51 protein-coding genes (2 of these 51 only partly in view) are annotated in these 57,671 nt (G+C 46.6%); 29 read left to right on the plus strand and 22 right to left on the minus strand.

What is annotated here, in order from left to right; translation table 11 throughout:
• The 3 genes from ACXAH6_RS12370 to ACXAH6_RS12380 all read right to left on the minus strand — a co-directional run.
• A protein-coding gene (locus ACXAH6_RS12370; protein ID WP_474877247.1) for a hypothetical protein crosses the window boundary here: on the minus strand, positions 1 to 174 show its 5' portion. Its footprint begins 135 nt before the window's first position; the window shows 174 of its 309 coding nt (coding positions 1-174); its start codon is at positions 172 to 174; the stop codon falls past the left edge of the window.
• A complete protein-coding gene (locus ACXAH6_RS12375) occupies positions 159 to 1,589 on the minus strand; it encodes a hypothetical protein (protein WP_474877249.1) in 1,431 nt (476 codons plus the stop codon). The genes ACXAH6_RS12370 and ACXAH6_RS12375 overlap by 16 nt, the downstream gene beginning before the upstream one ends.
• A 95-nt stretch (positions 1,590 to 1,684) precedes the next feature.
• The gene (locus ACXAH6_RS12380; RefSeq protein WP_474877251.1) at positions 1,685 to 3,136 is read right to left on the minus strand and encodes a DUF3336 domain-containing protein; all 1,452 of its coding nucleotides are present in this window, start codon (positions 3,134 to 3,136) and stop codon (positions 1,685 to 1,687) included.
• Positions 3,137 to 3,370: 234 nt separating this feature from the next.
• Here ACXAH6_RS12380 and ACXAH6_RS12385 point away from each other — a divergent pair, with 234 nt between their 5' ends.
• The 3 genes from ACXAH6_RS12385 to ACXAH6_RS12395 are packed head-to-tail and all read left to right on the plus strand — an operon-like array spanning position 3,371 to position 6,725.
• Entirely contained in the window at positions 3,371 to 4,579 is a 1,209-nt protein-coding gene (locus ACXAH6_RS12385) for a DUF445 domain-containing protein (RefSeq protein WP_474877253.1), read from the plus strand.
• A gap of 9 nt (positions 4,580 to 4,588) precedes the next feature.
• A complete protein-coding gene (locus tag ACXAH6_RS12390; RefSeq protein ID WP_474877254.1) occupies positions 4,589 to 5,278 on the plus strand; it encodes a TetR/AcrR family transcriptional regulator in 690 nt (229 codons plus the stop codon).
• Between the two features lie 4 nt (positions 5,279 to 5,282).
• On the plus strand, positions 5,283 to 6,725 hold the full coding sequence (locus ACXAH6_RS12395; RefSeq protein ID WP_474877256.1) for a wax ester/triacylglycerol synthase domain-containing protein: 1,443 nt from the start codon (positions 5,283 to 5,285) through the stop codon (positions 6,723 to 6,725).
• Positions 6,726 to 6,747: 22 nt separating this feature from the next.
• Here ACXAH6_RS12395 and ACXAH6_RS12400 read toward each other — a convergent pair whose 3' ends face one another.
• On the minus strand, positions 6,748 to 7,488 hold the full coding sequence (locus ACXAH6_RS12400) for a DUF1439 domain-containing protein (RefSeq protein ID WP_474877258.1): 741 nt from the start codon (positions 7,486 to 7,488) through the stop codon (positions 6,748 to 6,750).
• Between the two features lie 165 nt (positions 7,489 to 7,653).
• On the opposite strand from ACXAH6_RS12400, the gene ACXAH6_RS12405 reads away from it, so the two are divergent.
• Positions 7,654 to 9,267 (plus strand): GMC family oxidoreductase, encoded by a 1,614-nt coding sequence (locus ACXAH6_RS12405; RefSeq protein ID WP_474877259.1) that lies wholly within the window; start codon positions 7,654 to 7,656, stop codon positions 9,265 to 9,267.
• Here the strand turns inward: ACXAH6_RS12405 and ACXAH6_RS12410 are convergent, their stop codons facing one another.
• Positions 9,268 to 9,879 (minus strand): TetR/AcrR family transcriptional regulator, encoded by a 612-nt coding sequence (locus tag ACXAH6_RS12410; protein ID WP_474877260.1) that lies wholly within the window; start codon positions 9,877 to 9,879, stop codon positions 9,268 to 9,270.
• A 154-nt stretch (positions 9,880 to 10,033) separates the two neighbouring features.
• On the opposite strand from ACXAH6_RS12410, the gene ACXAH6_RS12415 reads away from it, so the two are divergent.
• From ACXAH6_RS12415 to ACXAH6_RS12425, 3 genes are read left to right on the plus strand one after another with little or no spacing between them, the layout of a single operon-like run.
• Positions 10,034 to 10,906 (plus strand): crotonase/enoyl-CoA hydratase family protein, encoded by an 873-nt coding sequence (locus tag ACXAH6_RS12415; protein ID WP_474877262.1) that lies wholly within the window; start codon positions 10,034 to 10,036, stop codon positions 10,904 to 10,906.
• Between the two features lie 15 nt (positions 10,907 to 10,921).
• Positions 10,922 to 12,955: an oxidoreductase gene (locus ACXAH6_RS12420; RefSeq protein ID WP_474877263.1), complete on the plus strand. Its 2,034-nt coding sequence runs from the start codon at positions 10,922 to 10,924 to the stop codon at positions 12,953 to 12,955.
• Positions 12,956 to 12,958: 3 nt separating this feature from the next.
• Positions 12,959 to 13,318 (plus strand): HopJ type III effector protein, encoded by a 360-nt coding sequence (locus ACXAH6_RS12425; RefSeq protein ID WP_474877265.1) that lies wholly within the window; start codon positions 12,959 to 12,961, stop codon positions 13,316 to 13,318.
• A 119-nt stretch (positions 13,319 to 13,437) separates the two neighbouring features.
• On the opposite strand, the gene ACXAH6_RS12430 is transcribed toward ACXAH6_RS12425, so the two are convergent.
• A complete protein-coding gene (locus tag ACXAH6_RS12430; RefSeq protein WP_474877267.1) occupies positions 13,438 to 14,343 on the minus strand; it encodes an alpha/beta hydrolase family protein in 906 nt (301 codons plus the stop codon).
• A 221-nt stretch (positions 14,344 to 14,564) separates the two neighbouring features.
• Here ACXAH6_RS12430 and ACXAH6_RS12435 point away from each other — a divergent pair, with 221 nt between their 5' ends.
• Entirely contained in the window at positions 14,565 to 15,248 is a 684-nt protein-coding gene (locus ACXAH6_RS12435; protein ID WP_474877269.1) for a 2OG-Fe(II) oxygenase, read from the plus strand.
• A gap of 4 nt (positions 15,249 to 15,252) precedes the next feature.
• On the opposite strand, the gene ACXAH6_RS12440 is transcribed toward ACXAH6_RS12435, so the two are convergent.
• The 5 genes from ACXAH6_RS12440 to ACXAH6_RS12460 all read right to left on the minus strand — a co-directional run bounded on the left by ACXAH6_RS12440 (position 15,253) and on the right by ACXAH6_RS12460 (position 20,566).
• The gene (locus tag ACXAH6_RS12440) at positions 15,253 to 16,161 is read right to left on the minus strand and encodes a hypothetical protein (protein ID WP_474877270.1); all 909 of its coding nucleotides are present in this window, start codon (positions 16,159 to 16,161) and stop codon (positions 15,253 to 15,255) included.
• A 131-nt stretch (positions 16,162 to 16,292) separates the two neighbouring features.
• Positions 16,293 to 18,122 (minus strand): DUF4153 domain-containing protein, encoded by a 1,830-nt coding sequence (locus tag ACXAH6_RS12445; RefSeq protein ID WP_474877271.1) that lies wholly within the window; start codon positions 18,120 to 18,122, stop codon positions 16,293 to 16,295.
• A gap of 15 nt (positions 18,123 to 18,137) precedes the next feature.
• Complete coding sequence (locus ACXAH6_RS12450; protein WP_474877273.1) at positions 18,138 to 19,307, minus strand: retropepsin-like aspartic protease family protein; 1,170 nt, start codon at positions 19,305 to 19,307, stop codon at positions 18,138 to 18,140.
• Between the two features lie 16 nt (positions 19,308 to 19,323).
• On the minus strand, positions 19,324 to 19,785 hold the full coding sequence (locus tag ACXAH6_RS12455) for an acyl-CoA thioesterase (RefSeq protein WP_474877274.1): 462 nt from the start codon (positions 19,783 to 19,785) through the stop codon (positions 19,324 to 19,326).
• Positions 19,778 to 20,566, minus strand: coding sequence for an FFLEELY motif protein (locus ACXAH6_RS12460; RefSeq protein ID WP_474877275.1), 789 nt, complete (start codon positions 20,564 to 20,566; stop codon positions 19,778 to 19,780). Before ACXAH6_RS12460 ends, ACXAH6_RS12455 begins: the two co-directional genes overlap by 8 nt.
• A 55-nt stretch (positions 20,567 to 20,621) precedes the next feature.
• Here ACXAH6_RS12460 and ACXAH6_RS12465 point away from each other — a divergent pair, with 55 nt between their 5' ends.
• The 6 genes from ACXAH6_RS12465 to ACXAH6_RS12490 all read left to right on the plus strand — a co-directional run bounded on the left by ACXAH6_RS12465 (position 20,622) and on the right by ACXAH6_RS12490 (position 24,893).
• Complete coding sequence (locus tag ACXAH6_RS12465; RefSeq protein WP_474877338.1) at positions 20,622 to 21,179, plus strand: elongation factor P hydroxylase; 558 nt, start codon at positions 20,622 to 20,624, stop codon at positions 21,177 to 21,179.
• Positions 21,176 to 22,306, plus strand: coding sequence for an ATP-NAD kinase family protein (locus ACXAH6_RS12470; RefSeq protein WP_474877277.1), 1,131 nt, complete (start codon positions 21,176 to 21,178; stop codon positions 22,304 to 22,306). Before ACXAH6_RS12465 ends, ACXAH6_RS12470 begins: the two co-directional genes overlap by 4 nt.
• A 9-nt stretch (positions 22,307 to 22,315) precedes the next feature.
• A complete protein-coding gene (locus ACXAH6_RS12475) occupies positions 22,316 to 22,615 on the plus strand; it encodes a YfcL family protein (protein WP_474877278.1) in 300 nt (99 codons plus the stop codon).
• Positions 22,616 to 22,783: 168 nt separating this feature from the next.
• Positions 22,784 to 23,401, plus strand: coding sequence for a FlgO family outer membrane protein (locus tag ACXAH6_RS12480; protein WP_474877279.1), 618 nt, complete (start codon positions 22,784 to 22,786; stop codon positions 23,399 to 23,401).
• A 6-nt stretch (positions 23,402 to 23,407) separates the two neighbouring features.
• Positions 23,408 to 24,157, plus strand: a complete 750-nt coding sequence (locus ACXAH6_RS12485; protein ID WP_474877281.1) for a FlgO family outer membrane protein — start codon at positions 23,408 to 23,410, stop codon at positions 24,155 to 24,157.
• A 4-nt stretch (positions 24,158 to 24,161) separates the two neighbouring features.
• Positions 24,162 to 24,893 (plus strand): FlgO family outer membrane protein, encoded by a 732-nt coding sequence (locus tag ACXAH6_RS12490; RefSeq protein ID WP_474877282.1) that lies wholly within the window; start codon positions 24,162 to 24,164, stop codon positions 24,891 to 24,893.
• Between the two features lie 69 nt (positions 24,894 to 24,962).
• Here the strand turns inward: ACXAH6_RS12490 and mnmC are convergent, their stop codons facing one another.
• Positions 24,963 to 26,981: a bifunctional tRNA (5-methylaminomethyl-2-thiouridine)(34)-methyltransferase MnmC2/FAD-dependent 5-carboxymethylaminomethyl-2-thiouridine(34) oxidoreductase MnmC1 gene (gene mnmC / locus ACXAH6_RS12495; RefSeq protein WP_474877284.1), complete on the minus strand. Its 2,019-nt coding sequence runs from the start codon at positions 26,979 to 26,981 to the stop codon at positions 24,963 to 24,965.
• Positions 26,982 to 27,146: 165 nt separating this feature from the next.
• Between mnmC and fabB the strand changes: the two genes are divergently transcribed.
• From fabB to tmpT, 5 genes are all read left to right on the plus strand, one after another.
• Positions 27,147 to 28,361, plus strand: a complete 1,215-nt coding sequence (fabB, locus tag ACXAH6_RS12500; RefSeq protein ID WP_474877285.1) for a beta-ketoacyl-ACP synthase I — start codon at positions 27,147 to 27,149, stop codon at positions 28,359 to 28,361.
• Positions 28,362 to 28,471: 110 nt separating this feature from the next.
• A complete protein-coding gene (locus ACXAH6_RS12505; protein ID WP_474877287.1) occupies positions 28,472 to 29,632 on the plus strand; it encodes a 4-phosphoerythronate dehydrogenase in 1,161 nt (386 codons plus the stop codon).
• Positions 29,633 to 29,707: 75 nt separating this feature from the next.
• Positions 29,708 to 30,724 (plus strand): aspartate-semialdehyde dehydrogenase, encoded by a 1,017-nt coding sequence (locus ACXAH6_RS12510; RefSeq protein WP_474877288.1) that lies wholly within the window; start codon positions 29,708 to 29,710, stop codon positions 30,722 to 30,724.
• A 369-nt stretch (positions 30,725 to 31,093) separates the two neighbouring features.
• Positions 31,094 to 34,873, plus strand: coding sequence for a FimV/HubP family polar landmark protein (locus ACXAH6_RS12515; RefSeq protein WP_474877290.1), 3,780 nt, complete (start codon positions 31,094 to 31,096; stop codon positions 34,871 to 34,873).
• 126 nt (positions 34,874 to 34,999) lie between these two features.
• Entirely contained in the window at positions 35,000 to 35,644 is a 645-nt protein-coding gene (gene tmpT / locus ACXAH6_RS12520; RefSeq protein WP_474877292.1) for a thiopurine S-methyltransferase, read from the plus strand.
• Between the two features lie 39 nt (positions 35,645 to 35,683).
• Here tmpT and ACXAH6_RS12525 read toward each other — a convergent pair whose 3' ends face one another.
• From ACXAH6_RS12525 to betI, 5 genes are all read right to left on the minus strand, one after another.
• Positions 35,684 to 36,400: a TorF family putative porin gene (locus ACXAH6_RS12525; RefSeq protein WP_474877293.1), complete on the minus strand. Its 717-nt coding sequence runs from the start codon at positions 36,398 to 36,400 to the stop codon at positions 35,684 to 35,686.
• A complete protein-coding gene (locus ACXAH6_RS12530; RefSeq protein ID WP_474877295.1) occupies positions 36,400 to 37,617 on the minus strand; it encodes a BCCT family transporter in 1,218 nt (405 codons plus the stop codon). Before ACXAH6_RS12530 ends, ACXAH6_RS12525 begins: the two co-directional genes overlap by 1 nt.
• A gap of 162 nt (positions 37,618 to 37,779) precedes the next feature.
• On the minus strand, positions 37,780 to 39,444 hold the full coding sequence (gene betA / locus ACXAH6_RS12535; protein WP_474877297.1) for a choline dehydrogenase: 1,665 nt from the start codon (positions 39,442 to 39,444) through the stop codon (positions 37,780 to 37,782).
• A gap of 14 nt (positions 39,445 to 39,458) precedes the next feature.
• On the minus strand, positions 39,459 to 40,919 hold the full coding sequence (gene betB / locus ACXAH6_RS12540) for a betaine-aldehyde dehydrogenase (RefSeq protein ID WP_474877298.1): 1,461 nt from the start codon (positions 40,917 to 40,919) through the stop codon (positions 39,459 to 39,461).
• A gap of 16 nt (positions 40,920 to 40,935) precedes the next feature.
• Positions 40,936 to 41,517, minus strand: a complete 582-nt coding sequence (gene betI, locus ACXAH6_RS12545) for a transcriptional regulator BetI (protein WP_474877299.1) — start codon at positions 41,515 to 41,517, stop codon at positions 40,936 to 40,938.
• Positions 41,518 to 41,903: 386 nt separating this feature from the next.
• On the opposite strand from betI, the gene ACXAH6_RS12550 reads away from it, so the two are divergent.
• Positions 41,904 to 42,983 carry a DUF2891 domain-containing protein gene (locus ACXAH6_RS12550; protein ID WP_474877301.1) on the plus strand — a complete coding sequence of 360 codons (1,080 nt, stop codon included), beginning with the start codon at positions 41,904 to 41,906 and terminating at the stop codon, positions 42,981 to 42,983.
• A gap of 52 nt (positions 42,984 to 43,035) precedes the next feature.
• Here the strand turns inward: ACXAH6_RS12550 and ACXAH6_RS12555 are convergent, their stop codons facing one another.
• The 3 genes from ACXAH6_RS12555 to ACXAH6_RS12565 all read right to left on the minus strand — a co-directional run bounded on the left by ACXAH6_RS12555 (position 43,036) and on the right by ACXAH6_RS12565 (position 46,293).
• Complete coding sequence (locus ACXAH6_RS12555) at positions 43,036 to 44,529, minus strand: methyl-accepting chemotaxis protein (protein ID WP_474877302.1); 1,494 nt, start codon at positions 44,527 to 44,529, stop codon at positions 43,036 to 43,038.
• Between the two features lie 48 nt (positions 44,530 to 44,577).
• Positions 44,578 to 45,441 (minus strand): diguanylate cyclase, encoded by an 864-nt coding sequence (locus ACXAH6_RS12560; RefSeq protein ID WP_474877303.1) that lies wholly within the window; start codon positions 45,439 to 45,441, stop codon positions 44,578 to 44,580.
• A 426-nt stretch (positions 45,442 to 45,867) separates the two neighbouring features.
• On the minus strand, positions 45,868 to 46,293 hold the full coding sequence (locus tag ACXAH6_RS12565) for a hypothetical protein (RefSeq protein WP_474877305.1): 426 nt from the start codon (positions 46,291 to 46,293) through the stop codon (positions 45,868 to 45,870).
• A gap of 138 nt (positions 46,294 to 46,431) precedes the next feature.
• Between ACXAH6_RS12565 and truA the strand changes: the two genes are divergently transcribed.
• From truA to purF, 6 genes are all read left to right on the plus strand, one after another.
• Positions 46,432 to 47,220, plus strand: coding sequence for a tRNA pseudouridine(38-40) synthase TruA (gene truA, locus ACXAH6_RS12570; protein ID WP_474877306.1), 789 nt, complete (start codon positions 46,432 to 46,434; stop codon positions 47,218 to 47,220).
• A 214-nt stretch (positions 47,221 to 47,434) separates the two neighbouring features.
• The gene (gene accD / locus ACXAH6_RS12575; RefSeq protein WP_474877308.1) at positions 47,435 to 48,280 is read left to right on the plus strand and encodes an acetyl-CoA carboxylase, carboxyltransferase subunit beta; all 846 of its coding nucleotides are present in this window, start codon (positions 47,435 to 47,437) and stop codon (positions 48,278 to 48,280) included.
• Positions 48,281 to 49,540 carry a bifunctional tetrahydrofolate synthase/dihydrofolate synthase gene (gene folC, locus ACXAH6_RS12580; protein ID WP_474877310.1) on the plus strand — a complete coding sequence of 420 codons (1,260 nt, stop codon included), beginning with the start codon at positions 48,281 to 48,283 and terminating at the stop codon, positions 49,538 to 49,540. It begins immediately after the preceding gene.
• A gap of 27 nt (positions 49,541 to 49,567) precedes the next feature.
• The gene (locus ACXAH6_RS12585; protein WP_474877312.1) at positions 49,568 to 50,164 is read left to right on the plus strand and encodes an SPOR domain-containing protein; all 597 of its coding nucleotides are present in this window, start codon (positions 49,568 to 49,570) and stop codon (positions 50,162 to 50,164) included.
• A 191-nt stretch (positions 50,165 to 50,355) separates the two neighbouring features.
• On the plus strand, positions 50,356 to 50,850 hold the full coding sequence (locus ACXAH6_RS12590; RefSeq protein ID WP_474877313.1) for a CvpA family protein: 495 nt from the start codon (positions 50,356 to 50,358) through the stop codon (positions 50,848 to 50,850).
• A gap of 5 nt (positions 50,851 to 50,855) precedes the next feature.
• On the plus strand, positions 50,856 to 52,373 hold the full coding sequence (purF, locus tag ACXAH6_RS12595; protein ID WP_474877315.1) for an amidophosphoribosyltransferase: 1,518 nt from the start codon (positions 50,856 to 50,858) through the stop codon (positions 52,371 to 52,373).
• Positions 52,374 to 52,441: 68 nt separating this feature from the next.
• On the opposite strand, the gene ACXAH6_RS12600 is transcribed toward purF, so the two are convergent.
• A complete protein-coding gene (locus ACXAH6_RS12600; protein WP_474877317.1) occupies positions 52,442 to 53,041 on the minus strand; it encodes a Yip1 family protein in 600 nt (199 codons plus the stop codon).
• A gap of 324 nt (positions 53,042 to 53,365) precedes the next feature.
• On the opposite strand from ACXAH6_RS12600, the gene miaE reads away from it, so the two are divergent.
• From miaE to ACXAH6_RS12615, 3 genes are read left to right on the plus strand one after another with little or no spacing between them, the layout of a single operon-like run.
• Entirely contained in the window at positions 53,366 to 54,124 is a 759-nt protein-coding gene (gene miaE / locus ACXAH6_RS12605) for a tRNA isopentenyl-2-thiomethyl-A-37 hydroxylase MiaE (RefSeq protein ID WP_474877319.1), read from the plus strand.
• A gap of 50 nt (positions 54,125 to 54,174) precedes the next feature.
• Positions 54,175 to 55,221 carry a hypothetical protein gene (locus ACXAH6_RS12610; protein ID WP_474877320.1) on the plus strand — a complete coding sequence of 349 codons (1,047 nt, stop codon included), beginning with the start codon at positions 54,175 to 54,177 and terminating at the stop codon, positions 55,219 to 55,221.
• Positions 55,211 to 57,100: a DUF3857 domain-containing protein gene (locus ACXAH6_RS12615; RefSeq protein ID WP_474877321.1), complete on the plus strand. Its 1,890-nt coding sequence runs from the start codon at positions 55,211 to 55,213 to the stop codon at positions 57,098 to 57,100. Before ACXAH6_RS12610 ends, ACXAH6_RS12615 begins: the two co-directional genes overlap by 11 nt.
• Before the next feature lie 300 nt (positions 57,101 to 57,400).
• On the opposite strand, the gene ACXAH6_RS12620 is transcribed toward ACXAH6_RS12615, so the two are convergent.
• A protein-coding gene (locus ACXAH6_RS12620; protein ID WP_474877323.1) for an SDR family oxidoreductase crosses the window boundary here: on the minus strand, positions 57,401 to 57,671 show its 3' end. The gene runs 506 nt beyond the window's last position; the window shows 271 of its 777 coding nt (coding positions 507-777); its start codon lies beyond the right edge, outside the window; its stop codon occupies positions 57,401 to 57,403.

Here is a 57,671-nt window from a genome sequence, read left to right on the forward strand (position 1 = left end):
TCCGTTTTCGCTACCCCATGGGTAGCGAGACAGTTGCGATTGGTCCGCAATCACCCCAACAAACACCCCTTCTGAGAGTACAAACCCACCGAGTACGGCAAGCAAAATAACAAACAGATAGACGGTATATTTTATTGATCGCTCAACGATACGTCCTTTTATCCTCGATTCCATAAGTTTTGGTTTTTCTTCACTGAAAAATAATCGCTCGGCTCCCAAAAACTAGGGATCAGTTCTTCCAAGTCATTGGGCGTAAAGTTGTTATACAACTGACTCATGATTTCGATCAACCTTTCTTTACCCATTCGCATCAATTTTTTCTTATTGGCGGGGAAAAACAGGTTTGTTGCCCGCGTAACCACTTGGTCATTCCCCGACGTAATAAACGTTAAGTTGCGCGACGCTACACGACAGGTAGGTTCGGCAGGGTGTTTGGGGTTTAGGTGTGAAACAATGGCAAATTCGTATTGATCCCGTTCGTGGCCTTTTTCATTAGTGGGAATAAAAGTAATGCCAAAGCCCTGAGGAAAGTACCCTACGATTGAAATAAACCCGTCTGCGAGCTTAGGGTTGAGTTGGCCCTTTTTCGCTAATTGTTCGATCAGCAAATAGCCTTTTGGCAAAGCCTGACGAGAGTAGTCTGATTTTGTCGAAAAAATAATGGAGGTATAAATTTGTGGGATTTTGATCAGCTCCCCCAAATAGCCCTTACCAGTGAACGCTTCACGGGTAATTTCCAACACAAAATGCATAACGTGCTTTTGAGTGAGCATAAAGTCATCGCGCTCACCCTTGTCATTACCAATATAGGCACGCATACCTAGGCCATTTTTAAGGTAATCAATAGTATGATGATAATTGAGCCTGAGCAGTGTCATGCGCTCTTCGTTGGGCAGCAAACGAAACTCATCATCTGAGCCATCTTCGCCGTGCAAAATTCGCAACGCTTTTGGGTGCTGCATACCAATATCTTGCATAATACAGGTGATAATAAGTGGGATAGCAATTTCGTTTTCCCACCGTTCTCGCCAGTATCGATTGCCCTGAAAGCGCGAGATTATGTCACTGTACTCAATAAGCAGCGGGTCGCTAATAGATTGTGTTTCAATGGCTTTGTCGATAAGCCTGAGGCACAAAACGGCTTTATAAAGGGGTTTTAAGCGCTGATGATAGCGCGCAAAATTGATCACATTTCCTCGGGTGATCAACAGCATAGTGCCTAAAAACTTGGAGCTTAATTGCTGGGTTTCCTGATAAGTATCGCCTTCACATAGTGCGATTAAGCGTTTAGCAACGCTAATGGCGTACTCTAAACGATTGAGACGGTCGCTTTCAATTCGCTGCCGCAGCTGTTTTTCGTGTCGTCTTAATTCGTCGTAGTTGGCGGGCATTTGTTTGGCGCTTTCCGCCGCTTTTACTGTGTCTTGACTGTTTTTTAGTTTTTTCTGTTGGCTGGGACTTTCGCGAAAATAGGTTCGCGCGTCTTTAAATAAAGAAGGCGCAGAGAAGTCGGCGGGATACACCATTTCTATCAGTTGTTTTACACCCTGCGTATAGTTGTTGTCAGGGTTTGCGATTTTACTTTTCACCGTTTTGGATGTCTCGTAAGTCTGTCGGTGAGCAAAATCCTGTGCTCACATTACCGAACGTCTATTAATGCATGTAGGCAAAAAGGGCAAAAGCCCTAGCTATGTCCTAATTCAGTTGCTTCACGTTTCTTCAATAGTGCTAAATAATAACGCAAAGTTTCACTGATTTTTGTATTTCTTTCAATAATATCGAGTTGTTGCCAAGTGGCGCGTTCGCCACTTTCGATCAACGACTGAATATTATCCAGTGTCGGATTAGCCAATATCATGGTGAGGCTTTTTAATTGGTGAGAGGGAATAATGTTGATATTGCCAACGTATTGTTGGTCTATGATCGATCGTACCTTGTGCAACGCCAGCTTGACTCCGCGATGACCAACCATCTGTTCAAGTAAATCAAATGCATAAATACTGTTACTTTTGGCTAGCTGGCCCAGGTGACGCCAAGTGATAGAGGTGAAATTCGACGCTTGGTTTTTGCTGGTGGCCAGAAACGGTATGGCCAACGGGTTTGTTTGGCTCACAATGCTGTGGTTTACGCCATAAAGTCGGGCCAAGCGGTCAAAGGGAAGGTCAGCCATAATGGAGCCATCGGCGAAACGGCGGTTGGGAATATAAGGTACTATATTGCCCTCAGCATTCTTCGCTTTTAACTGAACCGGAGAAAACACAATCGGCACTGCGCAAGAAGCCCTGACTGCTTGAGTAATAATGGCATTGGGCGAAGTTTTCGCATTGAGCAATCGAGAATACTGATGTAAATCAGCCGGCGATACAGTAACTGTGATATGACGGCCGGTTTTCTCGAACGCTTCTTCAAATGTCATTACGTCGAACAATTCAATTAATGCATTTTCTAGCGCGCTGGCGTCAAACAAACTTTTGCTGTTCAATCGCGGGCTGAGCGAACGCCACATTTTGAATTTGTCGAAGATAAACTCGGCTTTCAGTGATTCGAGCAACTCCTCGTGAGTGCGGGTGCCAAGCATAGCAGCAATAATAGAGCCCGCACTGGCTCCTGAAATAACCGTTGGCAATAATTGCTTTTCGTTCAGCGCTTTTACTACGCCACAATGGAAGAATCCCAACCCGGCGCCGCCTGATAGCATTAAACAACTGCGACCAAATGCGTGCGCGGTTTCTTCAAAAAAGTGGAGTTTATCGTAAAAATCTACTTCATCTTCGTTGGCGTGATAAATAAAGGCGAGGGCGTCTACTACTTGTTGAATGAACTGTTCGATTAGGGATTTGGTGCCAATTTTACAGTGGCCTAGCAAGTCAGGGGAGGCAATATTCCCAAGGTTGCCGTGTAAACCTTCATGCAGAATCGACATTAAGCCCGTTGGGTTTTGTTGCCCTAAAGCGAGCTGAATACGCTGTGAGCGTTTTCGAATTAAGCGGTAATCGTAATCTCGGCAGGGATCTTTTTGCTTCCATTCGTCCGCACCAGAAATTGCATCGTGGGCCAAGCAGGCTTCACGATATTCTTGGTAACTTGAAGCGTGCTCTATGGCTTGTTCAAGTTCATAGCGTTGACGGTTAAACATAACTCTCCTGAAAGCTCGTACAGAAAAACCAAACTGACCACTCAAGCACTTTGTTGGCAATGCAAAAACAGCCTACTGTAGTTAAGTGTATGCAAGCTAATTAGAAACGACTACCCAATTTTTGCTTTTGTGTTAGGTCACACTAACATCAGGTTTAATCGAATAACCATTGACCAAAGTCCGGCCAATCAGTAGCCTGACACAAACAACAATCACAAGGCGCATTTGTCGCACATGGAATGGAATGTACAGACGCTAACGTTATTGCTGATCCCACTGATTAGCGCCATTGTTGGCTGGCTGACAAATTACCTCGCAGTAAAAATGATGTTTTACCCACTGGACTTTGTTGGGGTTAAGCCCATTTTCGGGTGGCAGGGGCTCATTCCTGCTAAACGTCGGGAAATGGCTGAAATTGAAGTTGAGCTAGTACTTGGCAAGCTCTTGAGCGTGGAAGAACTGGCGAGCCAGCTAGACCCTGATGAACTAACGCGTGCCATTGAGCGTCGACTCAAGCAAGTGTTACAGAAAATTGTGAATGACGTTATGGCTGATTCTGCTCCTGAATTATGGGCGGCCTTGCCTCGGCCGGGTAAGCAGCTGGTTTATAAACGCATCGAAAAAGACATTCCCCGTGTCGTCAGTAAGCTGGTAGACGATTTCCAATACAACATTAACGAAATTCTCGATATTAAAGAGCTGGTGGTTGAGCAACTCGTTAACTCTCCCGAGTTAATCAATGAAATTTTCCTCACAGCTGGTGAGAAAGAATTCCCGTTTATCATTCGTTCAGGATTTTATTTTGGCTTTCTGTTTGGATTGCCGACAATGTGGTTTTGGAGTGTCAGCCAATCGTGGTGGATTTTGCCTTTAGGCGGTTTGTTGGTGGGGTATTTAACCAATTGGATCGCGATAAAAATTATATTTGAACCCAAACATCCCATCCGCTTCGGGCCAATTACATTTCAAGGAATGTTTCTCAAACGACAAAACGAAGTGTCAGAAGTTTATGCCGACATAGTAGAAAAGAAGCTGATTAACTCGAAAAACATTACGCACATGATTTTGCATGGTTCAGGTTCTGCGCAATTGCTGGAGCTCATTGAGTTACATGTGAATGATGCCATCGAGCGTTATGTAGCGGTGGCACAACCCTATTTTTCTTTGGGGATCGGCTCGCAAAACTATTTCAAAATGAAGCAAATGGCGGTGGCACAGCTATTTGATAATAGCGACAAATATTTACTCTATGCTTTTGACTATGCCAACGAAGCTTTACACGTGGGAGAGAGTTTAAGTACGCGTTTAAAAGCTCTGTCGCCCGAAGAGTTTGAAGGTGTGCTGCGGCCAGCCTATCAGGCTGATGAGTGGAAGCTCATTGTTACCGGTGCGGTATTGGGCATGCTGGCGGGGATCGGTCAGATTTATTTTATTTTTAATTAAGGATTTCACTTGGCCAGTAAAACGGCAGAACGCATTTTGCTTACCGCGCTCACCCTGTTCAATGAGCATGGCGAGGCGGCAATAACCAGTGTTGATATTGCAATGGAGATGGATATCAGCCCTGGTAATTTGTACTACCACTTTAAGGGTAAAGAAAGCATTGTCGATGCGCTCTTAGCCATGCACAAGCACAATATTTTGCCTATCGTTGCGCCTTCATCGCTCAATGCATTGGACGATGAAGAGTTCATTTATTTCTTCTATATTATCTTAGAGCGTTTATTGCTGTTTCGTTTTGCCTATCGCAACGCGGCAGATTTGGCAGAAAAGTATCCCAAAGCGGCCAAACATCATCAATGGGTGATAAGCCAATTAACCTCGGCCATATCGACTTTGCTCAATCGAGGGGCGCAAGCGGGTTTACTGAAAGCCAGTAAAGACGAAAACGAGTTATTAGCTGAAATGCTAATGATGGTGTTGATTCAACACTGCCAACCCATCGAGAGTGTAAAGTTTACATTGGGCGCGAATGGGCGAGATGAAGAAAGTGTGAAATACCATGCGGTTTCGCAAGTACTCACCTTGTTGTTACCGCGCTTTGTAGACAGCGGCGACAAAGTAGCACAGTTAAAAAAAGCCATTCAGCAGCATGACTTGGCGAACCTCAGTCATCAACTCGACACGCGATTAAAGGAATAACCCCATGGCGAAATCTCTATCGTTTTTAGACAAGTCCTTCTGGATTGTGGAGTCAGACGATAATCCGAAACACGTGGGTTGTTTACAACGTTTGCTCCTGCCTGAAAATGTAGAGGCTGAACCTTATTTAACTGCGCTATTCAGCGAATTTCGCAATTACGCCAAAACCTGCCCGCCGTTTAATTGTCGTGTAAAAGCCATTCTGGGCTATCCGGTCGGGCTGCAACCGGTGAAGTCGTTGAACATGGATTACCACGTGCAAATTCATGTGGTCGACGATGTGACCGACCGTGTGGCACTGGATGACTTTGCGGCCACGTTACACGAGTCGCGTTTAGATACCGATAAGCCGTTGTGGCAATATCATTTTATTTTCTCGCCTAATCAACGTGAATACGCAATTTACGCTCGTGTGCATCACCTGTATGGCGATGGCGCCACCTTGGTTCGTTGGTTTCAAGCGGGTTATGCGTCAACACCATCCGACAAACCTATCGTCCCAGTTTGGGGGATGCGAAAATTACTGCACAAGCCGCGCTCTCACCCCAAACGAACACGCCGTTACTGGTATAATTTTTTAGCTGGGCTGGCCACCACACGCGATTTTTTGGTGATTATGTTACGGCTGTTGATGAAGCTGGTACGCATTAATGTGCACTACATGCCCATTCCTTTTAGCGGCACTAAAACTTTGCTCACGGGGCAAGTGAGGGGCGGGCGAGCCGTAGCAACCATGGAGCTGGACTTTAATCGAGTTAAGGCGTTGGCGAGGCGAACTCGGGCATCAGCCAACGAAATTTTGTTGTGTGCGTTCGATATTGGCGTACACAAACTCCTACAAGAGCATGGGCATATATTTAATAAAGCGTTACTGACGAATATGCCTATTAACTTGCGTAAACCGGGAGAAAAAACCACCGGTAATAAAATTGCCATTGTGCCGGTGCAATTAGCCCACGGCGAGCAAGATCCGTATTTGCGTTTGCGCCAAATTATCTACCATCACCGCATAGTGAAACACGCTGCGCAAAAAGCTATGCCGGGTGCGTTTACAGGCTATACCATTGCGATCCAAGCGTTGTCTTTGGTCTTCGAGTGGTTGCATTTGTCTAATTGGATAAAACCTATCGGTAATATTTTGGTGTCGAATATTCCTGGCCCACGGGATGAACGTTACCTGAAAGATAGTAAGTTACTGGCCTGTTACCCTATATCTACAATGACGCCGGGCGGCGGGGTGAATATTACCTTATTGACGTACGCCAATGTGGCCAATATTGGCATGGTGTGTTGCAACAAAGACATCAAGAGCTTACAGCCTTTAGCCGACTATGTGGCCGATGCGTTTGATTTATTAGAAGCATCTGTCGACAACCCTCGTCTTAAAATTGACGATTTAGGCGAACATGAAGAAGAGATGCCAGTTTCAATTGTGTCCGACCACTAAATTAACACTCTGCGTTAGTGCTCTAAGGGTGAGGCTCCTGTTCTGCAAACCAAAACTTAAGCTGGTTGTTGTGCACGGTAACGCGTTTGCCCAAGGCTTTGAATAATCGTTCACGCCATATGTGATCACGCAGAGAAAATGTGGTCGGCATGCTATCGAGTTGAGCCATAAGTTGCTGTTGAATTTGTGGCTTATGGTAATCGAGTACTTTTTGTTTGTTGCCTTGCAAAAATAACCGCAAGTAGTCGAGTACCTGACTACGAGTGCCTGGCGTTATCACATCCAATGCGACTTTGAGTGGTTGCGTCAATATGTTCGCAATATTGCTTACAGGTGCAATTTTGTCGATGAGAAAGCGGGTGTCATTTAACAGCGCGTAATCGTCATTTACGAAGGTGAGGGCGTTGAGTTGGATGTCGATAGCTCTTACCGTATGTAAATCGGAGTCGTAGCAAGGTAAGGCGCTGAGGGTCGATGAAACATGGGCGCGATAAATTAAATTCCCCATGATCCTGATTTCTATCTCGCTCAGTATGCGTAGATGTACGCGAGTGGTATTTGGGGGCATTTCAACCTTGCCTCGAATACACCGAAGCTGAGCATTGCCTATTGGAATATCAATAGGGATCGTCACCGGAAACAGTTCGCTCACCAGTGTACTCAGTTCTTCTTCACTAAACGCATCAAACCGAAGCTTGTTGAGTTTTACCAAGGCATATGCTGTCCAGAAGTGTAGTGTTTCCTTCAAACTCAACGATGGCATCAGACAGTTCTTTCCCTGTTTAATCACTTTTGCTACGCCTAGTTGCGTGAGCAAAGGTATAAAATCGCGCAACTAATCAGTGGTACTTTAACATAATCCGTTTATCTGATGAATGTCATTGTGTATGCTGATTGAGTAAAAAGCCGTCTTAGGGAAGACCTAATCATGAGTGCAGAACAGTTCGACTATATCGTTGTAGGCGGAGGCTCCGCCGGAGCGGTATTGGCTACGCGGTTAACTGAAAATCCCGCGGTAACAGTGTGTTTGTTAGAAGCGGGCAATCCAGATAAAAACCCACTGATCCATATTCCGTTTGGGTTGTCGCTAATCAGTCGAATTCAGCATCTTGATTGGGGCTATTATACGGCTCCTCAAACTCAGCTAGATGGTCGAGAAATGTTTTGGCCTAGAGGTAAAACCTTAGGTGGCTCCAGCTCGGTGAATGCCATGTGTTATATTCGCGGGCACATCGACGATTACAATCATTGGGCTGAGCAAGGCGCCGCCGGTTGGACGTTTGACGAGGTGCTGCCTTATTTTAAAAAAGCCGAAAACTACTTTGCGGGCAGTGATGAATTCCATGGTACGGGTGGACCATTAAATGTCGATGCTTTGCGCCATTCCAGCGCCTATTCACGGGCGTTTGTGAATGCGGCAGAGCACGTTAATTTGCCCCAACGAGAAGACTTTAATCGCGATGAACGCGATGGACTAGGTTTGTATCACGTTACGCAAATTAACGGTCAGCGTTGTTCCACTGCAAAAGGGTATTTAAGCCAAGCAAAACATCGGCATAACCTCACTATTATCACTCAGGCTGCGGCTGAAAAAGTACTCATTAAAAACGGTGTTGCCACGGGCGTGCAATACCGTCAAAAAGGCAAGTTACATCGGGCCATGGCGAAGTGCGAAGTGTTACTCTGCGGCGGTGCAGTAAATTCTCCACAGCTTTTGATGTTGTCGGGAATCGGCCCGCGTGAGCACTTAGAAGATTTGGGCATCTTTGTGCAGGTGGATTTGCCCGGTGTGGGCCAGAATCTGCAAGATCATCTCGATGCCATTGTGCAATATCGTTGCAAAGCAAAAGAAGGCTACGCCGTTGCCTTGTCTGCGTTACCTCGTTACGTAAAAGCTGGTTGGGATTACCTGATGCATCGCAACGGGATTTTTTCGTCAAATGTGGCGGAAGGTGGTGGGTTTGCCCGTTCCTCGCTCGCCACTTTTGGTCCCGATTTACAATTTCATTTTCTACCGGCTATTTTGCAAGATCACGGGCGTAAATTTGTGTTTGGTCATGGCTATGGTTTACACGTGTGTGCGCTGTATCCAGAGTCACGGGGTGAGATTCGACTGCAAAGCAGCCATCCCGCAGATTCGCCATTAATCGACCCCAAGTACTTAACGCACGACAATGATAAACAGGTGATGATAGACGGCGTTAGATTAGCTAATGCCATTTTACAAGCACCAAGTTTTGAGCCTTTCGACGCTCATTTATCGGTTGGAGAGCATAGCCTCGAATCAGACGAGGACATAGTGACCTTTATTCAAGACCGAGGTGAGACCATTTATCACCCCGTGGGCACATGTAAAATGGGGGGCAGCGATGATGAAATGGCAGTGGTAGACCCGCAATTAAAAGTCAGGGGAGTGGCCAATTTGCGCGTTGTAGATGCTTCTGTCATGCCGAGTTTAGTTGGCGGCAATACCAATGCCCCCACTGTCATGATTGCAGAGCGCGCAGCGGATTGGATAAAATCCACCTATCAGAAAGGCTAGCTAGTCTTGGCTGGCTTGCTGCATAAATAGCCCAGCTGCGGTTTCACACATTTCTTCTAAATGGCTGGCGTCTGCGTAGATGCCGTCAATCAGTAACCGCGCTAAGCCATGTAGCGTGGCCCATGTCACTTGTGATAACCGCAAGGTGTCTTGATCTTGTGGCAATATACCAAGTCGTTGCCATTCCTTGGTCATGGCAACTTGGTATTGAAAACAGGGGTAGGCCACGTCTTTCAAATCTTTCGACGCATTACCAGATTTCCACAACGTGCGGCCAAACATCAAATCGTACATTTGTGGATGGGCTGATGCGTAAGACACGTATTCAAAAATAAACTGTCGCATGCGTTGTTTGGCCGGTACTTCCGGAGCTTCAAAAATACCTTGGGTAATTTTTTGCCATTCTGCATAGCCTTGGGCCGCTATTGCACTGAGTAAGGCGTGTTTGTCTTTAAAGTGGTGATAAGGCGCCGTGCGCGACACGCCTACATCTTCTGCCAGCTTGCGCAGCGATAACCCTTCAATACCATGAGCTTCCAGTCGCGCCGTTGCCGCATTGACTAGCGCGACATACAAATCGCCATGATGATAAGTTTTTGCAGATTCAGACATAAATACGGCTAGTTGTTAGTTAGGGTTACTCTTCCCACATAGAAGAAAGTGATAGTGACACATTAGTGACGTTATGCAGCTTAATGTTTATCTTGACAGTGTCAACTTACCGCTTTATCTTGACGCTGTCTAGTTTGCAAAAATGTTAATTGCCATGGAAAACATCAGCGAATTTCAAACCTTATCAGTTTTAGTTGACCAGCATATTGGTCATATTCAACTTAACCGTGCCGACGCGCACAACACGATGAATCGCGCTTTCTGGCAGGAGCTTCCTCAAGCTATTCGCGATTTAGATGCTCGGGGAGACGTGCGAGTTGTTGTGTTGTCGTCAACAGGAAAACACTTCAGCGCGGGGATGGATTTGGCCGTTTTTCAGGGGATGGCGAGTCTGTTTGAAGGTGAACCCGCCCGCAGTGGTGAGCAACTTCGACGGTTAGTGTTGGAGTTGCAAGACAGTTTTACGGCTTTAGAACAAGCCAGAATGCCGGTGTTAGCCGCGATTCAAGGTGGCGCGATTGGCGGTGCATTAGATTTAGTGTGTGCGTGTGATTGCCGGTATAGCACTGAAGACGCCTTTTTTACGATTAAAGAAACCCCGCTTGGTATGACAGCCGATGTTGGCACTTTGCAGCGCTTACCCCATCTTATGCCGATAGGTTTAGTCAAAGAATTGGCCTATACCGGCCGACATTTATCGGCACAGGAAGCGCAAGCGTGCGGATTCGTCAATCAGGTCTATGCTGATCACGACACTATGATGAAAGCCGTGATGAAAATTGCCAAACAAATTGCACAGCACTCACCCCTTGCTGTGTCAGGTTGCAAACACATGATCGATTACGCCCGTGACCACAGCGTAGCGGAAAGCTTAAATTATATGGCAACGTGGCAAAGCGGCATGTTGCACCTTACTGATATTCAACAGGCCATGAAGGCGCAACAATTAAAACAAGCGCCTGAATATCAATCATTAACCCCTGCAGGCAGCGTGGTAGCAAAGTTGCCTGGTGATAAAACAAAATAAGTTTGGATTAAAACGATGACCGTAACTGATAATCCTGTGTACCCACATCTATTTCGACCGTTAGATTTGGGCTTCACCCAATTAAAAAACCGTGTGTTAATGGGCTCAATGCATACAGGCCTAGAAGAGATGCCACAAGGCCACAAGCATATGGCTGCCTTTTATGCTGAACGCGCCAAAGGGGGCGTTGGCCTTATTGTTACAGGTGGTATTGGCCCTAACGACGAGGGTTCTACCCACTCTCACACACGTCGACTTGATTCAGACGAAGCGGTTGCCGCACACAAAGTAGTCACCGACGCAGTGCACATGCAAGACGGTAAAATTTGTATGCAAATACTGCATACCGGCCGTTACGCCTACAACAAAAATTTGGTCGCGCCTTCAGCCGTACAAGCGCCAATTAACCCGTTTACACCGCGCGAATTAACCAGTGAAGAAATTGATAAACAAATCGATGATTTTGTGTTTACCGCACGTCAAGCCCAAAGAGCGGGATACGACGGTGTGGAAATCATGGGTTCTGAAGGGTATTTTTTAAACCAGTTTATCGCGAAGCGCACTAACCACCGAAGTGATGAGTGGGGAGGTGACTATGCAAACCGTATTCGCTTGCCGATTGAAGTGGTACGTCGTGTGCGTGAAGCCGTGGGTGAGCATTTCATCATTATTTATCGCTTGTCTATGCTCGATTTAGTCGAGGGCGGTTCTACCGCAGACGAAGTGATTCAATTAGGCAAAGAGATTGAAAAAGCCGGTGCAACCATTATCAATACCGGTATTGGATGGCATGAAGCCCGTATTCCCACGATCGCCACTAAGGTGCCTCGTGCAGCATTTACATGGGTAACAGCGCGTTTTCGCGCCGAGCTCTCGATTCCAGTAATCACGTCTAACCGTATTAATACTCCCGAGGTTGCAGAAGAAGTGCTGGCTCGTGGTGACGCAGACATGGTGTCGATGGCACGCCCTTTCTTGGCTGACCCTGAATTTGTGCGTAAAGCCCAACAAAACCGCGCTGACGAAATCAATACATGTATTGGTTGTAACCAAGCGTGTTTGGACCATATTTTTAACGGGAAATTGACCAGTTGTTTGGTCAACCCAAGGGCGTGTCACGAATTATCTTTGGTTATACAGCCAACAGAACACCCGAAACACATAGGTATAGTGGGTGCAGGCCCCGCAGGTTTAGCTGCCGCTGTCACTGCAGCACAGCGCGGACATAAAGTGACCTTGATCGATGTGGCGAGTGAAATTGGTGGGCAATTTAATATTGCTAAGCAAATCCCTGGTAAAGAGGAGTTTTACGAGACGTTGCGTTACTTTGCCAAGCAATTGACCTTGTACCCCATAGACGTGAAGTTAAATACCCGTGTTGACGCGCAAACGTTAAATGAGTCTGACTTCGACGAAGTGATCTTGGCGACGGGCATAAAACCTCGTACACCCGCAATCGAGGGTATTGAGCACGAAAAAGTGCTGACTTATATCGATGTACTCAAACACAAAGTCGAAGTGGGTCAACGGGTAGCGATTATCGGTGCGGGTGGCATTGGTTTTGATACCGCAGAGTATTTGTCTCATGGTAAATCTACACCGAGCCAAGACATTCCAACCTTTATGCGCGAATGGGGCATTGATATGACCTTTGACGCACGCGGTGGGGTAGAGGGCATGCGTCCTCAGCCAGAGCCGTCGAGCCGTGAAATATTCTTACTTCAACGCAAAACCACCAAAGTGGGGGCAGGCTTGGGTAAAACTACAGGCTGGGCGCACAAAGCGGGATTAGCCATGAAAGGCGTGAAAATGCTCAATGGTGTGGAATATTTAAAAGTTGATGATGCAGGTTTGCATATTCGAGTAAACGAGCAGGTACAAGTATTGCCCGTTGATAATGTAATTGTGTGCGCAGGCCAAGAGCCTATGCGGGAGCTGGTAGACGGTTTGAAAAAACCTCATCACCTTATTGGCGGTGCTGATGAAGCGGCTGAACTAGACGCCAAGCGAGCTATTGATCAAGGTACTCGATTAGTGGCAGGGCTGTAATAGATGGCGATGATTAGTGTAGAGCAGTTAACAAAACAATTGAATGAAGCGCCTGAAGAGGTTGAATTTAGCGAGGTCATTGCGCTAGTTGATAACACCTTTATCTTCACGCCGAGTGCATTTACTAATGGTGAAGTGAGTAACGATGCAGGCCAGAATAACGGCTCGTGTAAGTTGCTCGCTCTTGGGCGTTATCTCAATTTGTCACAGGCGCATACCTTGGCGCTGTTTGGTCGCTACTACCGTGAGGATGTATTACAACATCCAAACGGCGACGACCACGCTAATATTCGCAATTTTATGCTTACCGGCCATGAAGGTGTGCTTTTCGATACCTTCCCGTTAACACCGAAAGCTGAATAGACATTCACCGCGCAGTCGTCATTTTATTGTTTGAAATGACGACTGTGATGGCCATAATTTTTCCTGTTTACCTCAACTTGTTCTTTAGTGAGAGAAATTTTTTTCAAATCGTCTTGCGATTAGTGATCACGCAATAACACCCGATAAAACCAATCAGTGGTGTATTCAATTGCTTGTTCAGCTTTGGACTGATCGGTCTCTAGTACATTAAAGATGTGGCTGGCGTTTTTGATGGTGATTTTGTCAAACGAACCAAAGGGCATCTCGCGAAGTACATTGGTCGTCGTTGACGGTACTTGTTTGTCTGCACTGCCTGCAATAGCTAGTACCTGTCCACGATATTGTTTCAACTTCGACAATGAACGTTGGGCTTTGAGTTGTTCAAACCAATCTAGGCTCAGCTTTAACGGTGAACGCCATGGAAAGGTTAGGGTAACAAAGCCTTTTTCTTGTGCCTCAACGTAATGACTATCAAACAACGACTGAATAGCCGTTGTGCCGTCTCCCACAACCGATGACCATAGTGCTAAAGCCGGGACTGTATTGTTTTGGTTGATCAGCATCTGTGCGATCAAGCCTCCTTGACTAAAGCCAATCACGCCGATTTGATTTGGATTAACTTGTTTATTTTTACGCAAGTAATCTAGCCCTACTTGCGCATCCCTTACCGCACTTTTCAGTGTGTACTGAAGATAATCGACTGGACTGTCGCCGGTTCCTGCAAAATCAATACGCAAAGACGCAATGCCTCGTTGCGCGAGTTGATTTGCCAGACGCTTGTAGAGATCGCCTACTTCATCTTTGTGTGAAGCAGTGCCGTGCAGCATGAGTACAGCAGGATACGAAGCTGTTTGGTTGGCGTGCTCGGGTACGGTCAAAATAGCGGGGGTAGCGTAGTCTTCATGGGACAATTGCAAATAGGTGTCTTTAGCGTTAGCTATATGAGCGATTAAGCAACTCACACCGAATACAACTACGCGTAGAGAGTAACGATAAAAATGAGATGAAAAATGTTTATAAATCATGAGGTAACTGAGTGATTTTATGGTCTGTAGAACCCCCAGTGTAGAGCAGTGAACACACATTGCAATGGGGTAAGTGTCGGTGGTGAAAAATTAAATCACGGCCTTGTTGTATTTTTACTAGTCAAAAAGAAATTTTCGGGTAATATCGCGCCGCTGTCTAATACACCCTACCTATTGGCAGCACTCACACTTGTAATTTTGGCCTTAGTTTACTGATAGGTATGACCACATTGGTTGCAGCAGTTTCTTTGTCTGTTGTTGATGGCGGCGACGTGTTTGAAACGTCGTTGTTTGAACAAATCGCAGAAGATTTGATAAATCAAGGATACAGCATTCGCCCGAATGCGTTGCCTGAAAGCTTAGCTCAATCTTTATTGGATTGTCAGTACAGTTTGAATGACGCGGAATATTCTGACGCCGGAATTGGGCGGAATACACAATTTGCCAAGAATGGCTTTGTGCGTACCGATGAAATTTGTTGGATAGATGGTAGCTCGCAGGCGGGTGCCGATTGGTTGGCTTGGAGCGCAAGATTACAGAGTTACCTGAATCGCCGTTTATTTTTGGGACTGTTTTCTTTTGAAAGCCACTTTGCCCATTATGGCCCCGGTGATTTTTACAAGCGCCATTACGACGCCTTTAAAGGTGAAACCAACCGCGTTTTGTCGTTAGTGACATACCTCAACCCAAACTGGGGCTTGGACGACGGTGGCGAATTGGTTATATATCACAGCGACTCTGACCGAGAGGGAACCAAGGTCGTGCCTATGTTTGGCACTGTGGTGGTTTTTTTGAGTGAGGAATTCCCACACGAAGTGTTACCCGCGCAACGCAGCCGTAACTCTATTGCGGGGTGGTTCAGGGTCAATACGTCTATTAATAACAAAATTGACCCCGCCAAGTAATACATCAGGGGTTAACAACGTTAGGCAGAACGAACGACACTTTGTTGGGGTGTAGACGAAACCACAAGCCCGGGTTGGCGTCGAGTTGCTGTTTTGCTTCTTCTGCATTCAGGTTTATCGCCGTATTCAGTACTTTGGCGTAGGTCTTGATTTTGGCTGGTGCTGTATCAGCATCTACTACAGACTGAACCAATTTCTTCGCCCCTAAAATGGCACCAGGGCCGAGTGTTAATATCACATTAGCGGCTCTGCATTCGGCCTCATCTTGCTCGCTAATTTCACTGCCACCGGCCTTAAATTTACTAATATGGTGAGCAAGAATACTGTCTGAAATTGGGATCAGCCCAGCAATATGATTAATTCGAGCGCCGGAGAATGGCTTGATATACGCGAGGTGAGATGCGTCATTTTCTTCAGGACCATGACCGATAAAGAAAATATCTAAACCACCGAGAGCCGCCAATTTATCAAGGTATTGAATCAGGCTGGCTTCCAAATCGTCAGCGTCGGTTTGCATTGGTGTGAAGCTTTTGATTTTCTGGAAAAATGCGTCGCCAAGAATGCGTTCAAAATCTCTAACAAAACTGAGGCTGTTAGCCATACTCATGGGAGCTAAAGCGTCTTGAGTAAAAACATTGAGTCTGGCTAACACCGCGTCTAATGCTGTACCTTGCGCTTGTTCGCCCAGTAAGCGGTGAAATTGTTGTGCGCCTCGACCACCGAGCAGCGCAATATTGATATCGCCGGTTTTCTCCTCAGCCGTTTTGAGTAGCTCGGTTAACATCGCTTGCCCCACGTCGGCCTCAGAAGGTAATACCGTCGGCGTGACGCCATAATCAGTTAAATTCGTTGTTACCGAATGTGCCTGAGACAACCAATTATTGTGGTTTTGTACGTCGCGTATAAACGTCATGTTTCACCTGACTTTGTTATTGAAAAGATCATTGATAATAAATGCTACCGGTAGCATAACAGTCAGTATCTTCGGGGAAAAGCCATCGGCATTATGCCAATGGCTTTTATTCACTCGTCTTCACATTTGAACTACTGAGCGTCGTCAGTTGTTGTCTGTTCAGGCGCTAACGAGGGTTCTTCGCTGGGAGTCGCTGTTTCCACGTTAATAGGGCGGTCGGGAAGGTTGTCGTAAAGAGAAACGTTGTAAACCATGTCGCCTATGCGAATTTGTTTGAAGCGTGGCGTTTGCAGGTGGACTTGTTGATCACCTAGTTTTTCAATAAGTGATTTGTCTTCTTCAACTCGGGAGTTGCTACTTTGACTGACAGACAATTCGGCCCAATGCTGACCTACTGGCACATATAACGTACTGCGAGTACTGTACGTGGTTTCTTTCAGCAGCAAAAACTCCGATTGTCCGTCTTCGTCTGCATCGGTTTCAATTAGGTAGACGGCCGATGTATTGCGTAAGTCCCATTTATTTTTAGTTAAATCTAAATAAATCAGGTCGAGTAAAGCATCGGGTGGCGTGCAATTATTCAAACATTGCACCCCTTTTAAAACCATCAATTTGTCTTGGTCTTTGTCAATATCTTCACCGCGCTGGTATGTGCGGTTTAGCTTTACAACGAACTCCGGGTGCGTCTCGGCGTAGTCTAGGCGCAGTTGTTCAATGGCGTCAAAGCCGGGCTTCGCCAGATAGCGCTCAAAATACAGTATGTCTAACTCGTCAACGGTAATTTCGTCAGAGTGAAGTCGCGCTAATTGGTCACTCACGACGAGTTTACGTAAATCTAGCATTGGGCTATTTACGGCAACGAGTAACACCATAAACACCATGCCCATAGCCACATTCACTCTACCAAGGGTACTTATCCAAGCATCGCGCTGGCGAACAATGCCAATTACATAACCCACTGAGAATAGGGCGAGCAAGCCCCACACGATCATTCCCCATGCGCGTCCCAACGACCATCCATATTGGTCGATTCGCAATGACAGACCATAATAAACTAGCGCACTGTAAATCGGCAGAATGGTAACGCCGAGGTAGATAAACCTATGTATTGCGATGTGGTAAGGGCGTTCTGTACTCTCGCCTTGGTACACACTGTTGATAGAGAACAGCAAGCAGGCTTGCATCCACAAGATCAAGTAGCTCCCTGGGCCATCTTCCCATAGTGGCGCGAGGCCGGTAAAAGGCAATGCGGCGAGAAAAATCAACGACACGAAAACCAGCAACACCAGCAAGTATTTTAACAATGCTTGCTGAACCCGTTTGATGGCATCAATAATAAAACTCAATCGGCGAATGAGAATAATGCCGAAAGCCAGCGCCATAGCAAGTACGGGATAGAACACCCATTTTTCGGTGAATAGGTCGTAGAAAAAGTCGACATTAATGACTTTGAACAGGCCCGCCCACAGCATGAGGACACCCCAAGTGACTAGCGTAAAAAAGCCCGCCAGCACCAGAGTTAGCATATTTCGCCACGAGTAATTAAACAGCGCTGGGTAGCTAAGGCCTTGTTTCTCTACGTATAGCTGTATATACATCAAGCCTTTAAACGTGAGTAAGGCAAGGGTGAATGTTAAAGAAAACAGTAAATCACTAATGCCGGTGTTTGAAATCAATACAACTTGTGAGCCTACATAAAAGCCAAGCAAGCCACATAGTAATGTGAACGGCGTTACCCATGCGGCTAATCGCCATTTGTTTTCACTGTCAACGGCGAGCAAATAAATAGTGGGGCCGATCAGTACGATGGCGTACAGGGCGTAGAGCCAGCTAGCAGACGTGGCTGGCCAATATTCAAATTCGATAGACTCGTGTAGCAACACCAAGGCGAAGCCTTGTACCAATGCGATAAGTAGCATGAGAACCGGAGGGAAACCGGCAGATTTATTGGGATCTTCCATGATGTATCCTGATTTTTATTGTTTTCTAATCAACAATGTACTCGATTGTTGGTCTATTTTAAAATCGAAAGATTGCAATACATTCATCCCTAGCAACCCGTCTACTTCGTCCATCAAAGAAAATGGCAAAACAAATGCACTGATGTCGTGTAAGGTATGCTCACCCAGTTGCAGCGTAGCAACTTTCACCAAAGGCGCTCTAATCGTGCCGCCAGCGGTAGACACGTCAAAGCGGCCAATAAATTCTACTTGCCGTTGGCGCATTAACTGTCGAAACAGCGGTTGGGAAATGGCAGTAGTGCTGGCGCCAGTATCTAGTATCAGGTTAGCGGCATTGCGTCCGAGCGCAACAGACACCAAATAATTGTTGCCCATTTGGGCTAATGCAATGCGTTCGATGTCTTGACGTTTTCGCCATTCTGGGCCGACCCACTCATTGGCAGAGGTGTCGCGATTGATCGGGTTGGCAATGGCGCGTATTTGTTGCGCATCAGGGTCGTCCGACGCCAATGCTGCCAGAGTATCTTCCATCAAGGTTAGCTTTTGTTGCCGTGCGTATGCCTCAGCTAAGGTTAACGTGATCCCCTTATCGGTAGGATGTAATTGAAACAGTGGCTCCATAATTTGCGCTAACGCTTCCCAGGCGAGTGCTTGCTTTAGCTCGGTGACACTGCTCCACAGCAGTGTGTTGAGTCGTTTGGTGACTAAATCTGATTGACGCTTGGTTAATGGCAAATCCAGCAGTTGATTTAAATGCAGTAAACCATCAATTAATGGTTGAGTGGCCAACACCAGTTCAGTTTCTATGATCAGCAGCTCAATGTTAAATGGGTCGTCTTTCAATGCGTCACTGAGTTCAATGGCAAGTTGGTCGTAATCTTCCCCATGCAGTAACTGAATGAGTCGCAGCGTTGACCTCGATGCATTTTGCTCGACCAGTGTAGTTAACAGCTTGCCTGAATGAGAAGGGGAAGCAAGCGGTGTCTGAGCAGTCGCAGAGGCGTCGTGCGCTAACGACGACTGAGGTAATTCATTGCTCAGCGCCTCATGTTCAGGTTGTGACTGCTGAGGTTGGGGTGGCGCCAAGATATCCGTTGATACAGGTCTTGTGTTCAGCCATTGCCAAAGGTTTACACCTAATGAACACAGCAACAAAACACTCAGCCAAAACGTTACAGGTCGCATGATGTTGCTGTCTCCCTTACACGTGCGCGACATCCACATCAATTGACGCGTTGCCATAAGCATTTTTGAATGATTCAGGCATGCGTTTTGGCATACCAGTACTTAATGCCACGCAGACAAAGTGCGTGGTTGCCGTAAAAACCGTGTGCTGATGTTTGGTGCAAATAAATTGAAAGTGACGAACGAGGTTCAGGCGTTGGTCACAGTGGGCAATCCAAGTAGCACAAGCAAGTGTGTCGTGTTCAAATGCAGGCTTGTGGTATTTCACGTTGTGTCGCTGGATCACCATGCCTCGGTCAAGTGCCTGATAGTCTGAAAAGTGCAACCCGAGATGATTTGAATGCTCCCACGCCAAGGCTTCCAAACGACTAATATACGCCACGTTGTTAACGTGGTTGTAATGATCAATATGGCTGTGGTCAATTTTCCATTCGCTGATGTAAGGCTCAGGGTGTAACCAGTTTAAATCTTCATACATAGGGGAGTGGATTGTCCTGTGGTAAGGCTCTTTTGGGGTCGAGCAATTGGGCGTTGAGTTCAGCTTCCCGTGTAATCACGGGCTCAATAAAAGCGGTCACATCGCCTAAGTTTTTAAACGCCTTGAATCCGGTTTCTAAAAACTCGTGCAAGGCTAACAATTTAGCCATTTTGGCTGGCCGCCGCGCCATTTTAATCAACATACCTATGCCGGGTATGTGTACTACATCGGCCAGTTGTTGGCCCAAACGCGCAACAATATCAAGTTGAGCTTGTCGTTTGTCTGCTTGGCCAACGTTGCGATAGGCGATGGCATAACTATCTCGTGTGAGCGGTTCGTCGCCCATATACTGCACCATAGCCATATCCATCTCAAACGATATGGCGTTCAGTGCGAGTGCGTCGTCTAAAGCACGCATGGCTTTTTCTGGTAGCACTTTGGCGAGTTTGGGAATCACACGCACAATGTCGGCATCGCGTTGACTGAAATCTTTCGGGCCGTATAGTTCACCCACAAAGAAGTCCATCGCTAGTTTGTACTCGTCCTGCGCAGCAAGGTCCGCGTGGGTAGTAAGTAGGCGTTTACATTGCCATTCCTGTAACGCATTTATTTGCGCAATAATCCCCACTTGCTCGGCTAATTGGCGGCGGGCGTTAACTTTGTGTAAGTGCTGAATAATGTGATCAACAGATAACGTCACTGTAACCTCTCGATGTAATTGCGCTGATAGAGTGGCGTATGCTCGAAAGCAATGCAAGGGCACTGGTCTGAATGATGACATTTTGCTATCCTCGCGGCCTCATTTTGTTGTTAGGAAAATCTCGTTCGTGTATTCCATGCCTGCCGCCATTATTGATGAATCAGACCCTCAGGTAGATACCTTGATCAGGTTGTTCGACAGTACCTTTGCGGTGTCGTTTAATACGCGTTTGGTACGAGGTGCAGATGAGCCCATTTATCTGCCAGCCAATGAGCAGTGTGACTATCATCAAGTGGTTTTTGCCCACGGTTATTTTTCAAGTGCACTGCATGAAATTGCACATTGGTGTATTGCGGGGGAGGCAAGACGTCAATTAGAAGACTATGGTTATTGGTATTGCCCCGACGGGCGAGATGCTCAGCAACAACGCGAGTTTGAGCAAGTGGAAATCAAACCACAAGCCGTCGAGTGGGCGTTAACCTATTCTGCCGGGCGGGTTTTTCGTGTCAGTACAGACAACCTTAACGGCGCAGAACCTGATCGCGATGCTTTTACGGCCGATGTGTTTGCCCAACTCACAGAGTATGTGAAACATGGCTTTCCACCTCGAGCAGCCACTTTTATGTCGGTGCTCGCTACGCATTTTAATGTTCCAGCACTGACTTTGGCGATGTTAGAGGAGCTTGCACCATGACCACTAAAACATTTCGCCTTGGCGTATTAGTTAACCCATATGCAGGTATTGGTGGGGCACTGGCGCTCAAAGGCAGTGATGGCGCAGAAGTTCGTCAGCAAGCGTTGGCCAACGGTGCCGAACAGCTAGCGCCTAAAAAAATGACTACCGCTTTGCTCGCATGCGTAACCAGCGCGAGTGAAGTGCAAATAGTGACGGCTGCCGGTGACATGGGCGAGTCTGCCTGCCAAGCTGCTGGTTTGGCTTGTGAGGTGATTTACACGCCGGCAAATAGTCAAACTGAAGCTTTTGACTCGGAATGTGCGGCCGAAGCACTGGTTAATCACGGTATCGACTTATTGCTGTTTGCCGGAGGTGATGGTACAGCTCGAAATATTTGTGCCATGGTGGAGCAGCGCGTGCCAGTGTTGGGCGTACCCGCAGGATGTAAAATTCATTCAGGGGTATACGCCGTTACGCCTTCAGCGGCGGGGCGTGTGGTGCATATGATGATCAACGGTGAGTTAGTCAGCGAACGCGATGCCGAAGTACGCGACATTGACGAAAATGCTTTTCGGGCTGGCAAGGTGTTAGCTAAGCATTACGGTGAAATGCGAGTACCCAACGAATTGACTTACGTACAAGCCGTGAAAATGGGCGGTAAAGAGAGCGAAGAGTTGGTGCTGAACGACATAGCCGATCACATTATTGAGCTGATGGAAGATCATCCCGACGATTATTTTGTGATGGGTTCTGGTTCAACAGTGGCGAATGTCATGGACTTGCTCGGATTAGATAACACTTTGTTAGGTGTAGACGTAGTCAAAGGCCAAACACTCGTTGCCAGTGATGTGACTGCGGGCGAGTTAATCGACCTAACCAAAGGGCATCCAACCCGTGTGGTGATTACCGTTATTGGCGGGCAAGGGCATATTTTGGGCCGTGGCAATCAACAGCTTAGCCCCATGTTTTTGAAGCAAGTAGGGCGTGACGCATTAACGGTCATCGCTACCAAAGCAAAATTGCAGGCGCTCGCAGGGCGCCCACTTATACTCGACACCAGCGACCCCCAGCTTGATTTAGCGTGGGCGGGCCGCATATCAGTGATCACCGGTTTTCATGACCGTGTGCTTTATCCGGTAAACTAAGGACCACAGATGGAAGAACAAATTCAAGCCTCACCAGAGGTAGTAGCACAACTTCGACGTATTGATGACGAATTAGATGCAGTTGTTGATCATGGTGATGATGAATATTTGTTTATCGCGAGTTACTTGCAAGGGCATTACGCTGTGATTGCGCGTGTTCTTGAGATGGAAAGCGATGCCTCGTTACAAGAGTTAGACCGAAGAATGCAAGCAAGCTTTACGCGTGCATTCGAAAACAAAGAGCTTGAGATAGCAGACCAAGATAAAGTACAAACGTTGTGGCAGCGTTTATTGACGGCGGCAAAGTAAGTCGCCCTTTTTCGGCAGAGCAGGGCAAGGCTTTGCCGTTAATACCTCCCCTTATTTTACATCGTCGTTCGTGACTTCACAGTATTGAACACATTGTTTTGTTGGTACGTTTTTTGCGAGCAGTGCTGTCGAGTTTTTATAATCGCAATTTTTTGACGGTGCACTTTCATGATGGCTAAACGTTTACTACACACAGCTGGCTATATTGGCCTAACCTTATGCATGTTGACTGGCTGCGCGTCAGATAACAGTCAAAACATGACACAAGCGAATACTACCCCCTCTTCAGCATTGGGGAATGTGGAATACTACACCTACGTGTTAGCCAACGAGCTATTTGCTGGGTTAAGCCCCGCGCGTCAATCTCGGTATGCGGTTGTGGGCTTTGTACCTGTTGATAGTATGGAATACGACCCCAATTTGCAGCATCCCCTTGCGGTATTAGGGCATCAACTGGAAGAGGGGTTGATCACCGAAGCGACAAAACGCGGATTTATCACTCAAGAGTTTAAGCTTACGAACGATATATTAATCAGTGATAATGCAGATCGCGTGTTTTCGCGAAACATTGACCAACTGTCAGCCAGTGACAGAGTGGATTTTTTCATTACCGGTACTCTGGTGTTTCAAGAATCGGGTGCCATGGTCAATGCTCGAATAATCAGCGCGCAATCAAAAGATATTGTGGCGGCGGCTACACGCTTTTTCCCAGCTGATTTATTCTGGGAGCAAGAGCAGGTGACATCGCGTAATGGGCGGTTGTACCGAACCGAAGACAAGGGGTAACGGGCTATGAATCCGATGAAGAGTTTGAGTGCAATTGCGCTGTTAACATGTACGCTATCAGGCTGTGCTGTGTTTAGTGACGAAGACGAAACACAAGCTAACGAAACTGAAATCGGCCGTTCTTTGAACATTGTTGATATTTCTGCCATGGACCGAGCGCCCGTTGCGCAAGTGAGCGCGCAGGCCGACGAAGCCGACGATTTTGGTGCGCTGGGTCAACCTTCGCTTTATTCCAGTGTACAAGGTGCGTATAAAGGTCGCCCGCTAACTAAGCACATTGGCGATTATGTTAAGAATATGACCCAAGACCTAGTGTCTAATATGGAGTATGTGTCTAACAAAACGCCCGTCGGGGTGACAAACTTCGCGTTACTAGACTCAGACTTACAGCAAACAAATTTGCTTGGTCAGCAGATGGCAGAATCGTTTCTTCACGAACTGCACAAGTTCCGCATTCCCGTACTCGATTTTAAAATGACCGATTACATCCGTATTACTGAGCACGGTGATTTCGTGCTCACCCGTGACTATTTGGAAATAGACGGTAGCTTGCCCATTGAATACGTGCTTACAGGTACAATGGCTAAGCACCAAGGTGGGGTGATGGTGAACGCGCGTATTGTAGGGCTTGAGTCACGCGCGGTGGTTGCCAGTGCGCAAATGCTGATCCCTTTCTATGTTGTCGATGCACTAATCCCTAGTGACGGTAGCCAATCTGGTTCGACAAAAGACGGTATTAGGTTGAGCCGAGGGTAAAGCAATGACGGTATTTGCGCGGGTTAAATTAACAGTACTCTGCCTGCTCTCGGCGGTGACCCTGCTAGGTTGTGCTAGTGGTGGAAACGGCAGTGGATATTATTGGTTTGAGAGTGACAGCGACGAACAACCTACTGTTAGAACAATGGTGGCCCCACCCCAAGGCAGTGGCCTCGCATACCGACCTGATATGCGCGACATCGAAATGTTTCAGGAACGCCAATCTCAAACTGGCTATCGCGATCCACTTCAAACAGGATTTATTCCCTCGCAAACCCATAAAGTGTTGGTGGATTATGCCAGCCAACTTGCCATGGAATTAATGGATGGCTCAAATTCACTGACAACACAAGATTTAGTGGGTGTTGCCAGTTTTGTACGTTTAAATCGCTCTTTGCAGGAAACCACCATTTTAGGCAATCAATTATCAGAATACTTGATCGCTGAATTGCAGAGTTTTGGTGTGGGTGTAGTCGATTTTAAGTTAGCCAATACGTTAATGGTGACTGGGGCTGGTGATATTGCCATGAGCCGTAAAGGCAACCAATTGGCGAAACAAATGGAAATTGACCACATTCTCACGGGGACGTTAATCGAAGAAGCCCGTGGTGTACGCGTGAATGCGCGTATAGTTTCGGTAAGTAATAGACGTTTGGTGGCTAGCGCCAACCTGTTTGTTCCCGCTTTTATGGTTACATCGCTTAACCCTGCGCCATTGGTGTCTGAATCTGATTAATTGCATGCATGTGGCCCAAAGTGAATCGGGCCACATAGTCATATTCTCTTTTGGTCAACGGGCCGACGGCTAAACCTTATTGCGAATTAAATCTCTCACTAAATAGCGATTTGGCGCCAGCGCTTGTAATAACGGTTCGCTCATTGGCATTGGTGAGTGAGTCAATTCGCTGGCTAACACTTCGGCCATAAGTGGCGCAGTAGTCAACCCTCTCGATCCTAAGCCGGTAAGATAGCTAATCTTTGACTCATTATCTGGAAGCGGCATTGAAGACAAAGGTTTGCCGACACTCAACCCTTCAAACAGAGCTTTTTGTTGTTCCCAGTTTGGAATTAAGCCAACGATAGGTTGGTGATCTGGTGTGCCTAATCGTATTGATGCTCGGGCCGTATTGTCATGTGTGAGTTGTGTTATCCAATCACACGCTGCGAGCGCCTTCACTTGGGTGTCGAGGTTTTGGCGAGACTCTTCTTCACGAGGTGTTGTGTCTACGTCGCCTTTCACATAGGTCGACCCTAATGCATGGTACCCGTTGAAACTGGGCGTGAGGTAGCCTTTGTGACACAATACGGTGTTGAGTGCTTCTAATGTGCCAGCAGATTTCACGCGTTCGACTTGCCCTCGTACTGGGCGCAACGGTATTTGCTCAAACCAAGATTGTGTCGCGGCATGATGACCCGTAGCGATCACCACGTGATCGACAGTAGTAATAAGCGCGTCGCTAGCCCACAGCGACATTGTTCCATCATCATTGTGTGTAATGTGCGATACGGCGGTTTGCCAATGCGTTTCACAGCCGTGCTGAGTTATCAGGTTGTTTATCGTGGTGTCGATCAACGACGGGGGATTGATCCAGCCGCCTTTTTCTACCCACAATGCGCTATAGGGTAAAGGAACGCCGGCTTTTTCTTCAAGTTCAGCTTGCGCGATACCTTTTACTAGTGCTTCTGGCCACTGCTGTTTTTCAAGCAAATTTTGATGGCGTGCTTGTTGATTGTCGTTAAAGGTGACTAATGCCACACCACAGAAGTCGTGATGGTAACCCCCAACATTGTTGAGTATCGCCTGATAGTAACGCTCTGCGTACAAGAAACTGTGAGCCTGAATCATTGCAGGCTGACTCGCGTCGGCGTGTAGCTGTGGGTAAAACCCGCCTTGGGCGTTGCCAGAAGCGCCTGTTGCCGGTGTTGCAGCGCTATCGATAACCACAATACGCATGCCTTTATTCGCCAAGGCTTGTGCGGCGCTGATGCCTGCAAGCCCAGCTCCTATTACTGCTACCTTCGCTCCTGAAGACAGCCCGGTTTTTGCAAACCGATAATAGGGCGGTGCAGATACCTTAGCGGTGATTTTTGCGGTATAGCGCCCTGCGAGCATGTCGCGCTTGCGGCCGAAACCTTTGCGCTTTTCAATGGTAAAACCGGCGTCTTTTAAGCCGCGTTTTACCATTCCTGCCGCGGTAAAGGTGGCAAAAGTCGCGTTAGCTTTAGAAAGACGAGCAAGCTGTGAAAATAAGGTCTCCGACCACATCTCAGGATTTTTACTCGGAGCAAAACCGTCTAAAAACCACGCGTCAACTAATCCTGTCGCTGGGCAATGCCACTGGGGCATTGAGTCTTTAATGTCACCAATCCAAATATCCAAAGTGGTGTGGTACTGAGGGAATTGTAGCCGATGGCAACCTGCTAGCGGCACTGGGTATTGGGCTAAATAAGCGTCTGTGTATTCGCTCAAACTCGGGAATACAGCCAATGCTTGCGCAATATCTTGCCGCTGCATAGGAAATTTTTCTGTGGTGATAAGGTGTAAATAGCGCAGTGGGTGGTCGGGGTGTTGTTGTCGAAACTGATGAAATGCCTGCATGACCACCAAACAATTCAACCCGGTGCCGAAGCCCGTTTCGCCAATAACAAAGCGTTCTTGTTGAGTTTGTTGCCAGGTGTCGTGAAGGTCGTTGCCATTAATAAAGACGTGCTGGGTTTCGTCGATGCCGCTGTCGTTGGAGAAATACACATCGTCAAAATCATCCGCCACAGGCGTACCTTGAGAATTAAAATGGATCTTGGCTGCAAAAGGACGCAAATTCATATACCTTTAATGATGCTCGGGTAAGGTTGTGCGGCAATGATACCCAGCTCATCGCTTTGAAGATAGTGAAAGCTTCAAATAGACAGATGGATATTGAGTAAAAGAGCAGACCACTTGGCGGCGTAAAATCGTTACCATAGGCCGCACAAAAGTATAGGGTAAATTATGAAAAGAGCAGTTATCACCGGCCTAGGCATTGTGTCTAGTATTGGTGTCAATAAACAACAAGTGTTGGATTCGCTCAAACAGGGCAAATCTGGCATCACTTTCTCAGAGCAGTTTGCAGAAATGGGCCTGCGTAGTCAGGTGTGGGGCAACATCGACATCGACCTGAAAGAACACATTGACCGCAAAGCAATGCGCTTTATGGGCAATGCGGCAGGTTATGCGTATGTGGCTATGCAACAAGCAATTGAAGATAGTGGCTTAGAAGCTGCCGATATTTCCAATCCAAGAACGGGGATTATCGCAGGTTCAGGTGGCGCATCTTCAGAAAACCAAATTTTGTCAGCTGACATTTTGCGCGAGAAAGGCGTAAAGCGCGTGGGGCCTTATATGGTGCCGCGTTGCATGGGCTCAACCGTTTCTGCGTGTTTGGCAACGCCTTTCCAAATTAAAGGGGTTAACTATTCTATTTCTTCCGCATGTGCTACCAGTGCCCATTGTATTGGTAACGCGTTAGAAATGATCCAGTTAGGCAAGCAAGACGTGGTATTTGCTGGTGGCGGTGAAGAGTTGCATTGGACTTTGTCTCATCAGTTCGACGCGATGGGTGCTTTGTCATCTAAATACAACGACACGCCAGCGGTAGCTTCTCGTACTTACGATGCAGCCCGTGACGGCTTTGTTAGCAGTGGCGGTGGCGGTATGGTCGTAGTTGAAGAACTCGAACACGCATTGGCCCGCGGCGCGAAGATTTACGGCGAAATTGTCGGTTACGGTGCCACTTCAGATGGCTACGACATGGTTGCGCCATCTGGTGAAGGTGCGGTGCGTTGTATGCAAATGGCGATGCAAGGCATTGATGCACCAATCGATTACCTGAATACCCATGGTACGTCTACACCAGTGGGCGACGTGAAAGAATTGGCGGCAATTCAAGAGGTGTTCGGTCAATCAGGTGTGCCTATCAGCGCTACTAAATCACTCACAGGGCACGCTTTGGGTGCAGCTGGCGTTAACGAAGCTATTTACAGCTTGATCATGATGGAAAACAACTTTATTGCGCCATCGATTAACATCGATGAGCTTGATGAAGCGGCAGCGGGCCTTGATATTGTTACGGCAACCCGTGAAACCACGCTCAATACCATTATGTCTAACAGCTTTGGTTTTGGCGGTACGAATGCAACGTTAGTGATGCAGCGTTACCAAAAATAAGGTAAAGCGAATTAACGTTTGATCGAAAAGGCGCCAATGGCGCCTTTTTTAATGGTGGCGTGTAAGCTTTATTCTCGCCTTATTGTGTATTTTTTATTACACTCGCGAGCATGAAAATACGTTATGAAGAATCTATGCCCTTTGGGCACGAGTACCTCAGCAAGCTTGGCAGCGCCGAGCCTTTTCCTGTGGGAAATCTTGACGCAGCCTTGTTAGCCGATACTGAACGCCTAGCGGTTCGTTCGACGACAAAAGTAAATGCAGCACTGTTACAGCATGCACCTGTATTAAAGCAGGTGGTAACCGCGACAGCAGGCATTAATCATCTTGATATTCCTTTATTAGAACAGCGTGGTATTACGTGGGGGTCTGCGGCTGGGTGCAATGCAGTAGCGGTGGCAGAATACGTGCTCAGTATTTTGCTCAATGCACACTGCGACAACAAACTCGATTTGGCTAACGCAAAGGTAGGAATTGTTGGCGCGGGTAATGTCGGCACCCGTTTGAGTGCCATTCTTGATGCTCTTCACATCAGTTACGTATTGTGTGATCCACCGTTACAAGCCAGTGGTGACACGCGCGCATTTGTGGCTTTTGACGATATTCTTAGCTGCGACGTGATCACTTTACACGTGCCTTATGTTGCAAGAGGGCAGTTTTGTACCGATAAACTGCTCGATGAGCGCGCTTTGTCTGCGCTCAAACCTAATCAGTTGCTGATCAACGCCTGCCGTGGCGAAGTGATTGATGAAGTGGCATTAAAAGCCAGACTCAAGCAGCCCGACGCTCCAACTGTGGCATTAGATGTGTTCGACAACGAACCCAACATTGATACCGAACTGCTGGATTTAATTTGGTTTGCAACCCCTCATATTGCTGGGCATACGGTGGAAGGTAAGGTACGAGGAACACAAATGGTTTACGACCAAATGTGTGCCGCAATGGGAAAAACGCCCTTGTTGACCTTAGATGACTTTCTCGATCCAACACCAGTGCTGTATTTTCCATCAAATCCTGTCGAAAATCAGGGCTTTGACTATCGTATTATCAGTAATTTGTTATTTTCGATATATGATATCAAAGACGATGATAGGATTTTTCGTCAAGGCATGGCAGAATCAGTGTCCTTCTCAAAAATGCGTAAAGAATATCGCGTGAGAAGAGAAATCGCCGCTTATCAGGTCGAGATTACCCATGAGCTTCCAACAGAGATAACGACAGTATTGGAAAAGCTCGGTATTCAACTTAATAAAGCCGCCAAGAGTCGTTAAGTAGCCGGTAAGCGATACAAGTGTTTAGCAACGACGATGTTGCAAATTTAATTGAATTTAGGAGTTCCACTCACCATGTCACAAGCCTTTGACGTTGCCGTTCTTGGCGCCACGGGTCTGGTTGGCCAGACTATGATCGAAATTCTGGAGCAGCGGAAGTTTCCAGTGAAGACACTTTATCCGCTGGCCAGTAAACGCTCGGCGGGCGGTACCGTGACTTTTAAAGGTGAAGAAGTGGAAGTATTGGACGCAGACACCTTTGATTGGTCAAAAGCCCAATTCGGCTTCTTCTCTGCTGGCGGCAGTGTTTCAGAAGTTTACGCGCCGAAAGCGGGTGAAGCGGGTTGTATCGTTATCGATAACACCTCTCAGTTCCGTTATGAGCCAGATATTCCCCTTGTTGTACCAGAAGTTAACGGTCATGCTCTCGCTGATTTCCGTAACCGCAACATTATTGCTAACCCGAACTGTTCAACCATTCAGATGATGGTAGCGCTAAAGCCTATCCATGATGCTGTGGGTATTGAGCGCATTAACGTTTGTACTTATCAGTCTGTATCGGGTGCAGGTAAATCTGCAATGGAAGAGTTGGCGAAGCAAACCGCTGATTTGTTGAACTCACGTGCAATCACGCCAGAAGCGTTCAGCCGTCAAATTGCCTTCAACGTTATCCCGCAAATCGATGTGTTTATGGACAACGATTACACCAAAGAAGAAATGAAAATGGTGTGGGAAACCAAGAAAATCATGGGTGACGACAGCATTCTTGTGAATGCTACTGCTGTTCGTGTACCGGTTTTCTATGGTCACGGTGAAGCGATTCATATTGAAACTCGCCAACCAATCGACGCCGAAGCGGTTAAGCAGCTTCTCGCTGATGCACCAGGTGTAACGCTTCACACTGAACGCGAAGCTTTCCCTACACAGGTGAGTAGCGCGAGTGGAAACGACAGCGTTCACGTAGGTCGTATCCGCAACGATATTAGCCATCCAAATGGCATTAATATGTGGGTGGTGTCTGACAATATCCGTAAAGGCGCAGCGACGAACAGCGTACAAATCGCTGAGGCACTGATCCGCGACTACCTCTAAGTCCACAATTATTCGGCAGAAGGTAAAGGTCTTTTAGCTTCTGCCGATACCCCTTTATAGGAATTTTCTTCGTCCAACTAGATCGGGCAGACTAACTGGTTTATATTTTGTAGTATGCCGAGAGTGTGTTTCTCGACCAGAGGCCGCACTGGAGCGTTATTTGCATTAAACAGGGCAAATAATGACAAACTAGCCCTATTAGCAGATGAGAGCCAAATATCTGTCAGTAACTAGGCTTGCATTATCAAGGCAAAAAATTAAATAAGAACAAAGTTTTGTTGGTCGGTAATCGGTTCGGAATTTCGCAAGAATATCGTCAACTGCGTCAACGCATTGAATCGCCGCCGCTTGGGGACAAATAGGAACGCTATGAAATTGCATTTAACGGGATGGTTAGTTGTGGCGCTGGTGTTATTAGCGCCGGTTAATACCATTTTCGCTAAAGAACAGGTAACGCAGTTGCGTGGGCCTAAAAACGCAACAAACCAATATTCGGGGGCGGTTTACGGGCCAATTGACTCAGCCGATACCCTGTGGCGCATCGCCAGCCGTTATAAACAAAATCAAAACCTCTCTGTTTATCAAGTTATGGTGGCTATTTACGAGCTTAACCCTAACGCGTTCGAGAAAGAAAACCTCAATTTGCTTGTGAATGGTTCGATGCTGAAGTTACCCAGTGATCGGTACATTGCACGTATAGACCCAGAACGAGCAAAACAAAAAGCAGAGCAAGACGAAGCGGCGTGGGCATTGATGGAAGGCCAACCCGGAGCCAGCTTACAAAATTTGAAACCCGCAATTCCCTTAGTTAATCGCAACGACCTCAACACCACTAAAGGGGAGCTAGAAGCGCAGCTCAATGCGCTAGATGCAGAACAAACTCGCCAGTTTGATGAATTGCGTCAACAATTTGCCACTTCGATAGATTCTATCGAAGCACTCATACAGAACAATCAGACGCTGTATGATCGCCTCGATAAAATTAATGAAGAATTAGCAGACTTCCGCAGCCGGGTAGACGATGACGTTCAGCCTAAGGTTGATGAACAACTTGCGTTGCAGCGAGAGTTGTTAAATCTCATTCAAGAAGAGCGTGCGAAACAAGCGGCTGAAGCCGAAAACTCCTTTGTTAAGAAACTAACCTCACCCACAGCACTGATTATTGAGTCTTCGATTGCCACATTGTTGCTATTGGGAGGCTTGGGGTATTGGCTTCTTAAACGCAAGTCTGATGATGAGGTGCCAGAGCCAGTAGCGCCGCCAATACAAACCACAGACAACGATATGACGTTGGACGATGAGCCGATAGCGGATCTGTCCTCTGCTCTTGAAGACGAATTAGACACCGGCGATTTGTCTGACGATGAACTGTTTAATGATGATGACTTACTCGATGATGTGTTATCGACTGAGTTAGAAGACTCGTTGGAAGAAGAATTAGAGTCGTTTGCTGACCTCAGCGATGACATGTTGGTACCTGACGAAAAAGAAGACGAGAACTTTGAACAGGGTGACGACGCGTTAGCACAAAACGATTTAGACAGTTTGTTCGACGATGAAATGGACGTTGATGATGACGACATTTCAGCGTTAGATGGCATCGACCTTTCGGGTGAGGAAGAAAGCGACGATACTGATTTGTTGGGAAGTGACGACGACTCAGCGGCGTCAGAAGAGGACGCGTTATCGGCCTTAGTTGACGAAGATGATGATTCAAGTGCGTTGGCATCTTTGGACGACAGTGACGATGATTCGTCTATTCCTGACCCCAATGAAGAACAGGATACCGATGATTTTGTTACCACAGATTCAGTTGAGTCATTAGACAGTGAAGTACCTGATTCGCTGGATGATAGCGACGATAGTGACCAACTTATTCAAGAGTCGGCTGACAGCAAAGCGGAAATTACGCCAGTTGAAGACGAAGAAGACACACCTGAGATTAGCATTGATGATTTATTGGAGCAAAACGCGCCATCATCGGTATCAGAATCACTTGGTTTAGGCAGTGAGCATGTTGATGAAGATATGTTGGGTAAACTTGACTCTGAGATTCATCAACAAAACGAAGAATTAGATCGGATTACCGATAATATGCTCAATGAAATTGAGCAGCTCGAAATGATGGGCGTATTAGGCGAAGAGTTTGATGAGGACGCTGATGATAGCGATGAATCTGATGACGTTATCAATACCGACGCAGCGCCTGGTGAGCAAGCCATTCAAAGCCTAGATGCTATTGTCGAAGATCTTGAAGAGATTGACGTTGAAGACATGGCTAACGCCGATGAATTCGAAGATCCATTGTCAGATGAGCTGTTGGCAGAGCTACAAGCTGAACTGCCAGAAGAAGACGATGATGCGCTTATCCCTGAAGTAGCGGAGCCAGAACAGAGCGGGCTAAACGATGACTTGTCCGATGACGCATTGGAAGACGACGCGCTAACCGACGAGTTATTGGCTGAGCTGGAAAGCGAAGTGGGTGATGAGCCAACAGAAGATCCCCTCGACTCTTTGAGTGATGAACTGTTAAATGAATTGGAAGCTGAGTCTGCAGAGGCTGAAGCTGAAGAATCGGCCCCAGTTGATGATATTGATAGTTTACTTGACGAAGCCGCGTTGAGCAGCGAGCAAGCCGATGAGCAAGATTCTCTCAGCGATGAGCTTTTAAGCGAGTTGGAAAATGAGCTGGAAGACACATCTTCAGAAGACGTGACAGAGCTTGACGAACTCGATAGCTTGTCAGACGACCTGATTGCTGAATTAGAGAGCACCGACTCACCAGACAGTGACGAGTTAATAGATGAAGCGGCTGATACGGGTGACGATGATCTTGACGAACAGGCATTGTCAGAAGAAGTTAGCAATGAAATGGATGCCTTTTCCGACTCTGTTGAAGCACAAGACGCAGAAGTGGAAGAAGGGCCAGAGTCGTTAACGGATGATACCGAAGAAGCATGGGATTCAATTGAATTTGAGCAAGATGAGACTGAGCTAGACTCAGACTCAGACTCAGACCCAGAGTTAGACGCTGAACCTGCTGCTGATAACAATGAACAAGAAACGTCTTCGTTACCTTCTGACGAAGAACTCGCAGATTATGCCAATACGGTAAGTGACGATGAGTTCACACTTGAAGAATCTTCCGACTTGCCGGATTCATCAGAGCCTTCTGATCTACAGCAATCGCCAGAGGAAGAAGGCGATGTTGAAGAGGATGTGTCAGTATCGGTTGAAGACCTTTCAGGTGAAGATAACCCAAGTCACGACCCCCTTGACGACGCATTAGCTGAATTTGATGAAGCCTTGATGGAAGATATTCCGGCGTTTGGTGCTGATGCACTGGCGCCAGAAGACACCTCGGCTGACGCAAATAACAATGATGATTTTGACGACAGTATTCTCGATGAAGCGCTTGATGATATTGACGATTTTTCGTTAGAGCAAGAAGTCGACGGCGTTGTCGCTGAAGACAAGGTGCCAGAAGCTGCGAATAGCGATAGTGATGATAGCTTAGCCGATTTGCCTGGGTTGGATGATTGGCTGGGTGGCGCTGATGACACGGATGCTAAATCACAGGAAGAGATAGACTTTTCAGAGCCAGATCCAGAGCCAGAGCCAGAGCCAGAGCCAGAGTCTGATGGCAAAGACGATGCCCTGATGGCAGATCTAGACGACGCTGATTTTGATGAGTTACTGGCGTCTATGGCTGATGACCTGCCCGAAGTGCCGAAAGAAATTGAAGCTGATGAAGCGCGTTTCCAAAGAGAAAACCCTGACCTTGATCTTGCCGCTCTGTTTAATGAACCTGAGGGCGAAAACGAGCAGGCTAGCGAGAGCGAAGACGAGTTTGTCGACGTTGAATCTTTGCTGGATGAGAGCTTTGACGAAGATGATGTTTCTCTCGACGACGCAGATTTAGATTTGGATGTGTCTTTGTCTGAGTTTACCGGTGTCAGTGATGATGATGATATTATCGACGTAGATAAAGACGCGGGGGCCAGTGCCAGCTTAGATTTAGCCCGAGTCTACATGGAAATGGATGACCCGACAGCCGCTGCTGAGTTATTGCGTGAAGTTATGCAGACCGGCAGTGATGAACAAAAGGTCGAAGCGAGCAATTTACTCGAACAGCTCAATAAAGCGTAATTGGGGCCGAGGACAATAGCAAAAGCCAGGTGCGACAAAATCACCTGGCTTTTTTGATCGCCTTACGCTTGCTCCGATGGTAACGTGTTGTGCCTATTAGTCATTTAGTGTTAAGGCGGCAACGGTATGAAAGCAGATTTTTGGCACAACAAGTGGGAAAATAAAGAGATTGGTTTTCACCACCCAGAAGCAAACCCTTTACTCACCCAGCATTTTTCATACTTAAACCTTTCTCCTGGCAGCCGTGTCTTCATTCCTCTATGTGGTAAGACTCTCGATATTGCCTGGTTACTCGCGCAAGGTATGCGTGTAGTGGGCGCAGAATTAAGCCAAATTGCTATAGATGAGTTATTTACAGAATTAGCTGTTACACCCACGATTACACCCGTCGGAGAGCATCTGCACTACCACGCTGACGGCATTGATGTGTACGTGGGTGATATTTTTTCTCTGCAACAAGGTACCTTAGGGCAGATAGATGCAGTTTACGACCGCGCAGCATTAGTGGCGTTACCTGAGTCTATGCGTGAGCAATATACGGCACAGATAGTGGCTTTAACAGGGGCAGCAGCCCAGTTGTTGATCACTTTCGAATACGACCAGCAGCGCATGCCGGGCCCGCCTTTTAGTGTGGTTAACGATGAAGTTTATGCTCACTACCACAGTGTGTACGACATTCAATCAGTGTATTTTGCGCCCTTGGAAGGAGGGTTGAAAGGCAAAGTGCCTGCACAGGAGCGGGTGAGTATACTGACAAAAACGCCCAGTTGATTACAAAACTGGGCGTGTGTTTTTACGTAAAAACGCGGGCTAGAAACTGAAGGTGGTACCGATTTGGGCAACTACCCGCGCGTCTGCTGTGTTCATATCCATATTGGTGTCTTCAGCGGCGAGGGTAAAGTTAACTTGCTTGTAGCTTGTTTGGTACGCCACACGCCAGTGGTAGTAACTGGCTTCAGAATCCCAGCTCCAACGCGCGGTATTCATGCTGTGAGAGCGGTCGATACTCACGCGGATTGTATGCCCAGGAGCGACTTCTACCGAGTGAGCCAGCATCACAATAGCGTGCCCGACATCGAGGCCAAAATAGTCCCAACTGTACCAGAAGTTAACTTCTGATGTGCCTAGTGCGTTGGCGTAATTAAACTTGGCGTAAATTTCAGGATAATTGTAGTCGCTGCTATAACCCGCGCCATGATATGAGTAGTAAGCAATACCAGCATCAAGCCCAATATCATCAGTCAACTGGGTGTAATATCCAGCATAGCCGTCCCATTCGATATCGGTGTCATCGGAAGCACCAAAATCGACGTTTGAAGCCCAAGTGCCAGCATACCAACCCGCATCATCGCTATAGTCTATACTCGCCTGCAGCGCTGGATCGTTTTGTGTTTGGCTAACGCCATTGAAGGTGTAATCAGACACAAATTGCCAGCTGGTAGACCATGCAGCATCTGCGTGATTACCTAGCCCTGAACCAATAAAGGCAAGAGAAATAAATGTCGAAGTGAAGATAGCTTTTTTCATTAATTCAATGTCTCTATTTTAGTGAAATCAATTTTGTTTTCTTTGGGTGATGCTTGGATGTTGTTGACCTTGGTGGCCTTACTCACAAGCATGTAACCTGCACAGGCAAAGAACAGGGCAATAACGAGTGCGCCTACCCATTGGATTTGCAAAAAGTCGAGTTTAAATAACAGTGTGAGCAAGCTCAGTGCGGTCAGGTTGCCAAGTAGGTATTTTGTCTTGCCAAAGCGTTTTACCGTAATGTTCAAATTGTCTGTATACAGGCGAACTAATGAATCCAGAGAATTGATGACAAAGGTAATGCCCACAATGGCCATCACTAGGTTGTACAAACCACCGGTTTCCAAGCCATTGGCGTGGTAGTAATACAGAACCGAAAACCAAACCGCAATGGGAATAGAAGGTACAATCAACATGGCAGCCAGTACTTGATAAGTGCGTAAACCACCGACAAAACGCGATGTAAATTGCCCAATCATGATGCTCCATGCGAACCACCAGAACAGATAAAATTCGTGATAGTCGTTGAGCGGTAGTAAGAAGTGTTCAATGTTGCCAAAGTATTCGCCGTACAAGCTAAGCGTATTTACAAACTGGCCCACAGAGCCGCCGTCACCTAAAAACGCACCAGCCCACATTAACGCGATGAGGCCGATAAACAACCATGTGGTCGACAAACTGAGAATACGCACATATTTGAGGTTGGTACTGGAATACACAGAGGCGCAAATTACCGCAAACACGATGGCGTAGAAAACGCCTTCACCTGCGTCACTTTCTCCAAGCTCTGGTAAGTACCAGGGGAGGTTAGCGAGCAGCAAATATGCGGTAAACGCACAAGTGCCGATTATCACAACATTGTTAATGAACTTGACCCAAGGGATCTCGAAAAACTTAACCCTTGGCTCAATAACACAGAAGTAAAAACAGGTGAGAAAGTAAAAACTCCAAATCAAGAAGCCCCAAAAGCCAAACTCGATTGCTAGTGGGTTAGCAAAGCTGTACTCCGGACTGGTTGCCACATCGGCATAGCCACTGAATTCAGTGAGCGGAAACATGATGAGCCCCACATCTAACCCAGAGGTAAAAAGTATGGCTACAAATGTGAAGGTGCGAACGGGTGTAATACCTACACACTTAATTCGCCCCCATTTCAATAAGATAAATGCAATAGATGCATAGGTAAAAATCAGCCCTGCAGATAGCCAGGTTGTCATGATTACTCCCTATTTTTTTGTTTAAGTTCGTTGCAAATAGTGCTCGACTCACCTTTAGGTAACGTGTGGTTACAAGGGAAACAGATCTTAAGTATGGCCACATTGCTTAGCAGCAGGGTGGCGATAATTAAACTCTGTACGAGCGTGGTGTTGGCGGGCAGCCTAGTTCGGTTTTGCCCGCTGTTTTTGTTGCCAATCGTTTTCCATAACGACAGGCGTTTCTGTTGCAGGCTCACATGTAGGCTTGCCCAAAATAAGGTCGGCAGCTCGCTCTGCCACCATAATGGTCGGGGAGTTCAAGTTGCCATTGGGTATAGTTGGGAAGATGGATGAGTCCACCACACGCAGCCCCTCAATCCCATGCACTTTGGTTTGTGGGTCGACCACAGCCATGCTGTCGGTGCCCATCTTGCACGAACAAGAAGGGTGATAGGCGCTTTCCACATTTTGACGTACAAAAGCGTCGATTTCTTCGTCACTTTGTACCTGAATTCCGGGTTGAATTTCTTCGCCTCGGTACGGAGACATTGCGTCTTGCCCAATAATTTCGCGTGTTAAGCGAACGCAATCTCGGAAGCCTTCACGATCAGCTTCTTCCGCGAGATAGTTAAATTGGATTTGCGGTGCCACGGTTGGGTCGTTTGACACAACATGCACATGGCCGCGACTTTTGGGTTTATTGTGGCCAATATGCACTTGAAAACCGTGGCCATTGAACGCACTTTTGCCGTCATAGCGCATTGCTGCGGGCAAAAAGTGGTATTGTAAATCTGGCCATTCAACACCGGCTTTGGAGCGAATAAAACCGCAGGATTCAAAGTGATTTGTTGCACCTAGCCCTTTTTTACTCAAGATCCAACGTACGCCTATTTTTAATTTATTCCACCAATCGAGCTTGCCATTTAGGGTGATGGGCTGCGTACACTTGAACTGAAAATAGAATTCCAGGTGGTCTTGCAAGTTTTTCCCTACGCCCGGTAAAGCGTGTTTTACCTCAATATTGGCTTGTTTTAGTACATCTGGGTCGCCTATGCCTGACAATTGGAGTAAGTGTGGCGATCCTATTGAGCCAGCAGACAAAATGACTTCTTTTGCGAAGTAAGCCTCTGTTTTACCGTTTTGAGATAGCTGTACACCTTTAGCCGTGGTGCCATCTAATAACACTTTTTCGACTAATGCGTGAGTGATGACGGTTAGGTTTTTCCGTTCCATCGCAGGGCGAAGATAGGCGTTAGCCGTTGACCAGCGCACACCGTTTTTAACCGTCATGTGCATAGGGCCAAAGCCTTCTTGCAATGCGCCATTGTAGTCTTGTGTTTCAAAGTAACCGGCTTCCGTGCCCGCTTTTATAAAGGCGGTATAAAGCGGGTTTTCCATGTTATTACCATTGTTGGTAGCAAGAGGGCCGGTATCGCCACGGTAGTCATCACCGCCGAACGCCCAAGTTTCGGCGCGTTTAAAATACGGCAAACAATGAGCGTAATCCCAGTTTGTCGCGCCGTGTTGCTCCCATTCGTCAAAATCTTTAGCGTGACCGCGTACATAAACCATGCCGTTGATCGAAGAAGACCCCCCGAGCACACGTCCACGAGGGCAGTGCATACGGCGATTGTCTAAATGTGGCTCCGGTTCGGTTTCAAACTGCCACGCATACTTGCTGCTATTCATTGGAATAGACAGCGCGGTGGGCATTTGAATAAAAATACTTTTATCACTGCCGCCATTTTCAATGAGCAATACCTTGTGCTCGCCGCTTTCTGTTAAGCGGTTGGCTAACACGCATCCAGCAGAACCCGCACCAACAATAATATAATCAAATTCGTTCATTCGACCTCCAATGATTAAAACGGGCTTTCAAGTGGTGACATACCCACGTAAACGGCTTTTGTTTGGGTATAGTGATGCAGGGTTTGCATGCCGTTCTCACGCCCAATACCCGATTGCTTATACCCGCCAACAGGCATTTCAGCTGGCGACGCGCCATAGTTATTGATCCAGCAGATACCTGCATCGATTTGATGTATCACTCGATGTGCTCGGGTAATGTCTTGGGTGAAAACCCCTGCGGCTAAACCGAATTCAGTGGCGTTGGCACGGGCAATGACTTCGGCCTCGTCGTCAAAGGTGAGCACGGCCATCACAGGGCCAAATATTTCTTCTTTAACAATGGTCATGTCGTCGTGACAGTGGGTGAATATAGTGGGCGCGACAAAGTAGCCGTCAGGTGCCGATGCAGGTGATAAAGCGTCACCGCCACACACTAGTGTTGCGCCTTCGTCTTTGCCTTTCTGAATGTAACTGAGTACCAATTCGTAGTGTTTCTTGGAAATCAATGCCCCTAGATTGGTGTCTGGGTGCATGGGGTCTCCAGCAATAATATTTTGCTCGGTACGCGCTTTGAGCTTGGCCATAAATTGGTCGAATATCGCGCTGTGCACAAACACGCGAGTGCCGTTGGTACAGATTTCACCTTGAGTATAAAAATTGCCAAGCATGGCTGCTGAAACCGCGTTGTCGATGTCTGCATCGTCAAAAACGATAAGCGGAGATTTACCGCCAAGTTCCATCGTTACGTCTTTCAAGGTTGAGGCAGCACTTGCCATGACTTTTCGCCCGGTTCCCACTTCACCCGTGAAGGATACCTTGGCAATGTCTGCATTTGCGGTTAGCCATGCGCCCACTTTTCCATCGCCTTGCACAACATTGAATACGCCTGCCGGGACACCCGCTTCGATAAAAATTTCTGCAAGTTTTATTGCGCCCAACGGGGTTTCTTCCGACGGTTTAAAGATCATGGCATTGCCACAGGCAAGGGCAGGGGCCGATTTCCAACACGCAATTTGCAATGGGTAATTCCACGCGCCAATACCGGCACAGATACCGAGTGGTTCTTGGCGGGTGTAATAAAAATCGCCGCCTAAATCTTGTTGGTGGCCTTCAATACTCGGGGCTAGGCCTGCAAAAAATTCAATGCTGTCAGCGCCCGTGACCACATCGACTACCGATGCTTCTTGCCAAGGCTTTCCGGTATCTAGCACCTCAATTTCAGCTAGTTCATCATTGCGCTCTCGCAATAACGCTACAGCCTTGAGTAAAATTCGGCTGCGGGCCATACCGCTCATGCTTTTCCACGCTTCGAAGCCTTTTTTCGCACTCTCGATAGTAGCCTCTTGTACCTTTTCGCAGGCGACTTCTACTTTGTAAGCTAATTTACCTGTGGCTGGGTTGATGACATCGAAGGTTTCACCCGTGCTGTTAGCAAGGGCTTGGCCGTGTACGAAGTTTTGATAAGTGGTCGTCATTAAAAGCTCCGAAAAATTATTGGATTAACGTGGCAATAAAGTGTTTACACAGGCGTTCACTGTGATCGAAATCGGGTGTTGTTTTTTGGCTCAACGCACTGCGGAGCCAAAAACCGTCGATCATTGCTGCTGTGGCCTGTGCGGCCTCGTTTGCCTGTTCTTTAGGTAATAATTGTTTGAACGAATACCGCAAGTTACTTAATAAACGGCGGTTATTAATATGCTGTAAGCGCGCTAACGCTTTGTTGTGCAGCGACTGTTCCCAAAAACTTAACCATGCTTTTGTGGCAGGCTGGGACCGTTGAAAATAACTGAAGTTACTTTCTACGATAAGGTCTAGCCGTTCTCGAGCCGTTACCGTTCTACCTGCTGTGAGGTCGATCAGGCTCTGATTTAACTGATCGAGTAGGTAACGTACTGTCGCTTCAATCAGTGGCTGTTTACCACCAAAGTAGTGATTAATAATACCCGACGACAAACCGGCTTTTTTGCTGATTGTTGTGATTGTTGTTTGGTACAAACCAAACTCATCTATCGACGCAAGTGTGGCTTCAATAAGCTGCTGCTTGCGTATCGGTTTCATTCCAACTTTAGGCATATTTTTATTAATTGACCGTTCAATTAAAATAAATGCTAATAGTTTGAGTTGAAATTATCAACCCCTATGATCTGGTGTGTTGTATATACGAGTGGCTCAGTTTCACTTTGTTTTTTGTTGTATGTTGCTGTAGTGAAAGGGGTATTTCAACTGGGGTTGATTGATATATTAATTTTAGTTGAATTTAATTATCTGGGGTTGAAGGCGGTTTTTGAACGGTTTTTGTATGTTGAGAAACCAATTGAACACGATTGATGTGAGGAATGTTTCACCTACTGGTGGCAGTGACTTCGGTGAAAGTGGGTTTATTTACGCGCAGTTGCGGTACTATTTATTGGTATACTGTATAAAATTGAAATAAAAAACAAACACAAAGAGATGTCTCTATGATAAAAATAATCACAAAAAGCCTGTTATTGTTGAGTGTTCTAAGCAGTGCCGCGTTTGCCAACACGCCGCGATTAACACTCGAAGAAGCAAACCGGCTGGCTGCAATGCCTTTACACTGTACCCAAGTAGAATACCCCAATAAATTGAATCAGGTATTAGCCGATGAGGCGCAACTCAAAGGGCCGAAATCTTTACATCCCGCTTTTTTCGGTTGCTTTGATTGGCACTCTAGTGTGCACGGGCACTGGATGATGGTGAATTTACTACGCCATTTTCCCAACGTGGAAAACCAAGGGCAGATTCGTGCGACATTGCGAAGTAATATTACCCAAGCCAATATCGAAGCAGAAGTGGCTTATTTTCATCAACCCTATAACTCGACATATGAGCGCACTTATGGATGGGCCTGGCTGTTAAAATTAGCGGAAGAATTGCACCTTTGGGACGACCCTTTAGCGCGGGAGCTTGAGCATAATTTAGCTCCGCTGACAGCGCTAATGGTGATGAATTTTAAAACCTTTTTGCCCAAGTTAATTTACCCCATTCGTACCGGTGAGCATCCGAATACCGGATTTGCGCTCTCGCTGGCTTATGATTTTGCCAACACTACGCAGCATACTGAACTGGCTGCACTCATTGAGAAACGTGCGAATGACTGGTTTAGTCAAGACAAACAATGCCCGTTGAACTGGGAGCCTAACGGCTTCGATTTTCTGTCACCGTGTTTTGAAGAGCTTGATATAATGCGCAAAGTATTGAAACCAGCATCCTTCGAGAAGTGGGCGCATGGTTTTCTACCTCAATTGGCCGACAAGACATTTGTATTAACCCCAGCACAAGTGGCAGACCGCACAGACGGCAAACTTGTGCACCTCGATGGACTTAATTTTAGTCGAGCATGGGTGTTGTATGGGTTAGTGAATCAATACCCAGCAAAATACGCACACTTGCGAACGATTGCTGACGCTCATGTGCTGCATTCATTGCCGACCATTGTCGACAATAATTATGAAGGGACCCACTGGCTGGGGAGTTTTGCGGTGTATGCGCTACAGCAGGGCGGTGAACTGAAGTAGTGAGAAGCAGGGTGACCAGGTTACTGATTGGTCACCCGTGTTTGTTTGCTAGTTACAGTTTAAAATTAGACAAGTCTTGTTTAATACTCGCACTTAACGCGTCGAGTTGATTACTCAAATCTCCCACACCTGCCGCATTGTGAGTCACTTGTGTGGTAATGGTGTTGATCGACACCACTTTCTGGCTGACATCTGCCGTGACCGCATTTTGTTCTTCTGTTGCTGTTGCCACTTGGGTATTCATGTCATTAATTTCTTGAATGTCACGAATGATAGTCTCAAGTGCTTCTATGGCTTGCGCAGACTCGTTGATCGTGTTTGCCAGCGACTCTCTGGTGGTCAACATTTGTTGGTTAGCACCTTCAGAAGCGGTTTGCAGGTCGTTGATGATCCCTTCAATTTCTTCTGTAGAATCTTGCGTTCGTTGAGCCAGAGCGCGTACTTCGTCAGCAACAACGGCAAAGCCTCTTCCTTGTTCTCCTGCACGTGCCGCTTCAATAGCGGCATTCAATGCCAGCAAATTGGTTTGCTCGGCAATCCCTTTAATTACAATCAGTACAGTATTGATATGGTCGCTTTTTTCTTTCAGCGCGAGGATAGTGTCGGCGGTGGTGCCAATGCGGTCGCCCAAGGTATGAATTTCATTCACTGTTTTCTGTACTACCTGATTGCCAGATAAGGCAAGTGCATTACAGTTTTGAGTTTTCTCTGACGTGAGATGAGCGTTCTGTGACACTTCTTGTGTCGCCATCGACATTTGATCAAGGGCAGTGGCGACTAATTCAATCTCTCGCAATTGCTGTTGAGTTTCTTGTTTATTGCTGTCTGCGTTAGATTTAATTTTGTCTGAACATTGCGACAACGCATCGGCCGAACCGACGATACCTTGTACCAGGTGGTGAAGGTTTGAAACGAACCTGTCAAACCCTTGAGCTAACTCGCCAACCTCGTCGCGCGTTCGGATGTTTAAACGTTTCGTCAAATCCCCACCGCCTTGGGCAATGTCTTTCATCGCCGCAGAAACAACCTGAATTGGCTTGATCACATAATGTGTTAACACCGCCCAGTTTGCAGCTTGTAGCGTGACCACCAAGATAATAGCGATGAGCACAAGCATTGTTTTGGTGGCCCCGAGTAGGGCGTCGTTACTGTCTAAACGATAGGCGATTTGTACGTAACCAACTTCGCGTTTTCCGCCCCACACAATGTTCACTTTGGTTAGCTTAAGTGCATCGCTATTTGGGCGAGACTCCGACTCTTGTGCTTGACCAATTGGCTTGTCGCGGTGGTCAAAGGCTCGAATTTCATGAATATGTGGGTATTGCACAAAGGATTGCAGAATATTCTCTGTCAGTTCGGTGTCGTAAGAAAATATAGGCTCTTGTAAAACAATGGAAAGCGCGTGATTGGTGTCTTGCATTTGCTTATTTAATTGGTCTGCAAAATAACTCTTTGCCATTAAGTAGCCAATAGTAAAAACAATCAACATGACGACGATAGAGACTAACGACAACGCCAACATGGATTTTTGCTTTATTGAGTGCATGATAATTTCATCCGTATACAACTTTTAACGAGTATGAGAAAAACAACTTTAGAGCTTACTGACGTCAAGCCAGAACTCTTTGCGGTCGGTAGGCGTATCTGGGTGCAGAGCAGGGTTGTCGACACGAAATACGGTACGGTGCGCTAAATCGGCTTTTTCTAGTACGTCTTTGATCATGGGGTGATTAAAAAACAGCGCATCAAAGCTGCCATCTTCAATCGCCTTTTCAAACCCCGTATAAATGAGGTTGTAAAGGCGTTTGTTGTTTTTATTGACATAGAAGTGCATGGCGTGGGGGTACACCAGCATAATGTTTTTATCCACCACCAGGTCGAGGTCTTTGTGGGCATCTACTTCAATAAAAGGTTCGTGTAGAGCGCGAGGAAAGTAATCAAAGCGCTTGCCTTCCAGCATGGGAAATAAATTGTCGTATTTGATGGTGGTGATGGTGGGAATATGTGCCGATTTCAAAATGGCGGTATCGCCCCAAAAGCGCCCTTGACCCGCTTCGAGTTGTTGCAGTTCAGCGAAGGTTTTGATTTGTGCAAATTTGTCTTGGTCTTCACGGTTGATAATAAAAATACGATGACCAAGCAAGCCTTTCAAAATGGGTATACGTATCGCTAATAAGCGTTCGTCTTTGTCTTTTGCCGCGCCAGCCCACATTACATCTAACGACCCAGACTCAACTTCTACGACAAGCTGTGCTTCATTCAGGCTTTCGGAGTGATGCTCATATTGTGTATTGGGTGCACTTTTACTCAGAGCCAGTTTCAGTACCTGAAACACAAGATCTTCTTTGTCGCCCTCTACTTTATTAATGTGGAGTGTTTGTTCAGCGGCTTGTGCAAATACAAAAGGCGTTAGCATGCACACTGCAACAAGCAATGAGGAAACACGAATTCTTAACATGGCAATGGCTACCTCTCTTCCATGTTGGTGAGAACGTATAACCTAAAATAGTTATACATTCAGTCTGTAAGGTAAATGATTTGTTAATCTCAATGATGCGAGAAATATGCTCGAAAGTAAATCAAAATGTAGACTTAAGGTTATGATTTAACTGAGTCAAAAGACGTTTGTTATGGCGAAGGGGAGCAAAATATCAGCTGAGTGAATAAAAATCGTCTGACTTTTAAATGTTAACAAGAACGATAGATTATAGGCTAAAAGGGTAATCGTTTACCTTGCTGTGAAACAAAACAAGCGCAATATCTAAGGGAAATGGTTGATGCTAGCAAACTGGCGGTGATGCGATGTGATGTCGGCGAAAGCATGCAAAAATACACCATGGCGTGTTGTATGCCATGGTGTCATTTAATCACATAGGCTTGGCAGTTATTGTTGCGGGGCAGTACAAGAGTCAGTATCGATACCAATTTCCGAAATATAAATACCGTCTTTGCCGTAATACCGGTAGACCATGGTAACGCCCAGCGAGATCATCGGCTTGAGTTGAGGGTTGCTGCAAATAGTGCTCAACACATTCTCGTCGATAAGGGCGTCGAGCTGAGCCGCGTTAATGTCGTTAGCGGCATAATTGACCAAGGTGTTGTTGTAAATCATCATGGTGTTAATGGTTTGCACCGTATCTAAGCGGGTTTCTTCATCCAGCGTCATTGGCAGTGCGCTTGTCATTTGCTGAACCGCTTCATTTAATTGCGCCGCCACTGCGCGTTCTTCGGCAGAAAGCACAAGAGTACCGTGCTCAATCGCCATTGCAGGCATTGACATAAGTGCGCAGAGCGCGAGTGTGCGTCTCATAGTTTGTCCTTTTTCATTATTATTACGTGATGCATTGTTGCGCTAACCCCTGAATGAGTCAATCTTGTTTCGCGAGGAGTGATTGCCAGTGCTTTCTCTCGTGGTAAACTGTCGCTTTTGTTGTTAAAGGTAGAATGAATGGCTCGTATTGCGTTGGGGATAGAGTACGATGGTGCATCGGTATATGGTTGGCAACGTCAACGAGAAGTGCCGAGCGTCCAAGAGTATCTCGAAAAAGCGTTATCTTCCGTTGCGAATACACCCATTGAAGTGCAATGTGCTGGCAGAACCGATGCTGGCGTGCATGCCACTGGTCAAGTTGTTCATTTTGAATGCGATGCTATTCGACCAGAAAAGGCGTGGACTTTGGGGGTTAATGCTAATTTACCCAATTCTATTGCGGTAACCTGGTGCAAAGAAGTTCAAGACGACTTTCACGCAAGGTTCTCTGCCACCGGAAGACGTTATCGTTACGTGATATTTAATCACAGAACACGACCTGCAATTCATCATCATGGCGTCACTCACGTACATCGTGAATTAGACGTTAGCCGAATGCATCAAGCGGCACAGGCATTGCTCGGTGAACAAGACTTTACTTCGTTTCGCGCTGCACTATGCCAGAGTAAAACCCCGTTTAGAAATGTGACCCGTGTAGATGTAACGAGGCAAGGACGTTATGTGATCATTGATATCGCCGCCAATGCGTTTTTGCATCATATGGTAAGAAATATCACCGGCTCACTGATTGAAATTGGGGCAGGTGAAAAGCCGATAGAGTGGATCGCGGAACTCTTGGCGGTAAAAGACCGTTCTCAAGCCGCAGCAACGGCTAAGCCAAACGGTTTGTATTTGGTCGATGTAGATTACCCTGAACAGTATGGGTTACCCAGACAACCGTTAGGGCCATTATTTGTACCCGATTAATACGGCATAACGGGGAATTTCTCGTTGTGGCGTTGAAAAATCGCCTATTTGCCTAAATGTTGTGCAAGACTCCACTTCTAAGACCAGTTTTTGTTTTTTAGTCTTTGGTAGAGTATGGTCTAATGTCGCACACATATTTGGCGAGCGCATTGCACGAACAAAACAAGTAAGCAGACGCCAGAATGACAGAACTGAATACAAGGAAATCTCTAGCATGAGCTGGATTCAAAAAATTCTTCCACGCACACAAACGTCAACCAAAGGTAACGTACCTGAAGGTATTTGGACCAAGTGTGGGTCGTGTCAGGCTGTGTTGTACAAATCTGATTTGGAAAAACAGCTTGAAGTGTGTCCTAAGTGTGACCATCACATGCGTATTAGCGCACGTCGCCGTATCGATAGTTTTCTCGATGCAGGTGAGCGCGTTGAATTGGGCGCCAACTTTGAACCTCAAGACGTATTGAAGTTTAAAGACTCAAAACGCTATAAAGACCGCATTTCAGCGGCGCAAAAATCCACTAATGAAAAAGATGCACTCGTGGTTATGCAAGGCAAGCTTAAAGGTATGCCTGTTGCAGTCGCTTGCTTCGAGTTTGCGTTTATGGGTGGGTCAATGGCGTCGGTTGTTGGTGCGCGTTTTGTTGCCGCAGTGAATGCGTGTCTTGAACACAATATGCCGCTTATCTGCTTCTCCACCAGTGGTGGTGCGCGTATGCAAGAAGCCTTACTGTCGTTGATGCAAATGGCGAAAACGTCCGCAGCATTAGCGAAAATGAGTGAAAAAGGCTTGCCTTACATCTCTGTATTGACCGACCCAACAATGGGTGGTGTATCTGCGAGTCTAGCAATGCTGGGCGACATCAATGTGGCAGAGCCTAAAGCATTGATTGGTTTTGCTGGCCCTCGTGTTATTGAACAAACCGTTCGCGAAACCCTGCCCGAAGGCTTCCAGCGCAGTGAGTTTTTACTCGAAAAAGGCGCTATTGATATGATTGTTGATCGCAGGGAAATGCGTGATAAGCTTCACGGCTTGTTAGCTAAATTACATCGCCCGAACTAAGTGACTCAACAAACTATTCCCACTGTGCCAAGCGAACGTACGTTGGCGCAGTGGCTTGCTTATCTAGAATCTATTCATCCCACCGCCATTGATATGGGGCTCGACCGAGTAAAACAGGTTGCGTCGCGTTTATCACTGCAATTTCCGAATACCCGAATTATTATCGTTGGTGGCACCAATGGTAAGGGCACAACCTGCGCTTTTTTAGAGACCGCATTAATGCGCCAAGGAGCGAGGGTTGCGGTGTACAGCTCTCCACATTTAATAGATTACCGTGAGCGTGTGCGCTACCAAGGAAAAGTGCTTGAAGAGCAGGCGTATTGCGACGCTATGGTTGAGGTGGAGCAGACCCGAGGCGAAGTATCACTGACGTATTTCGAGTTTGGTACACTTGCAGGTATGGTGATGATGAAGTCACTGGCGCCTGATTATATTTTGCTAGAGGTTGGCTTGGGCGGCAGGTTAGACGCCACCAATATCCTCGACCACGATATTGCCGTACTGACGAGTATTGGTTTAGATCATCAAGACTGGCTCGGTGATACACGGGAATTAATTGGCAAAGAAAAAGCAGGTATTTTTCGTGCTAATAAGCCAGCCATTATTGGTGAACCTGATGTACCTTTTACGGTTAGCGATTATGTGACAGAAGTAGGGGCACGTCCCGTTTGGCGTGGTAGCGACTTTGCCCACGATGGAGAGGGTGATAAGTGGTCTTGCACTATAAATGGCACCACATTCGAAGATTTACCGCGCGCCCACATCCCGCACCAGAATATTGCTACTGCTTTGGCAACGCTGAAGGCATTAGGTGTTGAGACCGATCGCGATGAACTCATTGAATGTATTCAGCACACTAAATTAGCAGGCCGACGACAAACACTCGCGCTGGAACCTCTCACCATCGCTGATGTGGCGCACAATCCTCATGCGACTGTCGCACTGCGGCAATGGCTGAGCCAATTTAATTATCAGCGATTGCACTTTGTGGTCGGGATGTTGTCTGACAAAGCCAGAACGGAAACATTGGCGCCGCTGCTAGACCTCAATGCAAACTGGTACTTTGGGGCAACCCAAGGGCCACGAGGTTTAAGCGGGCAAGCATTGGCCGATTGTCTACCTGACACCCAAGTGGCTAAGGTTTATCCATCTATGTGCGATGCATTCGCAAAGGCTAAAGACGCGGCGGAAAAAAATGATATGATAGTGGTATTTGGTTCCTTTCTCTCGGTCGCGGAGATATTGGAAACCCAAGCGTAATCGTATCAACGTAGACGAGGAAAAGCTTTGGCAAGCGCGTTACAAAACAGATTGGTCGGCACTGTTATTATTGTGGCATTAGCCGTTATTCTGCTGCCTGATTTTTTAGACGGTAAAAAAGTGACAAACGAAGATGTGTTTGTCACGGTACCCACACCGCCGGCAAAAAAGCCTATTTTAACCCCTGAACCCTTTCCTGAATCGCGTGTTGTGAATGCAGCACAAAGACCCGTTGAAGTCGTTGAAGAACGCCCAGTGGACGAAACTCCACTGAACGACGCCGCTGGGCAAGCCAATGATATTTTGGCCATGGCCACCACGGAAGAAGACGATTTAGCGAGTCAAACCGTCATTGATAAGCCTGAGGTCGACAGGGAAGAAGGGGCTGGTTGGGTGATTCAGCTTGGCAGTTTCCGACACCAAAAAAATGTCAAACAACTACTAAACAAGCTCGAAAGCGCTGGCTATCGAGCATTTAGCCGCCCGATTCAAACCAGTTCAGGGTTGCTGACTAAAGTGTTTGTTGGGCCGGAGCTAGACAAAAAGAAACTTGAGGCAGCGTTGCCGCACTTGTTAGAGGTGACGAACCTGAAGGGCAAAGTAACTGAATTTAAAGTAGAATAGCGAGCATTAGGCTCGCTTTTTTTTACTGGCAAGATATTTCTACAATTGGTATTTTGGTCAAGTGCGTGAGCACGAATCGGCGCTGGTAATCGCATAGACTTCTGGTAGAATGCGCGCCAGTTCAACAGTCGGGTACACAAATTGTACGATGTACACGACCTAATCTTACTTAGCAGGTAACCGCAACGACTATGAACTGGCTTGATTTTGCCATTCTCGGCGTAATTGCTCTTTCTACCCTTATTAGCTTAGTCAGAGGGTTTGTCAAAGAGGCCATATCTCTAACAGTATGGTTTGCTGCGCTTTTTATCGCTAGTCAGTTCTACGCTGATTTGGCTGTCTACTTCACCCGAATTGAAGATGAAATTATTCGCAATGGTGCGGCTATTGCTGCGCTATTTGTTGCTACACTCATTCTTGGCGCATTGGTGAATCACGTTATCAGCCAATTAGTGCAAGCAACGGGGCTGTCAGGCACAGACCGAGCGTTAGGCGCGGTGTTTGGCGCGTTGCGCGGTGTATTAATTGTGAGTGCATTGTTGTTCTTTATGGACACGTTTACATCTGCTGCTCAATCTGAGTGGTGGGCTGGGTCACAATTAATTCCTGAATTTGCAGTCATTATCGAGTGGTTTTTCACCTACGTGAAAGATAGCTCAAGTTTTTTAGCCGATTTAAATAGGTAACTCAGATGTGTGGTATTGTCGGAATTGTAGGTAAAACACCCGTTGCGCAGTCGTTGTATGACGGCCTAACAGTGTTGCAACACCGTGGTCAGGATGCCGCTGGTATCATGACTATTGATGAGGGCATGTTTCACTTACGCAAAGCCAACGGTCTGGTACGCGACGTGTTCCACACACGTCATATGAAACGTCTTACGGGTAATATGGGAATTGGCCATGTGCGCTATCCCACTGCCGGTACATCAAGTTCGGCTGAAGCTCAGCCATTCTATGTGAACTCGCCTTTTGGTATTGCCTTTGCCCACAACGGCAACTTAACCAATGCGCAAGACTTACAACAAGAAGTGTTTCGCATTGCGCGCCGCCACATCAATACCACCTCTGACTCAGAGTTATTGCTGAATATTTTCGCTCATGAATTACAAAGCTGTACTGAACTGACTGTATCGGCAAAAGATATTTTCCGCGTTGTCACGAATGTTCACAAGAAAATTCGTGGTGCTTACGCCGTGGTTGCTGCCATCATCGGTCAAGGTATTGTTGCGTTTCGTGACCCACACGGAATTCGTCCACTGGCGTTAGGTAAGCGCATTACCGAAGTTGGCGAAGAATACATGGTCGCGTCAGAAAGCGTTGCGCTAGATGCAGTCGGCTTTAAATTTATTCGTGACGTAGCGCCGGGTGAAGCGGTTTACATTACTGAAAACGGCGACTTGTTCACTCAACAGTGTGCCGAAGCACCGGTAACGTCGCCGTGTATTTTCGAATTTGTGTATTTTGCTCGCCCTGATAGCTTCATCGACGGTATTTCGGTTTACGCGAGCCGCGTTAACATGGGCCGTAAACTTGGCGAAAAAATTAAACGTGAGTGGGCTGATTTAGATATCGACGTGGTGATCCCCATTCCTGAAACATCAATGGATGTGGCGTTACAGATTGCGAATACCATTGGTTTGCCATACCGCCAAGGTTTTGTGAAAAACCGTTATATCGGCCGTACCTTTATTATGCCGGGCCAAACCATGCGTAAAAAATCGGTACGTCGTAAACTCAATGCAATTTCGTCGGAGTTTAAAGGTAAAAACGTGTTACTCGTAGATGACTCTATCGTACGCGGAACGACCTCTGGCCAGATTATCGAAATGGCACGTGAATCTGGTGCGAAAAAGGTGTATTTCGCATCTGCGGCACCAGAGATTCGTTTCCCCAACGTTTATGGTATCGACATGCCTTCAGCAAACGAGTTAATTGCTTACGGCCGTGAAATTGACCAAATTTCTGACCTTATCCAAGCTGACGGGCTAATTTTCCAAGACATCGAAGATCTAGTACAAGCGGTACAGGAAGAAAACCCGGAAATTAAGCGTTTTGAAACATCAGTATTCGACGGCAACTATATTACCGGTGACATTGACCAAGCGTATTTGGAAAACATTGATTTAGCTCGCGGTGAAAGTGCGCGCAATGCGCCAGTCGTGCAAGCAGAATTGACTAATCTTGATGTTCACAACATGGACAGCTAATACCGTATTGGTTTACTGAAATAAAAAACGCGCTTATTAGCGCGTTTTTTATGATGGTTCATTGTTCGTTAAAGCGAAAAGATAGGCCCAACACGTACGCTCCACACAATAACACCCGCAGCAACAAGAATAATCATCAGCACAAGCGCACAAGCAACAACCGAGCTGGTATAGACCAGCGTCATTTCTCGTGGAATATGCATGAGTATGGGTACGCCAGCAAACAACAGATACACCGAATAAGCGACGCCAAGCACCGCAGCACTTGCTACAAACCACAAAGAGGGATAAAGCCCAGACAACCCCACCAACAGTAAAGGCGTGGCCGTGTAAGCCGCAAGCCCAATAGATTGAGACAAGCTAGTTGGTCTGTCGAAGGTGCCGGATAGCTCCCTTATCAGCAAACCTAAAAGTACAATGCTGGCAAGTAAACCTACGTATAGCGCAACGCCCATCACCAAAGATTTTTGGTGAGAAAACACGACTGCGTCGCCATTATCCAGGCGCCAACCTATTGATGAACTTGCATAATAAAAAACGACAGCAGGTATCAACGCAACAATTGCGAGGTGCGACAGTGGTGAAATCGAGCTTTCGCGATTCTCTTCAACTGAGCGCCACTCAGATTTTGGGTGGGTATAAAAGCCCACTAAATGATTAAGCATCATAAGCTTCCCCGACATGGAAAATGAGGTGACCGAAAAATACCGTATAGAAAATGTTAATGATTTAACTAAAAAGTAACATGTTAAGCATGATGGAAGTTTGAGGATGCGTCAATAAAAACACTTATCATTTCGAGCTAAAGTATAATGAACCGGAGGAAAAGTGAGGAAGATCATTACTATGGCGCACTATTTTTGTGCCATTTATTTGTCGATGATCAAGCATGGTGACCGCAAAAGTTACACAATTGTCAGCCTTTTGATTGCGACCTATTCTCAGCTTGAGTAAACTCTCAAGCTCAGTTATTTCGAAGTAGAGACAAAAGCTTGTACGACCCAGCGTTACTCGATCCTATTCATCAATTCTTACAATGTCGCACACCTGATGCATGGATTGAAAAGGCCAGCCAGCCCGAACACTTGCCCTTGTTATTGGTTGATCACTGTAACTGCGAGCTCAAAGCTGCGCAAACAGCAATGCTGCTGATTCGAAAATACGCCGTTGATAAAGAGAATGGCGATGAATTATTGGCGTGGCTAAAGCCCTACGAAGACTTTGTTTACCGTCAGCAAGGCGATGGTAAATTTGCCGGTTTACACAACGGCTTGAAAAAAGTGATTAAGTCGAACGGCAATTTGTCTGTGGGTGATGAGTTAGTGGATAAAATGGTGTTGTTGATTAAAGAAGAACTTCATCATTTCCAACAAGTTCTCGACATTATGCAGGCACGCGATATTGAATACTACAATGTGTCGGCAGGGCGTTATGCCAAGGGATTAATGCGTCACGTACGTACGCATGAACCCGAAACCCTGATTGATAAGCTTATTTGTGGTGCGTATATTGAGGCACGCAGCTGTGAACGTTTCGCCAAGTTAGCGCCACATCTCGATGACGAGCTAGCGGCGTTTTATGTGTCACTACTTCGCAGTGAAGCGCGGCATTATGAAGACTACTTAACATTGGCAACGGCGATTGCCGGTGAAAGCGTTGACGAAAGAGTACGCTTTTTCGGCGAAAAAGAAGCAGAGTTGATCACTCAAGCCGATAACGATTTTAAATTTCATTCAGGCGCTCCTATTTAGCGCCTCTTTTTTACGGGTAGCGGACTACCCACGCAGTAGAGGACAAGGATGTGACAGACTCATCCCTTTCTAATGTAAAGGTTGCACCGTATCGTTCGGGGTGGCTTGAAGGTGGCATCACCCTAATCACGATGGGGTGTTATATTTTCGTGTGGTTTGCCATGGCCGCGCGCGATTGTAAACGAATCACTGGCCGGCCTTTTACCCCAATATTGTGGTTTTTTGTGCCGATTGTGTGCATTACCATCCCCTTTGCTTGTCACATCTTGCTCAATACGTTTCGTGATATTGAAGAGGAACACCACCTCCCCACGTGGTCGGCGGCACAGAATATCGCTTGGAATGTGATGTTTACCGGCGCTTATATCGGGGCTTATGTGGTTGGTGAGGTGTCAGAAAACAGTGCACTGCAAATTGTATTATGGGCGGTGTCATTCGTTATGTTCTTGGTATTGCACCAGCGTATTAATCGCATCCGCAGCCAATTTAGAACAGAACCCATGATGCAACGCTTTGCTGGCTTCAATGCGCTGGAATGGGTTGTAGGGCTATTATTTTTGTTTTTCTGGGGCGCGATGTTTTGGGCTTTAGAAAAGCTCAATGTGTTTAATTTTGGTGCTGACACTATAGAACCCGGAACGGAAATTGTGGTGCCCGAAGTGGGCGTTCGGTTTACCTTGAATCAAGAAGGTTGGGAAAAGGTCGAGATAGGAACGGTTACCGACGGCTCGGCCGATTATGAACTTCGCGGGCCGACAGCGCTAAATACTATGTGGTACGCCGTGTTTACGTATGATGACGACACCAATTTCAGTAGTGTGGCGCAAAATCGTCAGTCTACGTTTTTAGAAGAAATGTCTGGTGCAACGTGCAACGCAAAACGGTCGCTACAATCAGAAACCCTGCTAATGCGCTCTGTGGTCATCTGCGAAAACGAACAAGGTGGTGATAAGCAGTTATATATGTCGTACCTCATTGAAACCGAATCAGGTATGGCGGAAATACTCGCTTATATGTGGGTTCCCACGATCAAATACATGCGATATAAAAAGCAATTTGTTGAAGATGCACAGGGGTTGATAGTCGATGTGGAATAAAACACTATTAGTCATTATTGGTATCTTTTTTGTTGTGCCGGCCAGTGCATCATTTTTGCAAGATGAGCCACTTATTAAACGAGCTCAACAGTTAGTAAAAGAGCTCGATAAAACCTCGCATACTTCACTTACTGGTTTAGAACGCGCCATTAACATTGTGGTGTCAGATAACAAAGTGACTGTTTACGGGCACAAAATTTGGTTTTATCCCACAACAGCGTCGGTTCAAAATGACGCATATGAAACCATTTACTTCAACCAGTTAAGAGAGAAACTCACCATACTCACGGCCGCGAGTATTAGCCCTACAGGTGAGGTGCACTATGTCAATGAATCGCACCAGAAAGTCATCGATGCTGATTCATACAATACCTTTACCGAAACAGAAAAAATGATTGTTTCTTATCCCGCGGTACAGGCGGGCGGAATGACAGTTATTGCTTATAAAATTGAAGAAACCTTAACGCCTCAACGTACATTTTGGAATTACCGCACTTACCCTCAACAGCATGCTGATATGTTGAATTATAGTTTTAGCGCCAATTGGGACGACGCGACGCCATTGTATTTTCAGAATTCCAGTGAGTTTGTTACCTGCGAAGAAGCTCCTCAAACGGTACGTTGTCACGGCGCAGATATTGTGGCGGCAGAGTCAGACAATACGGTGAATTGGGGAGATGAACTGGGGCAGCTCACCATCTCTACTGAACGCGATTGGCAGGCGGTGAAAGATGAAGTGCGCCCCGGGTTTGTCAAAGCGATTCAAGACAATAAAGGGGTGAAGCCTCTGGTAGAGAACTTTGCCAAAACAGCTGATGGGACGCGAGAATTAATTCACCGAATTTTTGAATTTGTGGCCCGTGATATTCGTTATGTTTCCCGCTCTGAAGCGGGTTACGATATTGTGCCACATCATGTTGATGAGACGATTGAAAATCGCTTTGGCGACTGTAAAGACAAGTCGGCCCTGTTGGTAGCCATGCTACAAAGCATTGGTATTGATGCGCAGCCAGTATTAGTGGCGACAGAGCGTGAAAACACCGAAATGACAGGTGTGGCTTCCGTTGGCTTGTTCGATCATGTGGTTGTTTGCTTTACTTTTGAAGGTCAGCAGTATTGCTTAGATCCTACCGATGCCTATACCCAATGGCAGAGTACATCAGACTGGATCCAAGGTCATGTGGCGTTAAACCTGTCTAATGATGAACCACTGACCACTATTCCTCGTGCGCAGTTTAAATGGCAAATGAAAACACAGTCAGATATTACGATCACAAAAGAGGGTGGGCAAAAAGAATTACTTACACTCACGTATTTGAATGAATATGCAGCGCTGATGCGCGAGAGAATGGCTGGTCTGGCACAACCCAAGCGCATAGATTACATGGTTGACCTATATCACGACGTGGTGAACGAAGATGCAGAGCCTGTCTTTGAGGTGTCGGGTGTTGACGTGATGTCTAATATGTTAACAGCGCACGCAGAAACCGATTACGACAGCTATTTCGACCCTGAGGAAGGGGTAGCATTGGCCGAAAATAGCACGTGGTTGCGCAACGAGTTGTCAGATTCTTGGATTAACAATGAAGTGTACGGACAATATTATCCGGGCTTTTTCGTGCAGTCGGAATATGTCATTCACGTGCCACATGACTGGAAACTAAATCGCTACCCACCTGATCTGGATTTACAGCACAAGTTTGGTTTTATGGCACGCTCTTATCGTTTTGAAGAAGGCGACGAGTTAGACACGCTCCACGTGAGCACAACGCTTTCGCTGCCAGCGCGTTATGTTGAAGTGGAAGATATCAAGAGCTTTAACGATTTACTTAATGTGTTTTATAAACAAGCACCTATTTCTTTTGGGCATGATGGGTAGCGAAGCCAGCCTCGTTTAAAAGTGTAAAGATCACACAGAAAGTGCAGCTGGGTGTTGTTATTATGTTAATTTGGTGTTAAATTCCTCTCCCGTAAACAGATGGAACGAGGGTTTACGGGCGTGATAGCGCTTTCACAAATACGGAAAGCTAAAGTACTCCAAGCACAGTTAACAAAAATAATAACAACAAATAATAATAAAAAATGCTAGCTCTGCTGGTCAGAGATTACGGGAGATGTATTCAATCACAGTCGGTTGAAATGATCACACGACCCCGCTGAAGAGCGGGGTGGTAGTTTTTTATCCCGTTAGCCCACCTGCAACATCAATAAAACTTCCAGTGGTAAAACTCGATTGATCTGATCCCAGCCAATAAATGGCTTCTGCCACTTCTTTGGCGTGTCCGCCGCGACCTAAGGGTAAATTCGCCGCTAACCGTTCGACTCTGTCTGGATCACCGCCAGACGCGTGAATGTCAGTATAAATCAAACCCGGCCTGACGCCGTTTACCCTAATTTTTTGTTTCGCTAATTCTTTGGCTAAACCTCGGGTTATGCTGTCCATCGCTCCT

This window comes from Alteromonas sp. ABE4_545 (genome assembly GCF_056161325.1).

What these genes read in the sequence shown, in the direction of transcription:
- betA (WP_474877297.1), bottom strand. Translation starts at nt 39,444, where the DNA reads ATGAACGAATTTGATTATATTATTGTTGGTGCGGGTTCTGCTGGATGC.
- ACXAH6_RS12565 (WP_474877305.1), bottom strand. Translation starts at nt 46,293, where the DNA reads ATGAGACGCACACTCGCGCTCTGCGCACTTATGTCAATGCCTGCAATG.
- ACXAH6_RS12490 (WP_474877282.1), top strand. Translation starts at nt 24,162, where the DNA reads ATGACGGTATTTGCGCGGGTTAAATTAACAGTACTCTGCCTGCTCTCG.
- ACXAH6_RS12560 (WP_474877303.1), bottom strand. Translation starts at nt 45,441, where the DNA reads ATGTTAAGAATTCGTGTTTCCTCATTGCTTGTTGCAGTGTGCATGCTA.
- ACXAH6_RS12450 (WP_474877273.1), bottom strand. Translation starts at nt 19,307, where the DNA reads ATGCGACCTGTAACGTTTTGGCTGAGTGTTTTGTTGCTGTGTTCATTA.
- betB (WP_474877298.1), bottom strand. Translation starts at nt 40,919, where the DNA reads ATGACGACCACTTATCAAAACTTCGTACACGGCCAAGCCCTTGCTAAC.
- ACXAH6_RS12460 (WP_474877275.1), bottom strand. Translation starts at nt 20,566, where the DNA reads ATGTCATCATTCAGACCAGTGCCCTTGCATTGCTTTCGAGCATACGCC.
- ACXAH6_RS12555 (WP_474877302.1), bottom strand. Translation starts at nt 44,529, where the DNA reads ATGCACTCAATAAAGCAAAAATCCATGTTGGCGTTGTCGTTAGTCTCT.
- mnmC (WP_474877284.1), bottom strand. Translation starts at nt 26,981, where the DNA reads ATGAATTTGCGTCCTTTTGCAGCCAAGATCCATTTTAATTCTCAAGGT.
- ACXAH6_RS12485 (WP_474877281.1), top strand. Translation starts at nt 23,408, where the DNA reads ATGAATCCGATGAAGAGTTTGAGTGCAATTGCGCTGTTAACATGTACG.
- ACXAH6_RS12405 (WP_474877259.1), top strand. Translation starts at nt 7,654, where the DNA reads ATGAGTGCAGAACAGTTCGACTATATCGTTGTAGGCGGAGGCTCCGCC.
- ACXAH6_RS12470 (WP_474877277.1), top strand. Translation starts at nt 21,176, where the DNA reads ATGACCACTAAAACATTTCGCCTTGGCGTATTAGTTAACCCATATGCA.
- betI (WP_474877299.1), bottom strand. Translation starts at nt 41,517, where the DNA reads ATGCCTAAAGTTGGAATGAAACCGATACGCAAGCAGCAGCTTATTGAA.
- ACXAH6_RS12385 (WP_474877253.1), top strand. Translation starts at nt 3,371, where the DNA reads ATGGAATGGAATGTACAGACGCTAACGTTATTGCTGATCCCACTGATT.
- ACXAH6_RS12530 (WP_474877295.1), bottom strand. Translation starts at nt 37,617, where the DNA reads ATGACAACCTGGCTATCTGCAGGGCTGATTTTTACCTATGCATCTATT.
- ACXAH6_RS12420 (WP_474877263.1), top strand. Translation starts at nt 10,922, where the DNA reads ATGACCGTAACTGATAATCCTGTGTACCCACATCTATTTCGACCGTTA.
- ACXAH6_RS12435 (WP_474877269.1), top strand. Translation starts at nt 14,565, where the DNA reads ATGACCACATTGGTTGCAGCAGTTTCTTTGTCTGTTGTTGATGGCGGC.
- ACXAH6_RS12505 (WP_474877287.1), top strand. Translation starts at nt 28,472, where the DNA reads ATGAAAATACGTTATGAAGAATCTATGCCCTTTGGGCACGAGTACCTC.
- ACXAH6_RS12465 (WP_474877338.1), top strand. Translation starts at nt 20,622, where the DNA reads ATGCCTGCCGCCATTATTGATGAATCAGACCCTCAGGTAGATACCTTG.
- purF (WP_474877315.1), top strand. Translation starts at nt 50,856, where the DNA reads ATGTGTGGTATTGTCGGAATTGTAGGTAAAACACCCGTTGCGCAGTCG.
- ACXAH6_RS12480 (WP_474877279.1), top strand. Translation starts at nt 22,784, where the DNA reads ATGATGGCTAAACGTTTACTACACACAGCTGGCTATATTGGCCTAACC.
- ACXAH6_RS12515 (WP_474877290.1), top strand. Translation starts at nt 31,094, where the DNA reads ATGAAATTGCATTTAACGGGATGGTTAGTTGTGGCGCTGGTGTTATTA.
- truA (WP_474877306.1), top strand. Translation starts at nt 46,432, where the DNA reads ATGGCTCGTATTGCGTTGGGGATAGAGTACGATGGTGCATCGGTATAT.
- ACXAH6_RS12400 (WP_474877258.1), bottom strand. Translation starts at nt 7,488, where the DNA reads ATGCCATCGTTGAGTTTGAAGGAAACACTACACTTCTGGACAGCATAT.
- ACXAH6_RS12395 (WP_474877256.1), top strand. Translation starts at nt 5,283, where the DNA reads ATGGCGAAATCTCTATCGTTTTTAGACAAGTCCTTCTGGATTGTGGAG.
- ACXAH6_RS12425 (WP_474877265.1), top strand. Translation starts at nt 12,959, where the DNA reads ATGGCGATGATTAGTGTAGAGCAGTTAACAAAACAATTGAATGAAGCG.
- ACXAH6_RS12440 (WP_474877270.1), bottom strand. Translation starts at nt 16,161, where the DNA reads ATGACGTTTATACGCGACGTACAAAACCACAATAATTGGTTGTCTCAG.
- ACXAH6_RS12590 (WP_474877313.1), top strand. Translation starts at nt 50,356, where the DNA reads ATGAACTGGCTTGATTTTGCCATTCTCGGCGTAATTGCTCTTTCTACC.
- ACXAH6_RS12525 (WP_474877293.1), bottom strand. Translation starts at nt 36,400, where the DNA reads ATGAAAAAAGCTATCTTCACTTCGACATTTATTTCTCTTGCCTTTATT.
- accD (WP_474877308.1), top strand. Translation starts at nt 47,435, where the DNA reads ATGAGCTGGATTCAAAAAATTCTTCCACGCACACAAACGTCAACCAAA.
- ACXAH6_RS12430 (WP_474877267.1), bottom strand. Translation starts at nt 14,343, where the DNA reads ATGATTTATAAACATTTTTCATCTCATTTTTATCGTTACTCTCTACGC.
- ACXAH6_RS12445 (WP_474877271.1), bottom strand. Translation starts at nt 18,122, where the DNA reads ATGGAAGATCCCAATAAATCTGCCGGTTTCCCTCCGGTTCTCATGCTA.
- ACXAH6_RS12600 (WP_474877317.1), bottom strand. Translation starts at nt 53,041, where the DNA reads ATGATGCTTAATCATTTAGTGGGCTTTTATACCCACCCAAAATCTGAG.
- ACXAH6_RS12475 (WP_474877278.1), top strand. Translation starts at nt 22,316, where the DNA reads ATGGAAGAACAAATTCAAGCCTCACCAGAGGTAGTAGCACAACTTCGA.
- ACXAH6_RS12510 (WP_474877288.1), top strand. Translation starts at nt 29,708, where the DNA reads ATGTCACAAGCCTTTGACGTTGCCGTTCTTGGCGCCACGGGTCTGGTT.
- ACXAH6_RS12615 (WP_474877321.1), top strand. Translation starts at nt 55,211, where the DNA reads ATGTGGAATAAAACACTATTAGTCATTATTGGTATCTTTTTTGTTGTG.
- fabB (WP_474877285.1), top strand. Translation starts at nt 27,147, where the DNA reads ATGAAAAGAGCAGTTATCACCGGCCTAGGCATTGTGTCTAGTATTGGT.
- ACXAH6_RS12410 (WP_474877260.1), bottom strand. Translation starts at nt 9,879, where the DNA reads ATGTCTGAATCTGCAAAAACTTATCATCATGGCGATTTGTATGTCGCG.
- ACXAH6_RS12415 (WP_474877262.1), top strand. Translation starts at nt 10,034, where the DNA reads ATGGAAAACATCAGCGAATTTCAAACCTTATCAGTTTTAGTTGACCAG.
- tmpT (WP_474877292.1), top strand. Translation starts at nt 35,000, where the DNA reads ATGAAAGCAGATTTTTGGCACAACAAGTGGGAAAATAAAGAGATTGGT.
- ACXAH6_RS12455 (WP_474877274.1), bottom strand. Translation starts at nt 19,785, where the DNA reads ATGTATGAAGATTTAAACTGGTTACACCCTGAGCCTTACATCAGCGAA.
- ACXAH6_RS12550 (WP_474877301.1), top strand. Translation starts at nt 41,904, where the DNA reads ATGATAAAAATAATCACAAAAAGCCTGTTATTGTTGAGTGTTCTAAGC.
- ACXAH6_RS12380 (WP_474877251.1), bottom strand. Translation starts at nt 3,136, where the DNA reads ATGTTTAACCGTCAACGCTATGAACTTGAACAAGCCATAGAGCACGCT.